The sequence below is a fragment of the Malikia spinosa genome (assembly GCF_002980625.1).
GTDB lineage: Bacteria > Pseudomonadota > Gammaproteobacteria > Burkholderiales > Burkholderiaceae_C > Malikia > Malikia spinosa.
In genome coordinates this window covers 1-43674 of the sequence record NZ_PVLR01000047.1, presented here as the reverse complement: position 1 = coordinate 43674, position 43674 = coordinate 1, and the positions used below count along the sequence as shown (strand labels likewise).

The following is a 43674-nucleotide window of genomic DNA, read 5'->3' as shown; positions in this document are numbered from 1 at the left end:
GTTGTGTTAGCCGTTGTTAGCGGGGGTCTTCATGTTCAGCGCCTGGTGAGGGCGCTGATGGTTGTAGAAGCCGATCCAGTCTCCGATGACCCGGCTGGCGTGCTGCAGGGTCTCGAAGCGGTGGCGGTGCGCGCACTGGTCCTTGAGCGTGCGGATGACGCGCTCGACCATGCCGTTCTGTTCCGGGCTGTACGGGGTGATGAATTCCTGCTGCAGCCCGTAGCTTTTGACCAGCGCCGTATAGCTGCGGCTGGTGAATACCAGGCCGTTGTCCGAGCGCAGCAGAAAGGGCTTGTCCACCTTGCCCAGGCAACCGTAGCGGGCGATCAGGGCTTGCTCCAGTGCCGACTCTGCCGTCTTGGATCGTCCACTGCGGCTCAAGTGCCAACCCAGCAGTTCACGCGTGTGACAGTCGATGACCAGTGCCAGGCTGGCCCAGCCATCACGGCCCGTCCAGACCCGGCACAGATCGGTCGCCAAGCGCTCGTTGGGCGCCTTGGCCACCGACGGCAGGGCCTGGATGCGGGGCCGAAAGCCCACCGGACGCTTGCGCACCTGCCAGCCCTTGAGCTGGAAGACGCGTTGCACCGTATTCTTGTTCATTCGCAGTAGGTGCGCCATCGTCCGGTAGCCGAACGAGGGGTGTTCCTCGATCAGGGCCTTGATCGGCGCGACGAAGCACTCCTGTAGCTTGGGCACCGTCTTGCAGGGCCGGTAGTACACGCTGCGCCGGGGCACATCGAACCACCGGCACAGCTTGACCAGGCTGACCTCGGTGCCGTCATCCTTCAATCCCTGCTGGAGGGCCAGAATCATTTCTCGTCCTCGTTGCCCAGCAGGGAGGCCAGCTTTTTTCTGGCGCGCAACTCCAGCATCGCTTCACCGTAGGCTTCCTGCAGCTCACGCACCTGGCGCTCGTACTGCTCCTTGACTTCCAGCGGCTTGCTGCGCAGCGCGTTCTCCATGCCGCGCTTGCCTTCCTCAACCCAGGCATCGACCTCCGACGGAGTCAGGTCGTAGGCCCGGCTGGCCTCGGCCACCGTGGTCTTGCCTTGAATGATGTCCAGAACCAGGGCCGTCTTGCGCTTGGCCGTCCAGCGTTTGATGTCGTCTTCCATCAGGGTGCTCATCTGTCTTTCCTTCAACGATAACACCTGAGCAGTTTTTCACTGGGTCAATACAGGCGCGCGCTTGGCTTGAAATCCTCGCCACCGGCCCCCAAGTCCTGCACAATGATTCATCACGGAGGGCTTTGATGCGAGCTGACAAACTCACCACCAAATTCCAGGAGGCGCTGGGCGAAGCCCAGACCCTGGCACTGGGCCAGGACCACGCCTATATCGAGCCGGCCCATGTGCTGGCGGCCATGCTGGCGCAGCAGGATGGCCCCCGGTCGCTGCTGCAGCGCGCCGGCGTCAACCTGCCGGCGCTGGCCCAGGCGGCTGACGCGGCGATCAAGAAGCTGCCGCAGGTGCAGGGCCAGGAGCAGGTCCAGGTCGGACGCGACATGGTCAGCCTGCTGCAGGCGGCCGAGAAGGACGCGATCAAGCGCGGTGACCAGTTCGTCGCCAGCGAATCCTTCCTGCTGGCGCTGGCCGACAGCAAGACCGATCTGGCTGCCGCCGCGCGCCAGGCCGGCCTGCAGCGCAAGACCCTGGAAGCCGCGATTGTCGCGGTGCGTGGAGGACAGAGCGTGGACAACCCCGAAGCCGAAGGCCAGCGCGAGGCGCTGAAGAAATACACGCTGGATCTGACCGAGCGCGCTAGAGAAGGCAAGCTCGACCCGGTGATCGGGCGCGACGACGAGATCCGGCGTGCTATCCAGGTGCTGCAGCGCCGCAGCAAGAACAATCCGGTGCTGATCGGCGAGCCCGGCGTCGGCAAGACCGCGATCGTCGAGGGCCTGGCCCAGCGCATCGTCAACGGCGAGGTGCCCGATACGCTGCGCGAAAAGCGGGTGCTGGTGCTCGACATGGCGGGCCTGCTGGCCGGCGCCAAGTTCCGCGGCGAGTTCGAGGAGCGCCTCAAGGCCGTGCTGAAGGAAGTCGCGCAGGACGAGGGCCGCATCATCCTGTTCATCGACGAGCTGCACACCATGGTCGGCGCCGGCAAGGCCGAGGGCGCGATGGACGCCGGCAACATGCTCAAGCCCGCCCTGGCACGCGGCGAGCTGCACTGCATCGGCGCGACCACGCTGGACGAATACCGCAAGTACATCGAGAAGGACGCCGCGCTCGAGCGCCGCTTCCAGAAGGTGCTGGTCGACGAGCCCAGCGTCGAGGACACGATCGCGATCCTGCGCGGCTTGCAGGAGCGCTACGAGAAGCACCACAACGTCGACATCACCGACCCGGCCATCGTCGCTGCGGCCGAGCTGAGCCACCGCTACATCACGGACCGCTTCCTGCCCGACAAGGCGATCGACCTGATCGACGAGGCGGCGGCCAAGATCAAGATCGAGCTCGACTCCAAGCCCGAGGTGATGGACAAGCTGGACCGCCGCATGATCCAGCTCAAGATCGAGCGCGAGGCGGTCAAGCGCGAGAAGGACGAGGCCTCGAAGAAGCGGCTGGCGCTGATCGAGGAGGAGCTCGAAAAGCTGCAGCGCGAGTATGACGACCTGGACCAGATCTGGAAGGCCGAGAAGGCCAGCGTCCAGACCTCGGGCGCGGTGCGCGAGGAGGTCGAGCGCGTCAAGCTCGAGATCGAGGACTGGAAGCGCAAGGGCGATTTCAACCGGGTCTCCGAGCTGCAGTACGGCAAGCTGCCCGAGCTGGAAAAGCGCCTGAAGGAGGCCCAGGCCAAGGAGGCTGCCGGCCCCGAAACCGCCAAGCGCCCCAAGTTGCTGCGGACCCAGGTCGGCGCCGAGGAGATCGCCGAGGTGGTGGCGCGCGCCACCGGCATTCCGGTCTCCAAGCTGATGCAGGGCGAGCGCGACAAGCTGCTGGCGATGGAGGACAAGCTGCACGAGCGCGTGGTCGGCCAGCACGAGGCGATCCAGGCCGTGGCCAACGCGATCCGGCGTTCGCGCGCGGGCCTGTCCGATCCGAACCGGCCGCTAGGTTCATTCCTGTTCCTGGGCCCGACCGGCGTCGGAAAAACCGAGCTGTGCAAGGCGCTGGCCGGCTTCCTGTTCGACAGCGAGGACCACCTGATCCGCATCGACATGAGCGAGTTCATGGAGAAGCATTCGGTGTCACGGCTGATCGGCGCGCCGCCCGGCTATGTCGGCTACGACGAGGGCGGCTACCTGACCGAGGCAGTGCGGCGCAAGCCCTACAGCGTGATCCTGCTCGACGAGGTCGAGAAGGCGCACCCGGATGTGTTCAACGTGCTGCTGCAGGTGCTCGACGACGGGCGCCTGACCGACGGCCAGGGCCGTACGGTCGACTTCAAGAACGCGGTGATCGTGATGACGTCCAACATCGGCTCGCAGCTGATCCAGGCCATGGTCGGCCAGGACGCCGAGGACATCAAGGATGCGGTCTGGGGCGAGCTCAAGGCCCATTTCCGGCCCGAGTTCCTGAATCGGATCGACGAGACCGTGGTGTTCCACGGCCTGGACGCCGCGCATATCGCCGCGATCGCCCGCATCCAGCTCCGGGTGCTGACCGAGCGGCTGGCCAAGCTCGACCTGCATCTGCAGGTCAGCGAGGCGGCGCTGGAGGAGCTGGCCAAGGTCGGCTTTGACCCGGTGTTTGGTGCCCGGCCCCTGAAGCGCGCGATCCAGCAGCGGATCGAGAATCCGCTCTCCAGGCTGATCCTGGAAGGCAAGTTCGCGCCCCAGAGCGAGATCCCGGTCGATGTCGACCCGATCACGGCGCCGGGCCAGTTCCAGTTCGGGCGCGTGGTGCACTGAAAGCGCCTTGCCAGCTGGCCCCGCCTTGGCGCGGGCTGGCTGATCCACCAAGCAAAACAGCCCTGATCAGGGCTGTTTTGCATCGGGGGGCGCCAGGCTTACTGCACGCGCGCCTTCTTGATCAGGTTTTCCTGGTATTCCATGACCTTCTGCTGGGCCAGTGCCTGGACGATCTGCGGCTTGATCTGATCGAGCGGGGGCAGTTGCTGGCCCGGGTTGCCAGCGGCGAAGCGGTCGTACTCGGACTTGACGTCGGCGTCGCTGACCTGGGTCTTCTTCTGCTGCTCGGCGAACATCATCGCGGCCATGACCTGCTGCAGCGCGATGGTGGCTTTCTGCTCGTAGCCCTTGCCGGCCTTGATGCCCTGCTGGCCGGCGGCCTGGACGAAGGTCTCGAGGTCGAGCAGGTGCTCGGTGACCTGTGCCTTGACCTGGTCGTCGACCGGACGGCCGCTGCGCTCGAGCTGTGCCAGCATGGCGTCGATGCGGGCCTTGGACAGCGGCTTGCCGTTGATGCTGGCCGGCGCATTGCTGCGCTTGGCGGCCTTGAGCAGCTGTTCGCGGTACTGAGTCAGCTTTTGCTGGCCCAGATGCTGCTGGATCTGGGGCTTGAACTGCTCGATCGGGGGCAGTTGCGCGGTGCGGATGTCATCGACGCGGATGATGTGCCAGCCGAACTGGCTCTTGACCGGCGCGTCGGTGAGCTGGCCCTTGTCGAGCTGTTGCATCGCGGCAGAGAACTCGGGCACGTAGTTGCTCGGGTTGGCCCAGTCGAGGTCGCCGCCGTTGGCGCCGGAGCCCGGGTCCTTGGACTTGTTCTTGGCCAGCTCCTCGAACGAGGCGCCGCCCTTGATCTGCGCGATCAGGGCCTGGGCTTCGGCTTCGGTCTCGACCAGGATATGGCGGGCGCGGAATTCCTTGCCGGTGTTGCTGGCGACGAACTTGTCGTACTCGGCCTTGATCTCGGCCTCGCTGACCGGGTTCTTGCGCTGGAACTGGATGAACAGCTCGTTGACCAGCACCTGCTGCAGCGCGAGTTCGGCCGCCTGCTTGTATTCGGGCTTGGCCTTGATGCCTTGCTGTTCGGCCGCCTGCGCGAAGACCTCGAGCTTGGTCAGGTGGTCCTTGATCTGGCCCAGGGTGGCCTCGTCGACCGGACGGCCGGATTGCTCGATCTGTGCTGCCATGGCCTCGGCGCGCGAGGAGGGGACGGCCTTGCCGTTGACGACGGCCAGGTTTTGCGCCCAGGCGGATGCGCTCAGGATCGTGGCCAGGGCCACGGCGGTCAGGACTTTTTTCATGCTGGTGTGACGAAGGAAGACGGGATCAGCGCTTGATTTCGATCGCGACCGCATGCAGGCCGGCGGCGATGAAAGGCGACAGCGCATCATACACAAGCCGATGGGCCGCGACCCGGCTCAGGCCTTGGAAGCGCGGCGAGGCGATGGCGACGCGAAAATGCGTGCCCCAGCCCAGTCCGTTGGCGCCGGAATGGCCGGCATGGGCGGCGCTCTGGTCCTCGACCTCGAGCGCGCTGGGCTCGAGTTGCGCGCGCAGATGCGCTTCGATGGCGGCGGCGGTCGGTATATGGCTCATGGGCGGTGCTCATCCTTCAGATAGCGGGCGACATACAGGCCCTGGCCGACAATGAACAGAATCGGGAAGGCATAGCCCCAGAGTTTGAAGTCCATCCAGGCCTCGGTCGAGTAATAGGCTGCGACATAGGCGTTGCTGGCGGCCATGAACAGAAAATACAGGATCCAGGCCACGGTCAGGCGGCCCCAGACGGCGCTGGGCAGCCGCAGCTGGCTGCCCAGCAGCAGTTGCAGCACGTTCTTTTGCCAGCCCCAGAGCGCGGCGGCCAGGCCCAGCGCCATGCCGACGTAGAGCACGGTCGGCTTCCACTTGATGAAGCGCTCGTCATGCAGGCCCAGGGTCAGCGCGCCGAACAGCAGCACCAGCGCCAGGGTCGCCTTCTGCATGGTCTGCAGCCGGCGATCAATCGCGTAGATGAGGACGCTTTGCAGCACGGTGGCCGCCATCAGCACCGCCGTGCCGACATAGATGTCGTGCAGCTTGTAGGCGCCGAAGAACAGCAGGATGGGGAAGAAGTCGATCAGGAAACGCATGGCAGCGATTATCGCGACTTGAAGTCCAGCGCCGCCGAATTCATGCAGTAACGCAGTCCGGTCGGCGCCGGGCCGTCCTCGAACACATGGCCCAGGTGGGCGCCGCAGCCGCTGCAGACGGTCTCGACCCGGATCATGCCGTGGGCGTGGTCGACCTTTTCCTCGATCGCGCCGGCCAGCGACTCGTTGAAGCTGGGCCAGCCGCAGCCGGCATCGAACTTGGTCTCGGACTCGAACAGCTGCTGGCCGCAGCAGATGCAGTGGTAGCTGCCGTCGGCCCAGACCTGGTCGTACTTGCCGGTGTGGGGTCGCTCGGTGGCGGCCTGGCGGGTGACGAAATAGGCCATGGGCTCGGCGTCCTTGGCGGCGAGTAGGGCGCGCCATTCGGCGTCGGTCTTTTCTACGGGGTAGGTCATGGGTGGGCTAGGCTGAGGTTGGGACAGGGGCGAGCGTCGTCAAGTCTTGGCGGCGCCCGCAGGCGGGATGTCAGGGATGCAGGCATTCACTGCTTCAGGACGAGCAGCTGATGCTGATGGTAGCGGCCCAGTCGGGTGGAAAATCGGCCAAGTCCTCGCTGCCACGCATTTCATCGTAGGGCCGGGCCAGCGCAGCTTGCAGGCGTTGCAGTGCCGACAGGTTGCCTGCCTTGGCCTGGCGGATCGCGAGCTCGCCCAGGTGGTTGCGCAGCACGACCCTGGGGTTGGCGCGCAGCATGCGCTGGCTCACCCGGTCCAGCTGGCTGGCCGGATCGCAGGCAGGGCCGGCATCGGTCGCCAGGCGCTGCTGCCAGCGCGTCCACCAGCTGTCGAAGCCATCGGGTTGCAGGAACAGGTCACGCACCGGTTGCCAGGCGTGGCCTGGCGGCTGGGCGGTGCTGTATGGGAACGATGGTTTGGTCTGGCCGGCATAGTCCGCGCTGGCGGCCTGTGCCAGGCTCAGGCGGCGCCAGAAGATGGTGTAGTCGGTGCGCTCGCGGCTCAGCAGCTGCAGCAGGTCCTCGGTCAGGGTGTCATCGCCTTCGCGCAGCTCGGCCAGGCCCAGCTTGTCGTTCATGCGCCGCTGCAAGGCAGTCGGGAACAGGGTCTTGTAGGGCTCGAGCGCGTCGAGCGCCTGCTGGGTGTCGTCGAGCAGCGGCAGCAGCGCCTGGCCCAGGCAGAACAGGTTCCAGTAGACGATGTTGGGCTGGCGCGAGTAGGCATAGCGCCCGCTCTGGTCGCTGTGGTTGCAGACATGGCCGGGGTCGAAGCCGTCGAGGAACTGGAACGGGCCGTAGTCCAGCGTCAGCCCCAGGATGCTCATGTTGTCGGTGTTGAGCACGCCGTGGCAGAAGCCCACCGCCTGCCACTGCGCGACCAGCTCGGCGCTGCGCCGGGTCACGGCTGCCAGCAGCGCGGCATAGGGGTTGCCATCGGCCTGCCGGCATTCGGGGTAGAACTGGTCGATGACGAAGTCGGCCAACTGGCGCAACTCCTGATGCCGGCCGCCGTGGCTGAAATGCTCGAAATGGCCGAAGCGGATGAAGCTCGGTGCCAGCCGGGTGACGACGGCGGCGGTCTCGACTGTTTCGCGGCGCACCGGAGCCGGCGAGCCGGTGACGCAGAGCGCGCGCGTGGTCGGGATGCCGAGCGCGTGCATGGCTTCGCTGCAGAGGAATTCGCGGATCGAGCTGCGCAGCACCGCACGGCCGTCGCCGCCGCGCGAGTAGGGCGTACGCCCGGCGCCCTTGAGCTGGACCTCGTGCCGGCCCTGCGGGCCTTCATGCTCGCCCAGCAGCAGTGCGCGGCCGTCGCCGAGCTGGCCGGCCCAGTGGCCGAACTGGTGCCCGCTGTAGACGCTGGCGAGCGGCATCAGGTCGTCCGGCATGTTCGGCACCGGGTTGCCGCTGAGCCGCTGCAGCAGGGCCTCGTCCTGCGGCAGTTCGGGCGCCAGGCCCAGCAGGGCCGCGGCCTCGGCGCTCCAGCCGACCCAGTGCGGGGAAGGCAGCGGCGTGGCGGGCAGGCGGGTGTGGAAGGCATCGCCCAGACCCTCGAATCGGCTGACTTGAAGTTGCATGAGCGCATTGTCGGGCGGCCCGGGAGGCCTTGCGCACCAGATGGTCATGGTAAAAACCCGGCGGGGCTGGCATTGGCTGGCCCGGAATGCCGTCCCGTGGAATCTTTTGTCATTGCCTTGCTCAACGCCATCAGCTACGGCTTGCTGCTGTTCATGCTGAGTTCCGGTCTGACCCTCATCTTCAGCATGATGGGGGTGCTCAACTTCGCCCATGCCAGTTTCTACCTGCTCGGGGCCTATTTCGGCGCGGCGCTGTCGGCGCGGCTCGGCTTCTGGCCGGCGTTGCTGCTGGCGCCGCTGGCGGTCGGTCTGCTTGGCGCCTGGTTCGAGTCGGCCTGCCTGCGCCGCGTGCACCGGCATGGCCATGTGGCCGAGCTGCTGGTGACCTTCGGCCTGTCCTATGTCCTGCTCGAGCTGGTGCAGCTGGTCTGGGGCCGCGCGCCGCTGGACTTCCAGCCGCCCGCGCTGCTGCAGGGGCCGGCCTTCACGCTGGTGCAGGAGCTCGAGCGCGGCGCGCACCTGGTCTGGGGCGCTGCCGGCGCGGCGGTCTGCCGTGCGCCTGGCGTGCTGTGTCACCCGTTTCCGGCCACGCGGGTCTTCATCGTGGCGGTTGCGCTGCTGATCCTGCTCGCGCTGGGCTGGCTGTTGCACCGGACCCGGATCGGCCTGGTGGTGCAGGCGGCGCTGACCCACCCCGAGATGGTCGAGGCGCTCGGCCATGACCTGCCGCGTGTCTTCATGGGCGTGTTCGGCGCTGGCGCGGCGCTGGCCGGCCTGGCTGGCGTGGTCGGCGGCAGCACCTTCGTGACCGAGCCCGGCATGGCCGCGGCGGTCGGGCCGGTGATCTTCGTCGTGGTCGTGGTCGGCGGGCTCGGCTCGCTGACCGGGGCTTTCCTGGCTTCGCTCCTGATCGCGCTGGTCCAGACCTTCGCGGTGGCCTACGACTTCAGGCTGCTGCCCTCGATCGGTCTGGCGCAGGTCGCGCCGATCCTGCCCTATCTGCTGCTGGTGCTGGTGCTGCTGTGGCGCCCCAGCGGCCTGTTCGGTCGCAGGACAGCCTGATGCGCGCGGAAAAATTGGCCTGGGCGCTGGCGGCCCTCGCGCTGCTGGTCGCGCCGCTGCTGTGGCCCGGCAACGCCGCGCTGGCGCTGCTGACGCAAGGGGCGATCGCGGCGATTGCCTGCCTGTCCTACAACCTGCTGTTCGGCCAGGGTGGCATGTTGAGTTTCGGCCATGCGGTCTACACCGGACTGGGCTGCTATGCCGCCATCCACGCGCTGCAGGCGCTCGCGGCGGGCTGGCTGGTGCTGCCGGTCAGCCTGGTGCCGCTGGTCGGTGGCCTGGCCGGGCTGGTGCTGGCGCTGCCGCTGGGCTGGGCCAGCACGCGCCAGTCGGGCACGCCGTTCGCGATGATCACGCTGGGCCTGGGCGAGCTGGTCGCGGCTGCCGCGCTGATGTTCCCGCTGCTGTTCGGCGGCGAGGCGGGCATTTCGGCCAACCGGGTGCTGGGGCCGGCCTGGTTCGGCATCAGCTTCGGGCCGCAGATCGAGGTCTATTACCTCTGCGCGCTCTATGCCCTGGTCTGCGCGGCGCTGCTGCGCGGCTTCCATTTCACGCCGCTCGGGCGCATGCTGAACGCCGTGCGCGACAACGCCGAGCGTGCGGCCTTCGTCGGCTACGACCCGCATGCGGTGCGCTTCCTGGCCTTCCTGGGCGCGGGTTTCTTCGCTGGCATCGCGGGCGGGTTGGCGGCGCTGCATTTCGAGATCGCCAGCGCCGAGGTGCTGGGCGCGCAGCGCTCGGCGTCCTGGCTGCTGTTCACCTTCCTCGGCGGCGCCGGCTATTTTCTCGGGCCTGTGTTGGGTGCGGCGTTGTGGGTCATCAGCAGCGCGCTGCTGTCCGAATGGACGCCAGCCTGGCCGCTTTATTTGGGCCTGCTGTTCCTGTTCATGGTCATGCGCGCACCGCAGGGCCTGGCCGGATTGATTGCCCAGGGCTGGGCCCTGGTCCGGGGGCGTAGTCCCGCGCTCTGGCTGCCGGGCGCGCTGGCGCGAGCGGGCGCCGGTGTGCTGGCCCTGCTGGGCGGCTGCGCCCTGGTCGAGCTGTTGTATCGCCTTGAACTCGAAGCCGTGATCGGCGGCGAGTTCCGCTATTTCGGACTGCGGCTCGACAGTGCGAGTCCGGCCAGCTGGCTCGGTGCTGCGGCGGTGCTGCTGGCGGGCTGGGGTTGGGGCCGCTGGCTGGGCCGTTCCGGGAGGCAGCAATGAGTCGCGACGATACCGTGCTCGCCGTCGAGGGCCTGTCCAAGCGCTTCGGCCGCATCGAGGTGTTGCGCGAGGTGACGCTGTCGATCGCGCGCGGCGAGCGCGTCGCGCTGATCGGCCCCAATGGCGCTGGCAAGTCGACGCTGTTTAACCTGCTCAGCGGGCGCGAGGCCGCCAGTGCCGGCCGGATCTGGCTTGAGGGCCGGCGTATCGACGGCTTGCGCCCGCACCAGATCAGCCGCCTGGGCCTGGCGCGCAGCTTCCAGGTCAGCCACCTGTTCCCGCGCCTGAGCGTGTTCGACAACCTGCGCTGCGCCATGTTCTGGAGCCTGGGGCTGGGCTATAGCTGCTGGCGCCCGCTGTCGCGGCTGCGCGAGCTGAATCGGCGCGCCGAGGCGCTGCTGGCCCGGCTCCAGCTCGAATCCCGGCGCGACTTGGCCGCCGCCAACCTGAGCTATGCCGAACAGCGCGCGCTCGAGATCGGTGTCACGGTCGCGGGCGGGGCGCAAGTGATCCTGCTCGACGAGCCGACCGCCGGCATGAGCCGCAGCGAGACCGCGCGCTGCATCGACCTGATCCGTGACTTGAGTGCCGGCAAGACGCTGCTGATGGTCGAGCACGACATGGGTGTGGTGTTCGGCCTGGCCGACCGGATCGCGGTGCTGGCGCAGGGCGAGCTGATCGCCTTCGGTACGCCGGCCGAGATCCGCGCCGACGCCCGGGTCCAGCAGGCCTATCTCGGGGCCTTGCCCCCGTTGGAGCAGCCATGAGCGACCACCTCACCCCGCATCCAGCATCCGCATCCGCATCTGGCGCGACTGCACCGCTGCTGCAAGTGCGCGGCCTGCAGGCCTGGTATGGCAAGAGCCATGTGCTGCACGGCGTCGATCTTGCAGTCGGCGCCGGCGAGATCGTCGCGCTGCTCGGGCGCAACGGCTCCGGGCGTTCGACCACGGCGCGCGCCATCATGGGTCTGGTCGACTGCCAGGGCGAGATCCACTGGCGCGGCCGCTCGATCCGGGGCCGGCGCACCTTCGAGATCGCGCGCGCCGGCATCGGCTATGTGCCCGAGGACCGGGCGATCTTTCCGCGCCTCACCGTCGAGCAGAATCTGCTGCTTGGGCGCCAGCGCGGCAAGTCCGGCCGCTGGCGGCTGGACGATGTCTACGCCCTGTTTCCGCCGCTCGGCGCGCGGCGCCAGACCGAGGCCGGCCGACTCTCGGGCGGCGAGCAGCAGATGTTGACGCTGTGCCGCACGCTGCTGGGCGAGCCACAGCTGATCCTGGTCGACGAGCCGACCGAGGGTCTGGCGCCGCAGCTGGTCGAGCAGGTCGGCGCCTTCTTGCAGCAGCTGCAGCGCGAGGGCCTGGCGATCCTGCTGGTCGAGCAAAAGCTCGCGATCGCGCTGGCCGTCTCGCAGCGCGCGCTCGTGATGGGGCAGGGCCGGGTGGTCTTCGACGGCACGCCGGCGCAACTGCTGGCCAATCCCGCGGTCCGGCGCGAGTGGCTTGAGGTCTGAGAGGTCCTGGGTCTTGGCGCGGGCCGGATTCTTGTCGGCCTGTTTCGGCCCGACGTCGGCCCTATGTCGGGCTCTGATCGGGCCGTCGCCACCGGGCTTGCGCTATGCTCGGGCGCCATCCAACCCTCAATCAAGTCACCGGAACCTGACATGGAATTCCCCGTTCACATCCCCTTTGTCGAGCTGCTGGGTTTCGAGCTGCTGCGCTGGGAGAACGACGAGGCCGAGATCCGCTTCGATGCCCGCAGCGAGCACCAGAACAGCTTCAGCGTCGTCCATGGCGGCGCGCTGATGACCTTGCTCGATGTCGCGATGGCCCATGCCGCGCGCAGCGGCCACCCCGAGCTTGGCGCGGTCACGATCGAGATGAAGACCAGCTTCATGCAGGCCGCGCGCGGCTCGCTGCTGGCCAAGGCCCGCGTGCTGCACCGCAGCGCGACAATGGCCTTTGTCGAGGCCAGCGTGTTCGATGCCGAGGGCGGGCTTTGCTGCCACGCCAGCGGCACCTTCAAGTGCATCCGGCGCCTGCCGGTCGGCGCCAAGGTCAGCCAGGCGCTCAACGGCGCCGCGCCGGTCCAGACCGACTGAGCCTCCTGCCTGAAGCGGCTGAGCGGCCCAGCCCTGCGCCGTTTCAGCCGCTGCAACCGTTTCAGTCGGCCAGGCGGCTATTTTTCGAGCACGTACTGGCCCGGTGCCGGGCCCAGGGCCGGGAACTGCGCGCTGGCGGCCGGGTAGGCCGGCACCCACTCGCCGGTGCGCGCGTGCAGCCAGGCGGTCCAGTCCTGCCACCAGCTGCCGTCTTGCTTCGGCGACTGCGCGAGCCATTGCTCGCTGGAGTCATTGCGCCTGGGCTCGCCGACCCAGTAGGCCCGTTTCGGTGGGCTGACCGGCGGATTGACGATGCCCATGATATGGCCCGAGGTCGACAGCACGAAGCGCACCGGTGCGGCCAGGTTGACCGACTCGCGGATCTTGTAGCAGGACTGCCAAGGCGCGATATGGTCGTCCTGCGCGCTGACCGCGTAGAGCGGCTGGGTGATGCGGTCGAGGTCGATAGTCTCGCCCGCAAGGGTGAGCGCATCGGGCTGCACCAGCCGGTTCTTCAGGTACATCTCGCGCAGGTAGAAGGCGTGCATCGCGCGCGGCATCCGGGTGGTGTCCATGTTCCAGAACAGCACGTTGAAGGCCGGCAGCGGCTCGCCAAGCAGGTAGCTGTGCACCCAGTAATGCCAGATCAGGCTGTTCGAGCGCAGCAGCCGGAACGACAGCGCCATCGCCTCGCCGTCGAGGTAGCCCTGGCGCGCCATCAGCTGGTCGAGCGTGCGCAGGCTGTCCTCGTCGATGAAGACCCCGATCTCGCCGGGCTCGGCAAAGTCGGTCAGTGTGGTCAGCAAGGTCCAGTGCGCGACGGGCATCTGCTCGGCCGGATAATGCCGGTTGGCCCAGGCCATGTAGGTCGCCGCCAGCGTGCCGCCGATGCAGTAGCCGACCAGATGCACCTGCGGCACGCCGCAGAACTCGCGCACGACGCGCACCGCTTCGCCCAGCCCCTCTTGCAGGTAGTCGTCGAAGCCGAGGTCCTGCAGCTCGGCGCCCGGGTTCTTCCAGCTCGTGATGAAGACGGAAAAGCCCTGCTCGGTCAGATGCCTGACCAGGCTCTTGTGCTCGTTGAGGTCCAGGATGTAGAACTTGTTGATCCAGGGCGTGCAGATCACGAGCGGCAGCGCACGCACCTGCTCGGTAGCCGGCGCGTAGTGGATCAGCTCGAGCAGCCGGTTGCGCCAGATCACCTGGCCCGGCGTGGTGCCGAGGTCACGCCCGACCTGGAACGCGTCCGGTTCGACCATCAGCAGCTTGCCTGCCTTCAGGTCGCGCAGCCAATTGGCCCAGCCCGCCTGCAGGCTCTGGCCGCTGGTTTCGAGCGCGCGCTGGATTGCGCTCGGGTTGGTCCAGAAGAAGTTGCTCGGCGCGATCGCATTGAGCCAGTTGTGGACCCAGAAATGGGCCTGTTGCTGCTCGTGCGGGCTCAGGCCGGGTGCCTGGTAGTTCAGCGTGCGCAACCGGTGGTCCAGGCTCAGGAAGCCTTCCTTCAGGAGGTCGAAGCCGGCCGACTCGAGCCAGATCGGGTCGGCGAAGCGCTCGTCCTCGGTCTTGGGTGCGACCGGATCGTCCGGCTGCACGCCGAGCAGCCGCTGCACGCCATGCTCGTAGAGCGCCAGCGCTTCGCGCCAGGATTCGTTGGCCTGCTGCAGCAAGTCCTGTGGGTGGGTCCACCAGGCCAGCTGCGCGCGCCAAGGTGTGGACAGCATGCCGAAGGGATCGACCGCCTGGCGCAGTGCCGGCCAGGCCTGCTCGGGCGGACTCAGCTCGGTTTCGCCGTCCTGGCGACGGCTTGCTGGGGCACTGGGCATCTCAGTTCGGCTTGATCGCGACTTTCAGCACGCCGTCGCGCTGGTGCGCGAACAGGTCGTAGGCAGCAACGATGTCGTCGAGCTTGTACTGGTGCGTGACCAGCAGGCCCAGGTCGACCCGGTTCGATGCCACCACGTTCATGAGGCGGCGCATGCGTTCCTTGCCGCCCGGGCACAGCGCGGTGTTGATGCGGTGGTCGCCCAGGCCGGCGGCGAAGGCCGACAGCGGGATCGTCAGGTCGCCCGAATAGACGCCCAGGCTCGACAGCGTGCCGCCGGGTTTCAGCACGCGCAGCGCCGACTCGAAGGTGGCCTGGGTACCGAGCGCCTCGATCGAGGAGTCCGCGCCGCGCCCGCCGGTCAGCTTCATGATCTCGTCGACCACGTCGCAGTTCCTGAAGTTCAGCGTGACGTCGGCGCCCATCTGCTGCGCGATGCCGAGCCGGTGGTCGTTGCCATCGACCGCGATGATGGTGGTCGCGCCCAGCAGGCGCGCGCCGGCGGTGGCGCACAGGCCGATCGGGCCCTGGGCGAACACCACCACGGTGTCGCCGATCCGGATGTTGGCGTTTTCCGCGCCCTTGAAGCCGGTCGACATGATGTCGGGGCACATCAGCACCTGCTCGTCGGTCAGGCCGTCGGGGATAGGCGCCAGGTTGGCCTGGGCGTCGGGCACCAGCACATATTCGGCCTGGGTGCCGTCGATCAGGTTGCCAAAGCGCCAGCCGGCCGTCGCCTTGTAGCCGTGGCAGCCGCACAGCCCGCCCGGGATCAGGTAGCTGCCGTCCTGGGACGCCACGCCATCCTGGGCCGCATAGGAGTTGAAGTTGGGGCAGATTGCGCCGGCGATCACGCGTTGACCTTCGGTGTAGCCGGTCACGGCGCTGCCGAGCTTCTCGATCACGCCGACCGGCTCATGGCCGATCGTCAGGCCCTTGGCGACCGGGTATTCGCCCTTGAGGATATGGACGTCGGTGCCGCAGATGGTCGTGGTCGTGATGCGCAGCAGGGCATCGTTGGGTCCCACGTCGGGGATGCGTTTCTCGACCAGCTCGATACGACCGGGTTCGACGAAGACGGCGGCTTTCATGGTGCGCATGGATCAATCCTGTTGGAGTGGGGTGGACTTGCGAGACATCCGGCGAGCGCAGGGACTGCGGCTCTGACCCCGGGTTTAACCCAAAACAGGGGCTTTGTCACGCCGGTCGGCTGCGCTCGACCTCAGGCCTTGATCCGGATCAATCCGGCCTGCCAGCGCGCTTGAATGCCGGCACCGGCGCGGGTATATTGGGACCACCATGCCCGTCATTCGTCTTCGTCCATTGCCCGCCTGGCTGGCTGCCTTGCTGCTGGCGGGCTGCGCCTCGACCGGGCCTGCCAGCCCTTCGGCCCGGCCGGTGCTCTACCCCAATGCCACCTTCAACCGGGTCGGGCCCGACCAGGCCCAGCGCGAGGTGGACCAATGCCTGCACAACGCCCGCAATGCCGGCCTGACGCCGCAGGAGCAGGACAACCCGGCCGGGCGATCGGCACTCCAGGGCGCGGCGGTCGGTGGCGTGGCTGCAGCGGTCGGGGCGCTGGTCTATGGCCAGGGCCCTGAGCGGGCCTTGCGCTCGGGCGCTGCCGGGGCCGCTGTCGGTGGCTCTGCCGGCGCGGTCTCGGGTGCGATGCAGGCAAGGCCCAATGCCACCTACCGGCACTATGTGCAGCGCTGCCTGCAGGAGCGGGGCTTCGACGTCATCGGCTGGAACTGAGATCAGTCAATCAGTCGATCAATACTTGTCGGTGCTGGACCAGGTGCGCACGCCCGTGCTGTGGGCGGTCTTGACGCCTTCGACGCGGCTGACCAAGTAGCGCGCCTGGTTGACATCCTTCGGCTCCTGGGCCCAGCCCTGCAGGGTGGCGACGCCGTTGCCGTCGACCGCGACCGTCATGTCCTTGGCTGTCGCGCCCATCTCCTGCGTCAGGGTCTGCCGGGCCTTGGCAGCGATCTCGGTCTCGCCGGCATGGGCCATCGACAGGCCCAGTGCGGCGAGCGTCAGGGCCAGAGTGGCAGAGTAAGAAGTCTTCATGGTGGATTCCTTTCGAGGGTTTGAACAGGTTCAATACCCCACCGTCCGGGCTGTTGGCCCCTGGGTGGCATCGGGGCGGTTCCTGTGGGTCCGTCCGTTCGATGTCTCGACTATAGAATTGAACGCGAGATAGATAAATAGCGTTTGAAGCAAGTTGTTGTTGCTTTTAAAGCAACAATTCGGCTTCGGATCAGGGTTTCATGGCTGGTCCCAGGGGGCAGGCCAGCGCACCGGTTCTGGCCAGACGGCTTGCTCCAGCGCCGCCAAGTCGGCAGGGGTATCGAGGTCGGTGATATAGGCGCGCTGCTGGCTGATGAAGGGCCCGATCAACCCGGGATGGTCCTTGAGCCAGTCGCGGATGCCGGCGTCTTGCGCCAAGGCATTGATCTGCCCGACCGCCTGCCAGGACAGCAGCACCGGATGGCCGCGCACCCCGGCAACCAGCGGCATCTGGGCCTCGATGCCGGCGGCACGCCGCTGCCAGTGTTCGAGCAGCGCCCGCACGTGGTCGGCCTGCAGCCAGGGCAGGTCGGCCAGCACCAGCAGCAGGTCTGGCGCCTGAGCTTGAGCTTGAGCTTGAGCTTGAGCTGGCGCTGGGGACTGGCCCCGTCCCTGCGCCTGGCCTGGCGCCAGATGGGCCTCAATTGCCAGCCGCTGCGAGTCGATCAGCCCGGTCTCGGGCCGGTCATGCGCCAGCACCTGCAGCCCGCAGCGCTGCGCCAGCGGCAGCAGGGTTTCGGTATAGGGGCCGAGCACGATCCGGATCGGTTCGATGCCGGCTGCGCGCAGGGCATCGACCAGGCGTTCGAGCAGGCTGCGACCGCCGATCTGCAGCGCTGCCTTGGGACGCCCGCCGAGCCGGCGCCCCAGGCCTGCGGCCAGGATGGTGGCGGCGACCGGGGCGGGTGCCTGGGCTGTGGCTGGGGCCGATGTCTGTGTTGGCACGGGTGTCGGCGTGGCTGCCGGCATCTGCTAGAAGGCGCAGCTCGACGCGGTCGTGGCAGTCTGGGTCACAGGGGTCACTGTCGGTGCCCCGGTGCTGTCCTGCTGCGACTTGCCGGCCTGCACCGGGGTCGGCGCCGGCTGCTGCAGCCCGTTCTTGACCGCCACCACCTCGGCCATGATCGAGAGCGCGATCTCGGCCGGCGTCTTGCTGCCGATGTAGAGGCCGGCCGGCCCGTGCAGCGCCTGCAGCGCCGCCTCCGGCAGGTCGAAATGGGTGCGCAAGCGCTCGCGGCGCAGCTCGCTGTTGCGGCGCGAGCCGATCGCGCCGACATAGAAGGCCTCGGACTGCAGCGCCTCGAGCAGCGCCAGGTCGTCGAGCTTGGGGTCGTGCGTCACGGCCACGACGGCGGTGCGCGCGTCGGGCCGCAGCCGCAGGATCAGGTCGTCGGGCATCTCGCGGCTGAGCTGCACGCCGTCGAGCTGCCAGCTCGCGCGCTGTTCCTCGCGCGGGTCGCAGACGATGACCTCGAAGCCCAGCCCGAGCGCCATCTGGCACAAAAAGCGCGACAGGTCGCCGGCACCGATCACGACCAGCCGTGCCTGCGGCCCCAGGCAGCTGCTGAGCTGGTGCGCGTCGAGCTGGGGCAGGCCGTCGCGCCGGCCCGGGCGCAGTTCGACCGCGCCGGTCTGCAGGTCGAGCACGCGTTCGGTGCTGCGGCGTTGCTGGCAGGCCAGCAGCAGTTCGGCCAGCCGGCTGCGCGCCGAGACCGGCTCCAGCACCAGTTCGATCGTGCCGCCGCAGGGCAGGCCGAAGCGGTGCGCCTCGTCGGCCGAGATGCCGTAGCGCAGCAAGCCGGGCCGCTCGCTGGCGCAGACGGCCTCGATGCCGCCAGTCTGGATGCGCTGGATCAGGTCGTCCTCGATGCAGCCGCCCGAGACCGAGCCGACGGTCTCGCCGCGGCAGTTGATGGCCATCAGCGAGCCGGGTGGCCGTGGCGATGAGCCCCAGGTCCGCGCGACCGTGATCAGCACCACGGGCAGGCCCGCAGCCTGCCAGCTCAGCGCGGTGCGCAGGACCTGGGTGTCGAGATCTTCCATCGCTTGAGCGTGCGCTGTGCTGGCCGGCCGCATCAGGCCAGCTTGAACGGCAGCTCGCGCAGCGGCTTGCCGGTCAGTTGCGCCAGTGCGTTGGCGAAGGCGGGCGCCAGCGGTGGCAGGCCGGGCTCTCCCATGCCGGTCGGCGGTTCCGCGCTCGGCACGATGTGGACCGCGATCTCGGGCATGTCGCTGATGCGCGGCAGCACGAAGTCGCTGAAGTTGCTCTGCTCGACCACGCCGTCCTTGAGCGTGATCGCTGCGCCGGGCAGGCACATCGACAGGCCCATCAACGCGGCGCCCTGGACCTGGGCTTCCACGGTGCGCGGATTGACCACCAGGTTGCAGTGCACGCCGGCGGTGGCACGGTGCAGCACCGGTTGGCCGTCCTTGACCGAGGCTTCCACCACATAGGCCACCACCGACTCGAACGATTCGTGCACCGCCACGCCCCAGGCGCGGCCGCTGGCGAGCGTCTTCTTGCCGTAGCCGCTCTGGTCCACCGCCAGCTGCAGCGCGGCGCGGTGGCGCGGGTGCTGCTCGCCGAACAGACGCAGGCGGTAGGCCACCGGGTCCTGCTTGGTGGCGCGGGCGATCTCGTCGATCAGGGTCTCCATCACGAAGGCGGTGTGGGTCGAGCCCACGCTGCGCCACCAGAGCACCGGCACGTTGAGCTTGGGGTGGTGCACCGTCAGGCGCATCGGCAGCGCGTAGGGTTCGCGCATGCCCTCGATCGCGGTGGCGTCGATGCCGTTCTTGGTCATCGCGCCCTCGAAGAAAGTGCCGGCCGTGATCGACTGGCCCACCAGCACATGGTCCCAGGCCAGCACCTGGCCGCGCTCGTCGAAGCCGATGCGCGCGCGGTGCAGGTGCATCGGGCGGTAGTAGCCGCCCTGGATGTCGTCCTCGCGGCTCCAGATCATGCGCAGCGGCGCGTTCAGGCCGGCGCTGCGCGCGGCCTTGGCGATGGCGCAGGCTTCGACCACGTAGTCGCTGCTGGGCACGCCACGGCGGCCGAAGCCGCCGCCGGCCATCTGCACGTTGACCTTGACCTGCTCGGGCTTGAGGCCCAGCACGCGCGCGGCGGCCATGCCGTCGACGCCGGGGAACTGGGTGCCGAGCCAGAGCTCGGCGCCTGCGTCCGACAGCGCCACGGTGCAGTTGAGCGGCTCCATTGGCGCATGGGCCAGGTAGGGGAAGACGAACTCGGCTTCGATCTGGCGCGGCGCGCTGGCCAGCGGGGCCATGTCGGCATCGAACTGGCGCGGGCCGGGCTGGCCGGCCAGCTCGCGGTACTGGGCCAGCTGGCGCACGCTGTCGACCTTCTCGACTGCCGAGCTGTCCCACTGCAGCTGAAGCGCTGCGCGGCCCTGGCGGGCCGGCCAGTAGCCGTCGGCGATCACCGCCACGCCTTCGCCGCCGCGGTCGGTCGGCACGCGCAGCACGGCCTTGACGCCCTTGATCGCGCGCGCCGCGCTGTCATCGAGCGCAGCCAGCCGGGCGCCGAACACCGGCGGATGGGCCACGACCGCGGTCAGCTGGCCGGGGCGCTGGATGTCGATGCCGAAGTCCTGGCGTCCGCTGCTCTTGGCGCGTGCGTCGAGCCGGTTGGTCGGGCGGCCGATCAGGCGGAATTCCTTCGGGTCCTTCAGCTTGACCTGCTGCGGCACCGGCAGGGCCATGGCGGCATCGGCCAGTTCGCCGTAGCCGAGCTGACGCCCGTTGGGGCCGATCACGCGGCCGGACTCGGTGCGCAGGCGGCTGACGTCGACGTTCCAGCGCGCGGCGGCGGCGGCCAGCAGCATGGCGCGGGCGCGGGCGCCGAGTTCGCGGTATTGCAGGAAGCTGTGCTTGATCGAGTTCGAGCCGCCAGTCAGGTGCATGCCAAAGCGCGGGTCGACATAGGCGCCGTCATTGCTGCCGTGGCGGCTGCGCACCCGGCTCCAGTCGGCGTCGAGTTCCTCGGCCAGGATCATCGGCAGCGCGGTCTGCACGCCCTGGCCGAATTCCAGCCGGTTGATGGTCACGGTGACTTCGCCGTTGGGCGCGATCTGCACGAAGGCTGACGGCTGCTCGGTGGGTTTGAGCGCGCTGGCCGACTCGCTGCCTGCAGCGGCCTGGGCCGACGCCAGATGGGGGAAGGCGCCGAGCGCCAGCCCGCCGGCACCGGCGAGCTTGAGAAAGCGCCGGCGCGGCAGCGTGACGGCGGCATCAGCCTGGTTGCGGCCGAGCAGCTGCTGCAGCGCGCGCGGCAGTTCGTGGGGATGGATGGCATCGATCGGGGTCAGCATGGCGATTCCTTCAGGCGAGTGACTGGGCGGCATCGGCCACGGCGGTGCGGATGCGGGCATAGGTGCCGCAGCGGCACAGGTTGCCGGCCATGGCCGAGTCGATCTCGGCGGCGCTGGGCTGCTTGCCGCGTGGCAAGGACTTGAGGAAGGCGGTCGCGCTCATGATCTGGCCGCTCTGGCAGTAGCCGCATTGCGCCACGTCGTGCTTGACCCAGGCCGCGTGCACGGCGGCGCCGACCTTGTCGCTGCCGTCGGTGGTGGCTTCGATGGTGCGGATCTTCTTGCCGGCGGCAGCCGAGATCGGCGTGACGCAGGAGCGGACGGCCTGGCCGTCGAGGTGCACGGTGCAGGCGCCGCACAGCGCCGCGCCGCAGCCGAACTTGGTACCGGTCAGGCCGAGCGAGTCGCGCAGGGCCCAGAGAATGGGGGTGCCGGGGTCGATGTCGACCGGGTGCTGGCGGCCGTTGACGTGGAGCTTGCTCATGAGGGGTCGGTTCTCCAGGAATGGGGGCGAGCGCGGGGGCTGGCTCGAAGTGATGAATGGTAGCGGGGTTGGCGCGCCAGCGGATAGGCCGCACTTCATCTGACCTTAAGGTGGCGGTCATCTAATCCATTGCGTGGACCTTGAGGCCCACCTGAAAACCCTGAATTCACCCCCCGCAAGGAAACACCATGAAACTGAAAATTGCTGCTATCGTCCTGGCCCTGACTGGCTCCGCCGCTTTCGCCGGCCCGACTTGCAATGTGCCGCAAGACAAGTGGATGAAGGAAGCCGACTTCAAGGCCCAGATGGAGAAGCAGGGCTACCAGATCAAGACCTTCAAGGTCAGCAAGGGCCAGTGCTACGAGATCTACGGTTTCGACAAGGCCGGCAAGAAGGTCGAGATCTACTTCGATCCCGCCACCGGCGCCGAACTCGAGCGCAAGTGATCGACCCGCGCGCCTGACTCCTGCCCTCTGCCCTGCACCCCTTGCCGACCATGAAACCTGACCACCAAGCCGCTCTCGCCCCTGCCGTCAAGGTCTGGGACCCGTTCGTTCGCCTGTTCCACTGGAGCTTGGTGAGCTGCGTGCTGTTGAACCAGTTCATCCTGGAAGCCGGCGCGACCGCCCATGAGTGGACCGGTTATCTGGCCAGCGCGCTGGTGCTGGCCCGGGTGCTGTGGGGCTTCGTCGGCAGCCGGCACGCGCGCTTTGCCGATTTCTTTCCCACGCCGGGTCGCCTGTACCGCCATTTCAAGGCGCTGAGCCAGGGCCAGCACCCGCAGTACGCCGGTCACAATCCGCTCGGCGCGCTGATGATGCTGGCGCTGATGGCTTTCGTGCTGGGGCTGGGGCTGACGGGCTGGATGCAGACCACCGATGCCTATTTCGGCGAGGAATGGCTGATGGAGCTGCACGAATGGCTGGCCAACGGCCTGCTGATCGCCGCCGGCCTGCATGGCGTCGCTGCCATCGTGATGGGCCGACTTGAGCGCGTCAACCTGGTCAAGGCCATGGTGACCGGCGTCAAGCAACCCTACTGAACTACCATTTCGGCATGCGACTGCTTTTGCTGGAAGATGACATCACCCTGGGCGAGGGGCTGCGCGACTACCTGCGCAGCGACGGCTACCTGATCGACTGGTGCAGCAATCTGGCCCAGGCCAGGGCGCTGATCAGCGAACCCTATGACGCCTGGCTGCTGGACTGGAACCTGCCCGACGGCTCCGGCATCGACTGGCTGAGGTCGCTGCGCGCCAAGGGCCTGCGGGTGCCGGCCTTGCTGCTGACCGCGCGCGACCGGCTGTCCGACCGCATCGAGGGACTCGACAGCGGTGCCGACGATTTCCTGGTCAAGCCGTTTGCGCCCGAGGAGCTCAGCGCGCGCCTGCGCGCGATTTCGCGCCGGGTCGCCGGCAGTGCCCTGCGCAAGGCGTTCGGCCCGGTCGAGATCGACCTCAACGCCAAGGCCGCCTGGTTCGAGGGGCAGGGCGTCGAACTGACCGCGCGCGAATGGGCCATCCTTGAAGCGCTGGCGCTGCGCGCCGGGCGCATCGTCTCCAAGGCCGATCTCGAGGCGCTGGTGCTCGGCTTCGACAGCGAGCTGGCCAGCAACTCGACCGAGGTCCATGTCTTCAAGCTGCGCAGCAAGCTCGGCAAGGCGCTGATCGAAACCGTGCGCGGGCTGGGCTACCGCATCCCGGCGCCCTGAGCCATGATCCCATCTGCCGGTCTGCCCTCGATCCTGCAGCGCGTCACGCGCTCGCTGCTGGTCATGGCCTTGCTGTGGGCGCTGCTGATGGCGGGCGTGGTGCGCCAGGTGGTGCACCACGAGGTCGACGAGCTGATGGACCAGAGCCTGCGCGAGTCGGCCGAGATCCTGCACAGCGTGATCGCCGTGTTGCACCAGCAGGGGCTCGATCAGGCGATGGCGCAGGTCCATTCCGAGTACGAGGAGCATCTGGTCTGGCAGGTCGTCGAGCGCCAGACCGGCGCTCTGGTCGCCCAGTCGCACAAGGCGCCAGCCCAGGCGCTGCTGCTGACGCTGGACGCCGAGCCGCGCGACACGCCCGACGGCCTCTGGCGCGTGGTCAGTTTCGGTTTCCAGAACGATCCGGGCCACTTCCTGCTGGTGGCGCAAAGCGAGGAAGAGCGGGTGGAAGCGCGCGCCGAGGCCGAGAGCTACACCCTGATTGCCACCCTGCTGATGGGGTTGCTGGTCACGCTGCTGCTCAATCTGCTGGTGCGGCGCGAGCTCAAGCCGCTGGCCCGTCTGTCCAAGGCGGTGCAGGCCTGCGACCCGCTGCAGCCCGAGACCCTGCCGCAGTCGCCGGAACGGGCCGAACTGGTGCCGATGCTGCAGGCGATCCGCGACCTGGGTCGACGGCTGGCCCAGCGCATCAGCTCCGAGCGGGCCTTCACGACCCATGCCGCCCATGCCTTGCGCACGCCATTGGCGGGCATCGATGCCCAGCTCGCGATCGCGCTCAAGGAGGCGCCTGATTCGCTGCGCCCGCGACTGACCCGCACGCGCGAGGCGGCGACCCGGCTCAGCCGCGTCATGCAGGCGCTGCTGACGATGTTTCGCAGCGGCAGCGAGCCGCAGCGCCAACTGATTGATGTCGCCGATCTGTTGCCCACGCAGGCCTTTGGCGAGCTGCAGATCGACATCCAGGCCGAGCGCTCAGTCAGCGGCGACCCGGACCTGCTGGCGGCGGTGCTGTTCAACCTGCTCGACAACGCGCAGCGCCATCAGGCCCGGCAGGTGCAGCTGAGCGTGACCCAGGCCGACGGCATGAACCGGCTGCGCCTGCAGGACGATGGCGAAGGCTGTCTCCCTGAAAAACTGCAGTCACTGCGGGCCGCGCTGGCGCGGCAGGACTATGGCGCCGATGGCAGCTCCAAGGGGCTGGGGCTGGTGCTGGCCGACCTGGTGGTCCGGGCCCATGGCGGGCATATGACCTTGCCGGCTGTCGAAGCGGGCTTCTGCGTCGAGCTGAGCTGGCCGGACGCCTGACCCACCGCTGCCGCTTGAGGGGGATCAGGCCAGCGGGAGCAGGCCGGCCTGAGTCGATGGCAGAATCGGCCGATGCAAAAGGTCTCCCTCGTCATCGTCAGTCCGGCCCTGGCGGACGCCAACAACGGCAACTGGCAGACCGCCCGGCGCTGGCAGTCCATGCTGGCCGAGCGCTATCGGGTCCGGATCTGCCGCGACTGGAGCGGCAGCGGCCGCGATGCCGAGGACAGCGCGATGATCGCGCTGCATGCGCGCCGTTCGGCCGCGTCGATCCAGGCCTGGGCGCAGCAGCATCCGGATCGTGGGCTGGCAGTGGTGCTGACGGGCACCGACCTGTACCGTGACATCGCGCAGGATGCGCAGGCCCGGCAATCGCTCGAGCTGGCCCAGCAGCTGGTGTTGCTGCAGGAGCGCGCGCCGCTGGCGCTTCCGGCGGCGCTGCACCCCAAGTCGCGCGTGATCTTCCAGTCCTGCAGCGCCCGTGCGCCGCAGCACAAGACGACGCGCCAGCTGCGCGTGCTGGTGGTCGGTCATCTGCGCGAGGAAAAAGCGCCGCAGACGGTCTGGCAGGCGGCGCGGCTGCTGCGCGACCAGCCCGGCCTGCTGATCGACCATGTCGGCGCGGCGCTCGAGCCGGCCTGGGCCGAGCAGGCGCTTGCGGTCATGCGCGACTGTCCGCAGTACCGCTGGCTCGGCGCGCTGGCGCACGAGGCGACCCGGCGCCGGATTCAGCGCGCCCATCTGCTGCTGCACCCGAGTCTGATGGAAGGCGGCGCCCATGTGATCATGGAGGCGGTGCGCAGCGGCACGCCGGTGCTGGCCTCGCGCGTCGATGGCAATGTCGGCATGCTGGGGCCGGACTATGCGGGCTATTTCGAGTGCGGCGACGCGGCTGCTCTGGCCGACTTGCTGCTGCGCTGCCGCGATGAGGTGCAGGCCGGTTCTTCTGCCTTGCACGGCCTGCCCAGCCCGTCGCTGCTGGAGCGCCTGCAGCAGCAATGCGGGCAGCGTGCACCGCTGTTCGATCCGGCCCGCGAGCGCGCGGCGCTGCTGGCGCTGGGCGCCGAGCTGCTGGCAAGGCCTTGAGTCCCCGGCGCCGGGACTCAGAATTCACGACAGGTGATCGTTTCCGGCTCAGATGCCTTTGCTGGTCCTGAATTCGAGGCCGCTGGCGCGCTGGACCTGCCGGCCGATGGCTTCGCCGAGCAGCCCTGGCCGGGGCTCGACGATCGACAGGAACTCCCTGGCGCGCGTGATGCCGGTGTAGACCAGCTCGCGCGTGATGATCTCGCCGCCGACCTCGGGCAGCACCACCACCGTGTGCGCGAATTCCGAGCCCTGGCTCTTGTGGATGGTCATCGCGAAGGCGGTCTCGACATGGGCCAGCCGGCTCACCGCCACCGAGCGCAGCTGTTCGCCGTCGAGAAAATAGGCGCGCAAGCTCTTGCTGCCCGAGGAGGATGCGCTGGCCGAGGGCAGCACGATGCCGACGTCGCCGTTGAAGATGCCCAGCGCCTTGTCGTTGCGCGTGACCATGACCGGGCGGCCGATGAACCATTCGCCCTCGGGCCGGATCAGGCGCCGTGCCGCCAGCGCGCGCTGCACGCCCTGGTTCAGTGCCCGGTCGCCCCATTCGCCCTCGTGCACCGCGCACAGGATGCGGAAGCGGTCGAAGGCGATCAGCACCCGCTTGACCCAGTCGGCATGGGCCTGCTCGGGGCTTTCTTGTCCCGCGGCCTGAGTTGGGTCCTGCGCTTGCAGCTGATTCGGGCCGGCCTGGATTGTCAGCAGGTAGTCGCTGTAGCTGGCGCTGGCGCCAGGGCGGCCTTGCAGCGCGAGCTGCAGCAGGATCTCGGGGCTGGCGGGCTGCGGCGCCAGCCAGACCAGACCGTCGTGGTTCTGCCTCAACAGCTGCATGGCAGGGCCGGCCTGGCCGGCGTTGACCTCGCGCGCCAGCGCGCCGATGGTGGTGCCAAAGCGCCGGCTGTGGCGCAGCATCACGGTCTGCTGGTCCAGCGCCGAGCCCCGGGCCGAGGAGGCCGGCAGCGCCTCGCCCGTCGCTTCGAGCAGATAGTCCCGGGTCGCGGCGTCATAGCGGACCTGGGCTGCATGGGCGCACAGGTCACCCAGCACCGAGCCGGCCTCGACCGAGGCGAGCTGGTCCTTGTCGCCCAGCAGCACCAGCCTGGCATGCGGCGGCATGGCCTGCAGCAGCGCGGCCATCATCTCGAGGTGGATCATCGAGGTCTCGTCGACGATCAGCAAGTCGAGGTCGAGCGGATGGCGCGCGTCGTGCCGGAACTGGCGGCTGCCCATCTGCATGCCGAGCAGCGAGTGCACCGTGCTGGCCTTGCCGATGCGAGTCGTCAGTGTCTGCAGATCCAGCGTATGGCCCAGGCTGGGCTGCAGGCTGCCGAGCGACTGGTCGATCGACTGGCGCAGTCGCGCCGCGGCCTTGCCGGTCGGTGCCGCCAGCGCGACCTTGAGCCGGCTGGCGTCCGGGCTCATCGCCAGCAGCAGCGCCAGCAGGCGGGCGGCGGTGTAGGTCTTGCCAGTGCCCGGGCCGCCGGTGATGACGGTCAGCCCGCTGCGCAGCGCCAGCGCACAAGCGATCTTCTGCCAGTCGGTCCTGGGCTCGGCTTGGCTCGGATCGGTCGGCTCGATTGGCTCGATCGGCTGGGGGGTGAACATCCGGTCCAGCCATTGCCGGGCCAGGGCACGGTCGACCGGTTGCAGCCTGGCGGCCCGTTCGGTGATGGCCGAGGCGACCTGCTGTTCGTAGACCCAGTAGCGGCGCATATAGAGCAGCGGGGCCGCACGCGTGCCGCCCAGCACCAGCGGCTGGCCCAGGTCCGGTTCGTCCTGGCCGGCGGCCTCATCCGTCAGCGCCTGGCGCACCAGTCGGCAGTCCTGCAAGGCCTGGACCCAGCCGTCGAGCCCGGCCGGCAGGCTGGACCACAGGGCTTGCAGTTCGAGCTGGGCCAGGTCCGGCCAGCCCAGCAGGGCAGCGGCGGGCTGCACCAGCTTGGCCAGCGGCAGGCAGCTGTGACCGCGGCCTTCCATCTGGGCCAGCAGGGCGCTGGCCACCAGCACGGCCGGCGCGGCTTGCGGGTCCTGCTGCTGCACGAAGGCGGCCAGTGCGCTGTCGAGGCGGCGCAGCCAGCCCTGGTCGGCCCAGGCGTGAAGGGTATGAAGGGTGTCGGTCATGGCGTGGCGAGCAAGGGGGGCGCGAGCATGGCGTCGAGCGCCGTCAGGCATTCGAGCGAGGGCTGCAGGCAGCAGCTGCCCTGGGCCTGGCCGTGGATGCCGCGCAGGAACAGGTAGACCGCGCCACCAAGCTGGCGTTCCGGGTCGTAGGCAGAGCCCAGGCGGCTGGCGAGCAGGCGATGCAGTGCCAGCAGGTAGAGCGCGGCCTGCACATCGTAGCGATGCTGGGCCATGGCCTGCACCAGTGCATCTTGGCCGTAGGCGCCGTCGTCGGCACCGAGCCAGTTGGACTTGTAGTCCAGCACCCAGTAGCGGCCTTCGTGCTCGAACACCAGGTCGGCAAAGCCCATCAGCATGCCGTGCAGCTGGCTGCCCTGCAATTGGGGCCGGGCTATGCCCGCCAGCAGGTGAGTGCGGCAGACCTGGTCGACGCGCGCCGTGTCCATCCGGTCCAGCGGCAGCCAGAATTCGAGCTCCGAGCGGAAGCTTTCGAGTTCTGCCAGCGCCACGCCTGGGCCGGCCAGGCGGGTGCCCACGACATCGCGCAGCCAGCCGACCAGCGCGGGCGCCTGTTCCTCGTGGCCGGCGCGTTCGCAGCGCGCCTGCAGCCGAGCCGCCAGCGCGTCGTTGTCCTGCAGCGCAAAGCGCTCCTGCGCCAGCCATTCGAGCTGGTCGTGCAGGAAGTTGCCGGTCAGCGGGCCGCGCTTGAAGCGGTGCCAGATCGCGGAGTCGGCCGGTGCGGGTGCCAGCGATCTGCTCGGACGGGACAGCGAGTCGGATTCCGGGCTGGATTCGGCATCCGATGTTGCGACAGGCGCGGCCTCGTCGTCGGCCGGTCGCACGCGCTGGATCGGCGACAGGCCGCTGCCCGGCACGGCGCCTGGCGTCTTGAGGTCGCGCGTCAGGCGCGAGTAGCTCGCGATGCCCCAGCTCAGGTCGAAGCTGGCCTGGTAGTGCGGCGCGGGCAGCAGTTCGCTGCTGTCGTCGGGGCGATGCAGTCGCGTGACGGGCACGGTCTTGTCGGCCGCGCGCAGCTCGATGCCGGGGCAGCCATCCGCCAGCGCCTGCAGCGGCTCCAGCCAGTCCTCGGCGGCGCGCGGCTCGGCACCGCCGACCAGGTAGCCGGCGGCGCTCAGGTGGCTGTAGCAGCCGTCGCCCTGGTAGAGCTTGACGGCCGAGAAACCCATCCAGAGCGCATGGCGCGGCCTTGTCAGCGCGACATAGAGCAGCCGCATGTCCTCGCGCAGGCGCTCGCGCTCGTAGCGGACCCGGGCTGCGTCGTTGAGGTCGAGCACCAGCTCGCGGCTGCCGTCCTCGCGCGGCAGGTAGGCCGACTTGACGAAGCGCGAATCGAAGTTGCGAAAGCTGGTGGCATAGGGCAGGCAGACCACCGGGAATTCGAGCCCCTTGCTCTTGTGCACCGTGATGACCTTGACCAGGTCGGAGTCACTTTCGAGGCGCAGCACCTGCTCCTCGTTCTGCCCGCTGCCCTCGGCGATCCGGTTCATGAGCCAGCGGATCAGCGCCTGCTCGCCCTCGAGTTCGCTGCTGGCGGTCTGCAGCAGCTCGGCCAGGTGCAGGTAGTTGGTCAGGCGCCGTTCGCCGCCATCGTCCTGCAGCCAGCGCGCCGCCAGCCCGAAGCGGTGCAGCGACTGGCGCAGCATGGCCAGCACGCCCTGGCTCTGCCAGACCTGCTGCAACTCGCGCAGCAGCGCGGCCTGCGCGTCGAAGGCCTCGTCGTCGACCGCGATCCGGCCCAGCGTCGGCAGCGGCAGCCCGATCAGGGCCAGCGCCAGCGCGGCGCGCGCCAGCCCCGAGTCCTGCGGCGTGGCGACACCGCGCAGCCAGTGCACCAGGTCGCGTGCCTCGTCGCTGCGATACACCGAGTCCTGGTCCGACAGGTAGACCGACGCCACGCCGCGCCGCTGCAGCGCCCGGCGCACGGCAGCGGCTTCCTTGCCGGTGCGCACCAGGATCGCGATGTCGCGCGGGCGCAGGCCCTGCAGCGGCTGATCCGGCCGCTCGAAGCCGTTGTCCGGGTCGTTGAGCCAGCCCACGATCTGTTCGGCGCAGCGCTCGGCGAAGAAGCGGCGGATCGCGGTCGTGCTGCGTGGCACCAGGTCATGCTGGATCATCAGCGCCGGCAGCGCGCCATCCGATCCGACCCAGCGTTCCGCGCGGCCCTGGGCCTCGACCTCGACGAAGGGCAGCGGGTTGCCGGCCGGGCCCTTGAACTGGAAGGCGCCGGACTCGCGCGCCTGTTCGGCCTGCAGGAAGCAGTGGTTGACCGTACGCACCAGTTCCTGGGTCGAGCGGTAGTTGACCGACAGGGCGTAGTGGCGGTTGCCGGTGGCGCGGCGTGCCTGCAGGTAGCTGTAGATGTCGGCGCCGCGAAAGCCGTAGATCGACTGCTTGGGGTCGCCGATCAACAGCAGCGCTCGGGCGCGGTCGTTGTCCGCGCTGCGGTAGATCTGGTCGAAGATGCGGTATTGCAGCGGCGAGGTGTCCTGGAACTCGTCGACCAGCGCCACCGGGTACTGGGCCAGGATGCGCGCGCGCAGCCGCTCGCCGTGCTCGCCCTGCAGCGCGGCGTCGAGTCGCTCAAGCATGTCGGCAAAGCCGAAGCTGCCCTGGCGCCGCTTGAGCAGCAGCAACTGGCGCGCGACATGGGTCGCGGCATGCCGGCGCGCGGCCTGGCCCGGCTGCGGCAGCCGTTCGAGCTCGTCCTTGAGCTGGCTGAACTGCTCGAAGGCCTCGGGCAGCGCCGGCATCGGGCTGGCGTCGCTGGCCCGCATCTCCTGCAGGCCGTCCGGGGTCAGCCGCTCCCAGCCGGTCTTGAGGTCGGGCAGGGTGGAGTCGCTTTCGCCGCTGGCCCAGGCCGCCAGGGTCTCGATCCAGCCCGTGAGCCGGGCGATCGAGAACTTCTTGCCGTTCCAGCCCTGCTTAGCCGGCGGCGACTGCGCCTGCACGAAGTCGAGCATGGCCTGGCTGCGTTCGACCCAGGGCGCGCGCAATTGCGCCAGCGCGGCATCGACCGCGGCCCGGCCTTCAGCCAGTACCTGCTGCAGCGACACCGGGTCGCCGTCGAGCGGGTCGCCCTGGCCCAACAGGTCGCGCATGTCCTGGTGCAGCGCGGCCTCGTCGCGCCAGACCTGCAGCAGTTCCCCCAGCGCCTGTTCCGACAGCGGATAGCATTCGCGTCGCCAGTAGTCCTGCACCGCCTCGGTCAGCAAGGCCTGCTCGTCGGCGACCAGTTCCTCGTCGAACAGGCTGCCGCTGTCGAACGCATGTTCGCGCAGCATGCGCTGGCACCAGGCATCGATGGTGTGCACGCTGGCCTCGTCCATGCTCTCGGCCGCCATCGCCAGCTGCCAGGCGGCCTTGTTGCGTGCTTTCTCGTCCGGGTAGTCGGCCAGCAGGCCTTGCAGGAACGGGTCGGCGGCGGCAGGCGCAGACTCGCCGCGAAAGCAGCGTGCCGCCTCGAGCAGGCGGGCCCGGATGCGGTCGGACAGCTCGCGCGTGGCCGCGCGCGTGAAGGTCATGACCAGGATTTCGGACGGCAGCAGCGCGCGCGCGAAGGCGCTGTCGGCCTGGCCGTGGCCCAGCACCAGGCGCAGATACAGCGCGGCAATGGTCCAGGTCTTGCCGGTGCCGGCGCTGGCTTCGATCAGGCGCGAGCCCCAGAGCGGGAAGGTCTCGGCCTGCAGGTTGTGCGGTGTGGCGTGGGCGTTCATGGGTGATCCGTTTCGGGCGTAGTGGCCTTCAGGCGTGCAGGCGGGCGCTCACATGGCGTGCCGCCCAATCCAGCAGCGGGACATACAGGCGCTCGGCCAGCTCCTGCAGGCCCGAGCCGTCCTCGGTCCGGGCCGCCAGCAGGGCTTCGAAGTCCGGGTACAGGCGCGCCAGGCACATGTCGTTGACCTCGGCCATGGAGTCGTTGAAGGCATCGCCGCTGCCCTCGTAGGTCTTGGCCGGATCGCTGCTGCCGTCTTCCTTGATGTCGCGCGCGACGGCCAGCCCGGTCTTGAGCGGCAACGGCAGCGGCTCGCGCATGCCCAGCAGCCAGAGCTCGAACAGGCATTGCAGCCCCGCGCTGGCGCTCTTCGTATCCATCGGCTCGATCTCGAGGACGCCGTCCTGTCCCACCACGCGCCCGTGCAGGCGCTGGTCGCAGGCCGCCGCCAGCAGCGAGACCAGCCAGGCCGCGACCAGCTTGTCGGCGCGCGGCATGGGTTTCTTCTTGCCATCGGTCAGCTTGCCGGATTCCAGCCTGAGCCAGGCCCGTTCGCCAGCGTCGTTGCGGTAGACCGGGTCGATCCAGTCGCGCAGCAGCAGGCCCTGGTGCTCGAACTCGACCGCCAGCCGCGCGTCCGGCTGCGGGAAGTCCTGGCCCGCCTGCTGCCAGGCCCGGCCCATGGCCTCCAGGGTGGCCTGCAGTTCCTGCTGCTTGAGCTGGCCCAGGCCCTGCATCGGCAGCGCGCCCGAGCGGCGCAGGCCGTCGAGCTTGCGCGCGATCAGCCCGGACAGCTCGACGCCGGCCTGGGGCGCCGGCCAATGCTGGATCTGCTGCTGCAGCAACTGGTATTGCTGCAGGCCGTCGAAGCCGAAGGCCTCGGTGTCGCCAGGCTCTTGCTGCGGGCTCCAGAAGCTCACGCTCAGGCGCTCCCGGAAGAAGGTCTTGACGGGGTTGCGCAGGAAGCGCTCGAGCCGCTCCAGCGTCAGGGCCACGGCCAGGTCGGGTTCTTGGCCGGGCAGGGCCATGGGCTGGACGGCCAGCGCAGTCTCGGCACCGGCCAGTTGATCGTGCGCGCTGCGCCATTCGCGCGCGTAGGTCAGCAGCTCGGAGCCGGCCTCGAAATAGCGCCGGCTGAACGGCTGCAGCGGGTGCGCAGTGGTGCGCTGCGCCACCGCCTCGGGGCCCCAGGCCGCGGCCAGGTAGTCGCGCAGCTGCGACACCAGCACCGAGGGCGGCTGCGCGCTGTTGTCGCGCACGCTGCGCCCGGTCCAGCTGATATAGAGCAGGCGCCGGGCCGACAGCAGGGCTTCGAGCATGAGCTGGCGGTCGTCATGCTGGCGCGAGCGGTCGCCGGGACGGAACTGGCCAGGCTGGCCCATCAGGTCGAAGTCGCTGCGCATGGCGCGACGCGGGTAGTCGCCGTCGTTCATGCCGAGCAGGCAGACGACCTGGAACGGGATCGCGCGCATCGGCATCAGGGTGCAGAAGGTGACGCCGCCGGCGCGAAAGCGTTGCTCCAGCCGCGGCACCTCGAGCGCTTCGAGCCAGCCCTGGCGCAGCGCGGCCAGCGGCGCCTGTTGCACGAAGCCGGCCTGGTCGCAGGCGGTGCGCCAGGCCGACAGGCCTTCGTCGAGCGCGGCGATGGCCTGGGTATCGAGCTCGTCGACCGGCTTGAACAGCGCGGCCAGCAGCCAGCGCGCCCGCTCGCACCAGTCGGCCGGGCTGGCTGATTGGGTGCTGTGCTGCCACCACTGCGTCAGCGCTTGCAGCAGATGGGCCAGGCTGCCCGCGAGTTCGGCGTCGAGCCCGCCGACCTCGGCATAGGGCTCGATGCCCTGCCAGCCCGAGGCCTGTGCCAGCTCGGCCAGCGAGCCGGTCGCATAGCCCAGCAGCATGCGCTGCAGGCCGAACCAGGCGCTGTTCTGCTCGCCGCAGGCGGCCAGGTCGAGCTGCTCGCGCTGGCCGGCATGCAGGCCCCAGCGGATGCCGGCGCCGCCCATCCATTGCGCGAGCTGGGGCAGCTGCTCGGCCTCGATGCCGAAGCGGTTGGCAACAGCCGGCACCTCGAGCAGGTCGACCAGCTCGCTCAGGCCGCAGCGCTGGCCCGGCAGCCGCAGCAGCCACTCGATGGCGCTGACGACCGGGCTGCTGGCCCGGGCGCTCAGGTCGGCGATGTCGAACGGGATATGGCGCCGGTCCTGGCGCGGGTACTGGCCGAACACGGCCCGGATCGCAGGCGCCATCAGCTGCACATCGGGCACCATGACCACGATGTCGCGCGGATTCAGGTCCGGGCCGGCCAGCAGGCCCAGCAGCTGGTCGTGCAGCACCTCGAGCTCGCGCACCGGGCTGTGCGCGAGGTGGAACATGATCGAGCGGTCGTCCTCGGCCAGCGGCGGGCTGTCGCGGTCCGGGTCGAGCGGCTCCAGGTCCCGGATGCGTTGCTGGACTCTTGTCAGCAGCGGCGTGGCAGCGCTTTCCTCCTGTTCGTCAAACAGGTCGATGCGCAGGCTCGGGAAGCGCTGGCTGGTGGCCACGCTGTCGTCGAAATCGTCGAGTTGGCGGATGAAGTCGCGCCCCTGCCGGCCCCAGGCCGCCAGCAGCGGGTGGGCATGCAGGTGCAGGTCTTCCAGCGGCAGCTCGGCCAGTTCGACACCCTGGCGCAGCGGATGGCGCCGGCGCCTGGCTCTGAGCAGCTCGCGCCCCTCCATGATGTCGCCCCAGTGGAAGCGGCAGGGGTTCGGCACCGCCAGCATCACCTGGCTGTGCCGGGCCAGGCCGGCCAGGGTCTCCAGCGTCGGGCCCGGGATATGGCTCATGCCGAAGACGACGATGCGCCGCGCGACCCGCTCCGGCGTGAAGGCCGGATCATCGAGCCGCTCCAGCACCTGCCGGTGCAGGTCGGGCCGGGTCGCCGCGCGCTGCTCGGGCGCCAGGGTGTCGAGCACCGCGCGCCACAGTGCCGGCTGCCAGCGCTGTTCCTCGGCCAGGGCGGCGCTGCGGCCGCTGGCGTCGCGCAGCTGGTCGCGGCCTGCGGCCCAGTCCTGCAGCCAGTCGGCGCGGTAGTTCTGGTACTGGTCGAACAGGTCGGCCAGCTGCGCGGCCAGCTGCGGCAGCCGCTCGGGCTCACCAGGTTGCAAATAATGCGCAATCGGCGCGAAGGCCGGCTCATCCAGCAAGCCGGGCAGCAGCTGGACCAGGCGCCAGGTCATCGGCAGCTTGTCCAGCGGCGACTCGCGCGGCACCGCGCCCGCGCCCAGCACCTGGCGGTAGGTGCGCCAGATGAAGCGCCCCGGCAGCTCGACCCGCGCCGCCGCGCAGACGCCGGCCTGGCAGGCCAGCTCGGTCTTGAACCATTCGGCCATGCCGCTGCTCTGGACCAGGATGATTTCCTCCTCGAGCGGCGCCAGCGGGTGCTGCTGCAGCCAGGCGATCAGCGCCTGCGCCAGGTCCTCGGCGCGGTTGCCGTGCAGCGCGATGAAGCCGGGCAGCAGGGGGCTTGGGGCGGGGGTCATGGGGTCTTCCTCGGGTCGGCGCGCGTCATCGGCATGAAAGGGGCTGTCGTGAGAAGCTATTGTCGCAAGCCCGCAGTAGGTCGGCTGGCGGCCAGGCTCAAGTTCAGGCATCGGCAGCGTCGGCAGTGGCCGGGCAATGGGCGCGGGCCGACAGCCGGATCATCCTGCAGGCGGGTGACAATCCGGCCATGAATGCCGTCGACTATTCCGAGCTGCCGCTGCTCTACACCTACCGCCGCTGTCCCTATGCGATGCGCGCCCGCCTGGCGCTGCTGGTCGCTCGCCGGCCCTTCGAGGCGTTCGAGATCGTGCTGCGCGACAAGCCGGCCGCGCTGCTGGCGCTGTCGCCCAAGGGTACGGTGCCGGTACTGCGCCTGCCCGACGGCCAGGTGCTCGAGCAGAGCTGGGACATCATGCGCTGGGCCTTGTCCGCCGATACCGAGGGCTGGTGGAGCCTGGGCCAGACCGCGCGCAATCTTGATCTGCTCGCGCGCAACGACGGCCCGTTCAAGCAGCAGCTCGACCGCTACAAATATCCCGAACGCCACGGCTTGGCGGACCTGGCCTTGGCGCGCGAGCCGGCGCTGCAAGTCCTGCTGCGCCCGCTCGAGCAGATCCTGCAGCGCAGCCCCTGGCTCGGCGGCGAGCGGCCCTGCGCGACCGATCTGGCGCTGTTTCCGTTCGTGCGCCAGTTCGCGGCCATCGAGCCGGCCTGGTGGGCGGAGCAAGTCTTGCCGGCGCTGCGGGCCTGGCTGGCTCGCTGGCTGACCAGTTCCCTGTTCTTGGCCTGCATGGTCAAGCTGCCTGGGCAGCAGGCGCTGCGTTTTCCAGTCGAGCAACAATAAGCGCTTTCTTTGTCGCCATCCTTTTGCCGCTATCCGTCCAGCCCGAATCACCCTTTGCCATGCCTTTTCACGCCCCCCATTCGCAACAGTTCCAGCCCGGCACCCGGCTTCGTCACTACAAGGGCGGGCTCTACGAGGTGGTCGGCACCTGCCTGATCGAAGCCACGCTCAAGCCCGGCGTGCTCTACAAGCCGCTGCAGGGCGACAGCCAGGCCATCACCTGGTTCCGTCCGATGGAGGAGTTCATGGACCAGGTTTCCACCCCAGGTGGAGTGGTGCCGAGGTTCGTGCGGGTGGTGGCTGACTGAAGTCTGATCTGGCAAACTCGCCCCTTTCGCAATCCCGTATCCGGGAGCCCGCAGGGGCGTCTCCGGACCCAGAGCCAGCATGCAAAAAATCATCGCGCAGATCGCGCAGGAACTCTCGGTCAAACCCCACCAGGTCAAGGCAGCGGTCGATCTGCTCGACGGCGGCGCTACCGTGCCCTTCATCGCCCGCTACCGCAAGGAGGCCACGGATGGCCTCGACGACATCCAGCTGCGCGAGCTTGAGCAGCGCCTGGGCTACCTGCGCGAGCTGGAAGACCGCCGCGCCGCCGTGCTCAAAAGCATAGCCGAGCAGGGCAAGCTCACGCCAGAGCTGCAGGCCGCGATCCTGGCTGCACCGACCAAGCAGGAGCTCGAAGACCTCTACCTGCCCTACAAGCCGAAGCGCCGCACCAAGGGCATGATCGCGCGCGAGAACGGCATCGCCCCGCTGGCCGATCGGCTGTTCGCCGATCCGACTCTGGTGCCTGCCGATGAAGCCATGAGCTTTGTCAAGCCGGAAAAGGGCGAGGACGGCAGCGACTTCACGACCGTGGCGGCCGTGCTCGACGGCGTGCGCGACATCCTGTCCGAACGCTGGGCCGAGGACGCGGCGCTGGTGCAATCCTTGCGCGAATGGCTGTGGCAGGAAGGCCTGTTGCAAAGCAAGAAGGTTGATGGCAAGGACGAGAACCAGCCCGACAATGCCAAGTTCCGCGATTACTTCGACTACGACGAGCCGATCGCTCGCGTGCCCTCGCACCGCGCGCTCGCCGTGTTCCGTGGCCGCGCGCTCGAGATCCTCGACGCCCGTCTGGTGCTGCCCGAGCTCGAACTGCCCGCCGGCGCCAAGCCCGGCAGCGCGCCCTCGCTGGCCGAGGGCCGCATCGCGCGCCATCTGGGCTGGAGCCACCAGGGCCGCCCGGCCGACGACCTGCTGCGCAAATGCGTGGCCTGGACCTGGCGCGTCAAGCTCAGCCTGTCCACCGAGCGCGACCTGTTCACCCGACTGCGCGACGAGGCCGAGAAGGTCGCGATCAAGGTCTTTGCCGACAACCTGCGCGACCTGCTGCTGGCCGCACCCGCCGGCCCCAAGGCCGTGATGGGGCTGGACCCCGGCATCCGCACCGGGGTCAAGGTCGCGGTGGTGGACCAGACCGGCAAGCTGCTCGATACCGCGACCGTCTATCCGCATGAGCCGCGCCGTGACTGGGAGGGCTCGATCGCGACCCTGGGCGCGCTGTGCCTCAAGCACGGCGTGCAGCTGATCGCGATCGGCAACGGCACCGCCAGCCGCGAGACCGACAAGCTGGCGGCCGACCTGCTGAAACGCCTGGCCGACCGGGGCCAGGATGCCTCCGCCTTGCCGCAGAAGGTGGTCGTCAGCGAGGCCGGCGCCTCGGTCTATTCGGCCAGCGAATATGCGTCGCAAGAGATGCCCGATGTCGACGTCAGCCTGCGCGGCGCCGCCAGCATCGCGCGCCGCTTGCAGGACCCGCTGGCCGAGCTGGTCAAGATCGACCCCAAGAGCATCGGCGTTGGCCAGTACCAGCATGACGTGAACCAGGGCGAACTGGCGCGCTCGCTCGAAACCGTGGTCGAGGATTGCGTCAACGCGGTCGGCGTCGATCTCAACACCGCCAGCGCGCCGCTGCTGGCGCGCGTCTCTGGCCTGTCGGGCAGCGTGGCTAAGTCGGTGGTGCGCTGGCGCGAGGCCAACGGACAGTTCAAGAGCCGCAAGGATCTGCTGAAGGTCACCGGCCTGGGCGCCAAGACCTTCGAGCAGAGCGCGGGCTTCCTGCGCATCCGTGGTGGCGACAACCCGCTCGACATGACCGGCGTCCACCCCGAGACCTATCCGCTGGTCGAGCAGCTGATGCAAAAGACCGGCAAACCGGTGGCCGAGCTGATGGGAAGAACCGACCTGCTCAAGGGCGTCAAGCCCGAGCTGCTGGTCAGCGAGGCGTTCGGCCTGATCACGGTCAAGGACATCCTGGCCGAGCTGGAAAAGCCGGGCCGCGACCCGCGCCCGGATTTCCAGGTTGCGCGCTTCAACGACGGGGTCGAGGACATCGGCGACTTGAAGGAAGGCATGATCCTGGAAGGCACGGTCAGCAACGTCGCGCAGTTCGGCGCCTTCATCGACCTGGGTGTGCACCAGGACGGCCTGGTCCATGTGAGCCAGCTGTCGAACAAGTTCGTCAACGACGCGCGCGAGGTGGTCAAGACCGGCGACATCGTCAAGGTCCGGGTGGTCGAGGTCGACGTGGCGCGCAAGCGCATCGCGCTGAGCATGAAGCTTGAGGCGGGTGCTGGCGCCGGTCGCAGCGAGCGGCGTGAGGGCGGCGGCGCTGGCGCAGGTTCAGCCGGGGCCAACCGCTTCCAGCCGGCCGGCCGCGGTCAGGCCCAGCGCGGCGGTCGCAGCGAGCCGGCGCCGGCCGGCGCGCTGGCCTCGGCGTTTGCCAAGCTGCAGGCGATCAAGCGCTGAGCCGGCAGCCGGTGCGCGCTTCGCCCGCCTGGCGTTGAAGCAGCAACTGCTGCCGCTGCCGGGGTGATGCCGTCCCGAGGGCTGTCTGGCCCCTGGTCTTACGCCTCGGCATCGAGCTCGGCCAGTTCCTCGGCCGTGAAGACGCGCGAGCGGGTGTGGAAGGCCTTGCCCTCCGGGCCTTCGAGCGAGAAGGTGCCGCCATGGCCCTCGATCACGTCGATGATGAGTTGGGTGTGGCGCCAGTATTCGTACTGGGCCTTGCCGATGTAGAACGGGCAGCCGCCGATCTGGCCCAGGTAGACATCGCCCTGGCCGATGGTGAGTTCGCCCAGCAGATAGCAGTTGGCCGCGCTGTTGTCGCAGCAGCCGCCGGACTGATGGAACATCAGGCCCGGTCCATGCCGGGTCTTGAGCCGTTCGATCAGTTCGAGCGCGGCCGGGGTGGCAATGACTTTTTCAACCATGCGGATCTCCTTCTAGTGGTTTCCAGCCTTGGCCTTGCCAAGCACAAAGCCGCGGTCCCCGAGGGCGGCCACCGATTTCTGGTACTCCAGTATGAGGTGGACGCCCCCGGCGACCGCGGCGCTCCAGGCGCCGCAGCGCTGGATGATCTTAAGGCCCAGCGCCCCTGAGGGGCCTGAGCCTGGCGCTTCTTAGAAGAAGCCGAGCTTGCTCTCGCTGTAGCTGACCAGCAGGTTCTTGGTCTGCTGGTAGTGGTCGAGCATCATCTTGTGCGTTTCACGGCCGATGCCCGATTCCTTGTAGCCGCCGAAGGCTGCGTGTGCCGGGTAGGCGTGGTAGCAGTTGGTCCAGACCCGGCCGGCCTTGATCGCGCGACCCATGCGGTAGGCGACGTTGCCGTTGCGGCTCCAGACGCCGGCGCCCAGGCCGTAGAGCGTGTCGTTGGCGATCTCGAGCGCCTCGGCCTCGTCCTTGAAGGTGGTCACGGCCAGCACCGGGCCGAAAATCTCCTCCTGGAAGATGCGCATCTTGTTGTGGCCCTTGAACAGGGTCGGCTGGATGTAGTAGCCGCCTTCGAGGTCGCCGCCCAGGTGGGCCTGGTCGCCGCCGATCAGCACTTCGGCGCCTTCTTGCTTGCCCAGGTCGAGGTAGGCCATGATCTTGGCCAGCTGCTCCTTGGAAGCCTGCGCACCCATCATGGTGTCGGTGTCGAGCGGGCTGCCTTGCTTGATGGCGGCCACGCGCGCCAGGCAGCGCTCCATGAACTTGTCGTAGATCGATTCCTGGATCAGCGCGCGGCTCGGGCAGGTGCAGACCTCGCCCTGGTTGAAAGCGAACAGCACCAGGCCCTCGATCGCCTTGTCCAGGAAGCCGTCGTCCTTGTCCATCACGTCGGCGAAGAAGATGTTGGGCGACTTGCCGCCCAGCTCCAGCGTGGCCGGGATCAGGTTGTTGGCGGCGGCCTGCGCGATCACGCGGCCGGTGCTGGTCGAACCGGTGAAGGCGATCTTGGCGATGCGCTTGGAAGTCGCCAGCGGCATGCCGGCTTCGCGGCCGAAACCGTTGACGATGTTGAGCACGCCGGGCGGCAGCAGATCAGCGATCAGCTCGGCCAGCACCAGGATCGAGATCGGGGTCGATTCGGCCGGCTTCAGCACCACGCAGTTGCCCGCGCCCAGGGCCGGTGCCAGCTTCCAGGCCGCCATCAGGATCGGGAAGTTCCAGGGGATGATCTGACCGACCACGCCCAGCGGTTCCTGGATGTGATAGGCGACCGTGTTGTCGTCGATGTTGCTCAGGGCGCCTTCTTGCGCCCGCACGCAGCCGGCGAAGTAGCGGAAATGGTCGATCGTCAGCGGGATGTCGGCGTTGAGCGTCTCGCGGATCGGCTTGCCGTTGTCCACGGTTTCGGCGTAGGCCAGCAGCTCGAGGTTGGCTTCGAGGCGGTCGGCGATCTTGAGCAGCAGGTTGGCGCGCTCGGCGGCCGGGGTCTTGCCCCAGGCGTCGGCGGCGGCGTGTGCAGCGTCGAGTGCCAGTTCGACATCGGCCGCGCCCGAGCGGGCGGCCTGGGTGTAGACCTGGCCGGTCACCGGGGTGATGACGTCGAAGTACTGACCGTCGACCGGCGCGACCCAACGGCCACCGATGAAGTTGTCGTACTGGGCCTTGTAGGCGATCTTGGCGCCTTCGGCACCGGGAGCTGCGTAGATCATCTTGTCTTCCTCTGATTGAAATTCGGGTGGAACAGATTGCCTGACCGGCATCAATAGGTTCTCAAGTTCCGTGCCAGCCTGGAAAAACCCGTCTGCTGGCCGCTGGCGTGGCATTTAGCTGGCGCCGGACTGTCACTGGCCGCACCTGGCGTCGCAAAAAACGACAACTGTGCGAAAAAGTGACAGTCCTTGCCCAGTGGTCACTCGATGGCCTTGGTCATTTCCTCGACCACCTTCTTGGCGTCGCCGAACACCATCATGGTCTTGTCGAGGTAGAACAGCTCGTTGTCGAGGCCGGCGTAGCCCGCGGCCATGGATCGCTTGTTGACGATCACGGTCTTGGCCTTGTAGGCCTCCAGGATCGGCATGCCGTAGATCGGGCTGCCCTTTTGCAGCGCGGCCGGGTTGACCACGTCGTTGGCGCCCAGGATGATCGCGACATCGGCCTGGCCGAACTCGCCGTTGATGTCCTCCATCTCGAACACCTGGTCGTAGGGCACCTCGGCCTCGGCCAGCAGCACGTTCATGTGGCCCGGCATGCGGCCGGCCACCGGGTGGATCGCGTACTTGACCGTGATGCCCTTCTCGGTCAGCTTGTGCGCCAGCTCCTTGACCGCGTGCTGGGCGCGCGCCACCGCCAGGCCGTAGCCCGGCACGATCACCACCGTCTCGGCGTGGCCCAGGATGAAGGCCGCGTCATCGGCGCTGCCGCTCTTGGCGGTGCGCTGCACGCCGCCGTTGCTCGACACCCCTTCGCTGGCGTCGGCACCGAAGCCGCCCAGGATCACGCTGAAGAAGCTGCGGTTCATCGCCTTGCACATGATGTAGCTCAGGATCGCGCCCGATGACCCGACCAGGCTGCCGGCCACGATCAGCATCGCGTTGTTCAGGCTGAAGCCGATGCCTGCCGCCGCCCAGCCCGAGTAGCTGTTGAGCATCGACACCACCACCGGCATGTCGGCGCCGCCGATCGGGATGATGATCAGCACGCCGAGCACGAAGGCCAGCGCGAGCAGGCCCAGGAAGGCGGCAAAGGCGGTTTCGCCCTGGCCCAGCGTGAACAGCAGGCCCAGGGCCAGCATCGCGACTGCCAGCACCAGATTCAGCAGGTGCTGGCCGGCAAAGGTCACCGGTGCGCCCTGGAACAGGCGGAACTTGTACTTGCCCGACAGCTTGCCGAACGCGATCACCGAGCCCGAGAAGGTGATGGCACCGATCGCCGCGCCCAGGAACAGCTCGACCTTGTTGCCCAGTGGCGCTTCCATGCCCTTGAGCAGGCCGGGGATCAGCGCCCAGGGCTCGACCACGGCGGCCACCGCGATGAACACCGCCGCCAGGCCGATCATGCTGTGCATGAAGGCGACCAGCTCGGGCATCTTGGTCATCTCGACCCGCTTGGCCATGAGCGCGCCGGCACCGCCGCCCAGCACCAGACCGGCCAGCACCCAGCCCAGGCCCTGCACCGCATCGAGCTGCATCTGCTGCGCGAGCGTGACGATCAGGCCGAACGTGGTCAGCACGGCAATTGCCATGCCGCCCATGCCGAAGGCGTTGCCCAGGATCGAGGTCTTGGGGTGGCTCAGGCCCTTCAAGGCCTGGATGAAGCAGACCGAGGCGACCAAGTACAGCAGTACGACCAGGTTCATGCTCATTTGGTGGCTCCTTCAGTTGCTGTGGCGGCAGGCGAAGCCGTCACGGCAGCAGCGGCCGCGGCCGGGGCCTTGCGTTCCTTCTTCTTGAACATCTCGAGCATGCGGCGCGTGACCAGGAAGCCGCCGAACAGGTTGACGGCGGCCAGTGCCACGGCCAGCACGCCCATGGCCTTGCCGAGCGGCGTTTCGGTCAGCGCCGCGGCCAGCATGGCGCCGACGATCACGATGGCCGAGATCGCGTTGGTGACTGCCATCAACGGCGTGTGCAAGGCGGGAGTGACGTTCCAGACCACGTGGTAGCCGACGTAGATCGCCAGCACGAAGATGATCAGGTTGATGAGGGTGGGGGAGACGGCTTCCATCGGAGAGACTTTCCTGACAGGGAGTTGAAGGAGGGGCAATGGCGGGGACTGGTACGGGGACCAGGGCAAGGGCCCGAGGACGGACTCGGCTTCAAGCCCGGGGCCGGGCCCGGACACGGGACATGGGCCAGGGGTAACGGGGGCACCAAGGCCCAGGGGCGCAGAGACCCAGGGGCTCAGGAATTCAGGACGGACGCCGGACCTGGCCGTCCTGCGTCATCAGGCAGGCCGTGACGATGTCGTCGTCGGCGGGCAGCTGCAGCGCGTCGGCGTCCTTCGGCAGCACGAGCTTGAGGAAGTCGAGCAGGTTGCGCGCGTACAGGCTGGAGCTGTCGGCCGCCACCAGCGCCGGCAGATTCGTCTCGCCGATCAGGTGCACGCCGTGGCGGGTCACGCTCCGGTCGGCCTCGGTCAGCGGGCAGTTGCCGCCCGGTGCGCCATGCGGCCCCAGCGGGCCCTTGCCAGCGGCCAGGTCGACGATCACCGAACCCGGCTTCATGCTCCGGACCATGTCCTCGGTGATCAGCACCGGCGCGGCGCGGCCCGGGATCAGCGCGGTCGAGATCACGATGTCGGCCTGCGCCACGCGCTTGGCGACCTCGGCCTGCTGGCGCGCCAGCCAGGACGCCGGCATCGGGCGCGCATAGCCGCCCACGCCCTCGGCGGCTTCCTTCTCCTCGGCTGTCTCGTAGGGCACCTCGATGAACTTGGCGCCCAGCGATTCGACCTGCTCCTTGACCGAGGGCCGCACGTCAGAGGCCTCGATCACGGCGCCCAGGCGCTTGGCGGTCGCGATCGCCTGCAGACCGGCCACGCCCACGCCCAGCACCACCACGCGCGCGGCCTTGATGGTGCCGGCAGCGGTCATCAGCATCGGGAACAGGCGGCCGTACTGGTTGGCCGCCAGCAGCACGGCCTTGTAGCCGGCGATGTTGGCCTGCGAGGACAGCACGTCCAGGCTCTGCGCGCGGGTGGTGCGCGGCGCGGCCTCAAGCGCGAAGCTGGTCAGGCCGGCAGCGGCGATGCGGCTCAACCCCTCGGCGTCGAAGGGGTTCAGCATGCCGACCAGCGCAGCGCCCGCGGTCGTCAGCGCCAGCTCGGCCAGCGACGGCGCACGCACCTTGAGCACCAGCCCGGCACCGAAGGCGCCCGCGGCATCGACGATCTCGGCGCCAGCGGCCTGATAGGCCGCATCGGTCGCGCTGGCGGCCAGGCCGGCGCCCGACTGCACCCGCACCCGGTGGCCTTGCGCCA

General features: G+C 68.7%; 36 protein-coding genes and 1 pseudogene. 15 read left to right on the top strand and 22 right to left on the bottom strand.

The annotated features are described in order from the left end of the window. Positions 1–6: 6 nt before the first annotated feature. Positions 7–816 carry an IS3 family transposase gene (locus tag C6P61_RS15080; protein ID WP_105730754.1) on the bottom strand — a complete coding sequence of 270 codons (810 nt, stop codon included), beginning with the start codon at positions 814–816 and terminating at the stop codon, positions 7–9. Beyond that, entirely contained in the window at positions 813–1130 is a 318-nt protein-coding gene (locus C6P61_RS15075; protein ID WP_105730753.1) for a DUF1153 domain-containing protein, read from the bottom strand. Before C6P61_RS15075 ends, C6P61_RS15080 begins: the two co-directional genes overlap by 4 nt. 125 nt (positions 1131–1255) lie before the next feature. On the opposite strand from C6P61_RS15075, the gene clpB reads away from it, so the two are divergent. After that, the gene (gene clpB / locus C6P61_RS15070; RefSeq protein WP_105730752.1) at positions 1256–3859 is read left to right on the top strand and encodes an ATP-dependent chaperone ClpB; all 2604 of its coding nucleotides are present in this window, start codon (positions 1256–1258) and stop codon (positions 3857–3859) included. 536 nt (positions 3860–4395) lie between these two features. On the opposite strand, the pseudogene C6P61_RS18390 reads toward clpB, so the two are convergent. From C6P61_RS18390 to C6P61_RS15045, 5 genes and pseudogenes are all read right to left on the bottom strand, one after another. Next, positions 4396–5160, bottom strand: a pseudogene (locus C6P61_RS18390) (foldase protein PrsA); the annotation flags it as partial. A gap of 25 nt (positions 5161–5185) precedes the next feature. Beyond that, entirely contained in the window at positions 5186–5455 is a 270-nt protein-coding gene (locus tag C6P61_RS15060; RefSeq protein WP_105730750.1) for a BolA family protein, read from the bottom strand. Next, complete coding sequence (locus tag C6P61_RS15055; protein ID WP_105730749.1) at positions 5452–5988, bottom strand: septation protein A; 537 nt, start codon at positions 5986–5988, stop codon at positions 5452–5454. Before C6P61_RS15055 ends, C6P61_RS15060 begins: the two co-directional genes overlap by 4 nt. Before the next feature lie 8 nt (positions 5989–5996). Further along, positions 5997–6404 carry a peptide-methionine (R)-S-oxide reductase MsrB gene (gene msrB, locus C6P61_RS15050; protein WP_105730748.1) on the bottom strand — a complete coding sequence of 136 codons (408 nt, stop codon included), beginning with the start codon at positions 6402–6404 and terminating at the stop codon, positions 5997–5999. A 94-nt stretch (positions 6405–6498) separates the two neighbouring features. Further along, positions 6499–8040, bottom strand: coding sequence for a protein adenylyltransferase SelO (locus tag C6P61_RS15045; RefSeq protein ID WP_105730747.1), 1542 nt, complete (start codon positions 8038–8040; stop codon positions 6499–6501). Between the two features lie 96 nt (positions 8041–8136). On the opposite strand from C6P61_RS15045, the gene C6P61_RS15040 reads away from it, so the two are divergent. The 5 genes from C6P61_RS15040 to C6P61_RS15020 all read left to right on the top strand — a co-directional run bounded on the left by C6P61_RS15040 (position 8137) and on the right by C6P61_RS15020 (position 12411). After that, positions 8137–9102, top strand: a complete 966-nt coding sequence (locus tag C6P61_RS15040; RefSeq protein ID WP_105730746.1) for a branched-chain amino acid ABC transporter permease — start codon at positions 8137–8139, stop codon at positions 9100–9102. Continuing rightward, positions 9102–10307, top strand: coding sequence for a branched-chain amino acid ABC transporter permease (locus C6P61_RS15035; protein ID WP_105730745.1), 1206 nt, complete (start codon positions 9102–9104; stop codon positions 10305–10307). Before C6P61_RS15040 ends, C6P61_RS15035 begins: the two co-directional genes overlap by 1 nt. After that, a complete protein-coding gene (locus tag C6P61_RS15030; protein WP_105730744.1) occupies positions 10304–11074 on the top strand; it encodes an ABC transporter ATP-binding protein in 771 nt (256 codons plus the stop codon). The genes C6P61_RS15035 and C6P61_RS15030 overlap by 4 nt, the downstream gene beginning before the upstream one ends. Before the next feature lie 56 nt (positions 11075–11130). After that, positions 11131–11823, top strand: a complete 693-nt coding sequence (locus C6P61_RS15025; protein ID WP_105730757.1) for an ABC transporter ATP-binding protein — start codon at positions 11131–11133, stop codon at positions 11821–11823. A 150-nt stretch (positions 11824–11973) separates the two neighbouring features. Next, the gene (locus tag C6P61_RS15020) at positions 11974–12411 is read left to right on the top strand and encodes a PaaI family thioesterase (protein ID WP_105730743.1); all 438 of its coding nucleotides are present in this window, start codon (positions 11974–11976) and stop codon (positions 12409–12411) included. 77 nt (positions 12412–12488) lie between these two features. Here the strand turns inward: C6P61_RS15020 and C6P61_RS15015 are convergent, their stop codons facing one another. Further along, positions 12489–14234 (bottom strand): PHA/PHB synthase family protein, encoded by a 1746-nt coding sequence (locus tag C6P61_RS15015; RefSeq protein WP_105730742.1) that lies wholly within the window; start codon positions 14232–14234, stop codon positions 12489–12491. A gap of 1 nt (position 14235) precedes the next feature. After that, positions 14236–15333, bottom strand: coding sequence for an NAD(P)-dependent alcohol dehydrogenase (locus C6P61_RS15010; protein ID WP_105730741.1), 1098 nt, complete (start codon positions 15331–15333; stop codon positions 14236–14238). A 199-nt stretch (positions 15334–15532) separates the two neighbouring features. Here C6P61_RS15010 and C6P61_RS15005 point away from each other — a divergent pair, with 199 nt between their 5' ends. Next, positions 15533–15988, top strand: a complete 456-nt coding sequence (locus C6P61_RS15005; RefSeq protein ID WP_105730740.1) for a glycine zipper family protein — start codon at positions 15533–15535, stop codon at positions 15986–15988. 18 nt (positions 15989–16006) lie between these two features. On the opposite strand, the gene C6P61_RS15000 is transcribed toward C6P61_RS15005, so the two are convergent. The 5 genes from C6P61_RS15000 to C6P61_RS14980 form a co-directional block, all read right to left on the bottom strand. Continuing rightward, positions 16007–16306, bottom strand: coding sequence for a BON domain-containing protein (locus C6P61_RS15000; RefSeq protein ID WP_105730739.1), 300 nt, complete (start codon positions 16304–16306; stop codon positions 16007–16009). Between the two features lie 198 nt (positions 16307–16504). Then, complete coding sequence (locus C6P61_RS14995; RefSeq protein ID WP_170067399.1) at positions 16505–17251, bottom strand: nucleotidyltransferase family protein; 747 nt, start codon at positions 17249–17251, stop codon at positions 16505–16507. Between the two features lie 27 nt (positions 17252–17278). Next, positions 17279–18349 carry an XdhC family protein gene (locus tag C6P61_RS14990; RefSeq protein ID WP_105730737.1) on the bottom strand — a complete coding sequence of 357 codons (1071 nt, stop codon included), beginning with the start codon at positions 18347–18349 and terminating at the stop codon, positions 17279–17281. 32 nt (positions 18350–18381) lie between these two features. Next, on the bottom strand, positions 18382–20637 hold the full coding sequence (locus C6P61_RS14985) for a xanthine dehydrogenase family protein molybdopterin-binding subunit (RefSeq protein ID WP_105730736.1): 2256 nt from the start codon (positions 20635–20637) through the stop codon (positions 18382–18384). A 10-nt stretch (positions 20638–20647) separates the two neighbouring features. Next, positions 20648–21121 (bottom strand): (2Fe-2S)-binding protein, encoded by a 474-nt coding sequence (locus C6P61_RS14980; protein WP_105730735.1) that lies wholly within the window; start codon positions 21119–21121, stop codon positions 20648–20650. A gap of 188 nt (positions 21122–21309) precedes the next feature. Between C6P61_RS14980 and C6P61_RS14975 the strand changes: the two genes are divergently transcribed. From C6P61_RS14975 to senB, 5 genes are all read left to right on the top strand, one after another. Beyond that, entirely contained in the window at positions 21310–21567 is a 258-nt protein-coding gene (locus tag C6P61_RS14975; RefSeq protein ID WP_105730734.1) for a PepSY domain-containing protein, read from the top strand. A 50-nt stretch (positions 21568–21617) separates the two neighbouring features. Further along, on the top strand, positions 21618–22163 hold the full coding sequence (locus C6P61_RS14970; protein WP_105730733.1) for a cytochrome b/b6 domain-containing protein: 546 nt from the start codon (positions 21618–21620) through the stop codon (positions 22161–22163). A 14-nt stretch (positions 22164–22177) separates the two neighbouring features. Continuing rightward, the gene (locus tag C6P61_RS14965; RefSeq protein ID WP_105730732.1) at positions 22178–22831 is read left to right on the top strand and encodes a response regulator transcription factor; all 654 of its coding nucleotides are present in this window, start codon (positions 22178–22180) and stop codon (positions 22829–22831) included. A gap of 3 nt (positions 22832–22834) precedes the next feature. Continuing rightward, positions 22835–24136 carry a sensor histidine kinase gene (locus C6P61_RS14960; protein WP_105730731.1) on the top strand — a complete coding sequence of 434 codons (1302 nt, stop codon included), beginning with the start codon at positions 22835–22837 and terminating at the stop codon, positions 24134–24136. A 72-nt stretch (positions 24137–24208) separates the two neighbouring features. Then, on the top strand, positions 24209–25222 hold the full coding sequence (senB, locus tag C6P61_RS14955; protein WP_105730730.1) for a selenoneine biosynthesis selenosugar synthase SenB: 1014 nt from the start codon (positions 24209–24211) through the stop codon (positions 25220–25222). A 48-nt stretch (positions 25223–25270) separates the two neighbouring features. Here the strand turns inward: senB and recD are convergent, their stop codons facing one another. The 3 genes from recD to recC are packed head-to-tail and all read right to left on the bottom strand — an operon-like array spanning position 25271 to position 34594. Further along, complete coding sequence (recD, locus tag C6P61_RS14950) at positions 25271–27343, bottom strand: exodeoxyribonuclease V subunit alpha (RefSeq protein ID WP_244908971.1); 2073 nt, start codon at positions 27341–27343, stop codon at positions 25271–25273. Further along, positions 27340–31077, bottom strand: coding sequence for an exodeoxyribonuclease V subunit beta (gene recB, locus C6P61_RS14945; RefSeq protein ID WP_105730729.1), 3738 nt, complete (start codon positions 31075–31077; stop codon positions 27340–27342). Before recB ends, recD begins: the two co-directional genes overlap by 4 nt. A gap of 28 nt (positions 31078–31105) precedes the next feature. Then, positions 31106–34594 carry an exodeoxyribonuclease V subunit gamma gene (gene recC, locus C6P61_RS14940; RefSeq protein WP_105730728.1) on the bottom strand — a complete coding sequence of 1163 codons (3489 nt, stop codon included), beginning with the start codon at positions 34592–34594 and terminating at the stop codon, positions 31106–31108. A gap of 188 nt (positions 34595–34782) precedes the next feature. Here recC and C6P61_RS14935 point away from each other — a divergent pair, with 188 nt between their 5' ends. The 3 genes from C6P61_RS14935 (at position 34783) to C6P61_RS14925 (ending at position 38232) form a co-directional block, all read left to right on the top strand. Then, complete coding sequence (locus C6P61_RS14935; RefSeq protein WP_105730755.1) at positions 34783–35439, top strand: glutathione S-transferase; 657 nt, start codon at positions 34783–34785, stop codon at positions 35437–35439. Positions 35440–35498: 59 nt separating this feature from the next. After that, complete coding sequence (locus tag C6P61_RS14930; protein ID WP_105730727.1) at positions 35499–35747, top strand: DUF1653 domain-containing protein; 249 nt, start codon at positions 35499–35501, stop codon at positions 35745–35747. Between the two features lie 79 nt (positions 35748–35826). Beyond that, complete coding sequence (locus C6P61_RS14925) at positions 35827–38232, top strand: Tex family protein (RefSeq protein WP_105730726.1); 2406 nt, start codon at positions 35827–35829, stop codon at positions 38230–38232. 98 nt (positions 38233–38330) lie between these two features. Here C6P61_RS14925 and C6P61_RS14920 read toward each other — a convergent pair whose 3' ends face one another. The 5 genes from C6P61_RS14920 to C6P61_RS14900 form a co-directional block, all read right to left on the bottom strand. After that, entirely contained in the window at positions 38331–38696 is a 366-nt protein-coding gene (locus C6P61_RS14920; RefSeq protein ID WP_105730725.1) for a DUF779 domain-containing protein, read from the bottom strand. 189 nt (positions 38697–38885) lie between these two features. Beyond that, positions 38886–40406 (bottom strand): aldehyde dehydrogenase, encoded by a 1521-nt coding sequence (adh, locus tag C6P61_RS14915; RefSeq protein ID WP_105730724.1) that lies wholly within the window; start codon positions 40404–40406, stop codon positions 38886–38888. Between the two features lie 200 nt (positions 40407–40606). After that, positions 40607–42058, bottom strand: coding sequence for an NAD(P)(+) transhydrogenase (Re/Si-specific) subunit beta (locus tag C6P61_RS14910; RefSeq protein WP_105730723.1), 1452 nt, complete (start codon positions 42056–42058; stop codon positions 40607–40609). Next, positions 42055–42420, bottom strand: coding sequence for an NAD(P) transhydrogenase subunit alpha part 2 (locus tag C6P61_RS14905; RefSeq protein ID WP_105730722.1), 366 nt, complete (start codon positions 42418–42420; stop codon positions 42055–42057). The genes C6P61_RS14910 and C6P61_RS14905 overlap by 4 nt, the downstream gene beginning before the upstream one ends. A 184-nt stretch (positions 42421–42604) precedes the next feature. Beyond that, positions 42605–43674, bottom strand: a 1070-nt coding sequence (locus C6P61_RS14900; RefSeq protein WP_105730721.1) for an NAD(P) transhydrogenase subunit alpha, incomplete at its 5' end; no start/stop codon positions are given.

Bases quoted from the DNA above. Each gene is read 5' to 3' on its own strand.
- C6P61_RS15080 (WP_105730754.1), bottom strand. From the start codon at position 816: ATGATTCTGGCCCTCCAGCAGGGATTGAAGGATGACGGCACCGAGGTC.
- C6P61_RS15075 (WP_105730753.1), bottom strand. From the start codon at position 1,130: ATGAGCACCCTGATGGAAGACGACATCAAACGCTGGACGGCCAAGCGC.
- clpB (WP_105730752.1), top strand. From the start codon at position 1,256: ATGCGAGCTGACAAACTCACCACCAAATTCCAGGAGGCGCTGGGCGAA.
- C6P61_RS15060 (WP_105730750.1), bottom strand. From the start codon at position 5,455: ATGAGCCATATACCGACCGCCGCCGCCATCGAAGCGCATCTGCGCGCG.
- C6P61_RS15055 (WP_105730749.1), bottom strand. From the start codon at position 5,988: ATGCGTTTCCTGATCGACTTCTTCCCCATCCTGCTGTTCTTCGGCGCC.
- msrB (WP_105730748.1), bottom strand. From the start codon at position 6,404: ATGACCTACCCCGTAGAAAAGACCGACGCCGAATGGCGCGCCCTACTC.
- C6P61_RS15045 (WP_105730747.1), bottom strand. From the start codon at position 8,040: ATGCAACTTCAAGTCAGCCGATTCGAGGGTCTGGGCGATGCCTTCCAC.
- C6P61_RS15035 (WP_105730745.1), top strand. From the start codon at position 9,102: ATGCGCGCGGAAAAATTGGCCTGGGCGCTGGCGGCCCTCGCGCTGCTG.
- C6P61_RS15030 (WP_105730744.1), top strand. From the start codon at position 10,304: ATGAGTCGCGACGATACCGTGCTCGCCGTCGAGGGCCTGTCCAAGCGC.
- C6P61_RS15020 (WP_105730743.1), top strand. From the start codon at position 11,974: ATGGAATTCCCCGTTCACATCCCCTTTGTCGAGCTGCTGGGTTTCGAG.
- C6P61_RS15015 (WP_105730742.1), bottom strand. From the start codon at position 14,234: ATGCCCAGTGCCCCAGCAAGCCGTCGCCAGGACGGCGAAACCGAGCTG.
- C6P61_RS15010 (WP_105730741.1), bottom strand. From the start codon at position 15,333: ATGCGCACCATGAAAGCCGCCGTCTTCGTCGAACCCGGTCGTATCGAG.
- C6P61_RS15005 (WP_105730740.1), top strand. From the start codon at position 15,533: ATGCCCGTCATTCGTCTTCGTCCATTGCCCGCCTGGCTGGCTGCCTTG.
- C6P61_RS15000 (WP_105730739.1), bottom strand. From the start codon at position 16,306: ATGAAGACTTCTTACTCTGCCACTCTGGCCCTGACGCTCGCCGCACTG.
- C6P61_RS14990 (WP_105730737.1), bottom strand. From the start codon at position 18,349: ATGGAAGATCTCGACACCCAGGTCCTGCGCACCGCGCTGAGCTGGCAG.
- C6P61_RS14985 (WP_105730736.1), bottom strand. From the start codon at position 20,637: ATGCTGACCCCGATCGATGCCATCCATCCCCACGAACTGCCGCGCGCG.
- C6P61_RS14980 (WP_105730735.1), bottom strand. From the start codon at position 21,121: ATGAGCAAGCTCCACGTCAACGGCCGCCAGCACCCGGTCGACATCGAC.
- C6P61_RS14975 (WP_105730734.1), top strand. From the start codon at position 21,310: ATGAAACTGAAAATTGCTGCTATCGTCCTGGCCCTGACTGGCTCCGCC.
- C6P61_RS14970 (WP_105730733.1), top strand. From the start codon at position 21,618: ATGAAACCTGACCACCAAGCCGCTCTCGCCCCTGCCGTCAAGGTCTGG.
- C6P61_RS14965 (WP_105730732.1), top strand. From the start codon at position 22,178: ATGCGACTGCTTTTGCTGGAAGATGACATCACCCTGGGCGAGGGGCTG.
- C6P61_RS14960 (WP_105730731.1), top strand. From the start codon at position 22,835: ATGATCCCATCTGCCGGTCTGCCCTCGATCCTGCAGCGCGTCACGCGC.
- senB (WP_105730730.1), top strand. From the start codon at position 24,209: ATGCAAAAGGTCTCCCTCGTCATCGTCAGTCCGGCCCTGGCGGACGCC.
- recD (WP_244908971.1), bottom strand. From the start codon at position 27,343: ATGACCGACACCCTTCATACCCTTCACGCCTGGGCCGACCAGGGCTGG.
- recB (WP_105730729.1), bottom strand. From the start codon at position 31,077: ATGAACGCCCACGCCACACCGCACAACCTGCAGGCCGAGACCTTCCCG.
- recC (WP_105730728.1), bottom strand. From the start codon at position 34,594: ATGACCCCCGCCCCAAGCCCCCTGCTGCCCGGCTTCATCGCGCTGCAC.
- C6P61_RS14935 (WP_105730755.1), top strand. From the start codon at position 34,783: ATGAATGCCGTCGACTATTCCGAGCTGCCGCTGCTCTACACCTACCGC.
- C6P61_RS14930 (WP_105730727.1), top strand. From the start codon at position 35,499: ATGCCTTTTCACGCCCCCCATTCGCAACAGTTCCAGCCCGGCACCCGG.
- C6P61_RS14925 (WP_105730726.1), top strand. From the start codon at position 35,827: ATGCAAAAAATCATCGCGCAGATCGCGCAGGAACTCTCGGTCAAACCC.
- C6P61_RS14920 (WP_105730725.1), bottom strand. From the start codon at position 38,696: ATGGTTGAAAAAGTCATTGCCACCCCGGCCGCGCTCGAACTGATCGAA.
- adh (WP_105730724.1), bottom strand. From the start codon at position 40,406: ATGATCTACGCAGCTCCCGGTGCCGAAGGCGCCAAGATCGCCTACAAG.
- C6P61_RS14910 (WP_105730723.1), bottom strand. From the start codon at position 42,058: ATGAGCATGAACCTGGTCGTACTGCTGTACTTGGTCGCCTCGGTCTGC.
- C6P61_RS14905 (WP_105730722.1), bottom strand. From the start codon at position 42,420: ATGGAAGCCGTCTCCCCCACCCTCATCAACCTGATCATCTTCGTGCTG.